The sequence below is a fragment of the Mycolicibacterium flavescens genome (assembly GCF_001722335.1).
GTDB lineage: Bacteria > Actinomycetota > Actinomycetes > Mycobacteriales > Mycobacteriaceae > Mycobacterium > Mycobacterium flavescens.
The window spans coordinates 55,255-111,610 of the sequence record NZ_MIHA01000018.1 but is presented as its reverse complement, the minus strand read 5'-3'; the positions used below and the strand labels follow the sequence as shown (position 1 = coordinate 111,610).

56 protein-coding genes (2 of these 56 running past the window's edge) are annotated in these 56,356 nt (G+C 68.0%); 15 read left to right on the top strand and 41 right to left on the bottom strand.

Annotation, left to right across the window (positions count from 1 at the left end):
* The 3 genes in view from BHQ18_RS21875 to BHQ18_RS21865 are tightly spaced (each overlapping or abutting the next) and all read left to right on the top strand, a layout consistent with a single transcriptional unit that may run on beyond the window.
* Positions 1-466, top strand: partial view of a CaiB/BaiF CoA transferase family protein gene (locus BHQ18_RS21875; protein WP_069415737.1) — the 3' portion only. It extends 767 nt beyond the left edge of the window; 466 of the gene's 1,233 nt are visible here — the last part of the coding sequence; the start codon falls outside the window, past its left edge; the stop codon is at positions 464-466.
* Positions 463-1,200, top strand: a complete 738-nt coding sequence (locus BHQ18_RS21870; protein ID WP_109789372.1) for a TetR/AcrR family transcriptional regulator — start codon at positions 463-465, stop codon at positions 1,198-1,200. Before BHQ18_RS21875 ends, BHQ18_RS21870 begins: the two co-directional genes overlap by 4 nt.
* Complete coding sequence (locus BHQ18_RS21865) at positions 1,197-2,399, top strand: cytochrome P450 (RefSeq protein ID WP_109789371.1); 1,203 nt, start codon at positions 1,197-1,199, stop codon at positions 2,397-2,399. The genes BHQ18_RS21870 and BHQ18_RS21865 overlap by 4 nt, the downstream gene beginning before the upstream one ends.
* A gap of 8 nt (positions 2,400-2,407) precedes the next feature.
* On the opposite strand, the gene BHQ18_RS21860 is transcribed toward BHQ18_RS21865, so the two are convergent.
* From BHQ18_RS21860 to BHQ18_RS21810, 11 genes are all read right to left on the bottom strand, one after another.
* The gene (locus tag BHQ18_RS21860; RefSeq protein WP_069415736.1) at positions 2,408-3,556 is read right to left on the bottom strand and encodes a phosphotransferase family protein; all 1,149 of its coding nucleotides are present in this window, start codon (positions 3,554-3,556) and stop codon (positions 2,408-2,410) included.
* Entirely contained in the window at positions 3,553-5,031 is a 1,479-nt protein-coding gene (locus BHQ18_RS21855) for a class I adenylate-forming enzyme family protein (protein ID WP_069415735.1), read from the bottom strand. The genes BHQ18_RS21860 and BHQ18_RS21855 overlap by 4 nt, the downstream gene beginning before the upstream one ends.
* Positions 5,032-5,049: 18 nt before the next feature.
* Positions 5,050-6,648 carry a class I adenylate-forming enzyme family protein gene (locus tag BHQ18_RS21850; RefSeq protein ID WP_069415734.1) on the bottom strand — a complete coding sequence of 533 codons (1,599 nt, stop codon included), beginning with the start codon at positions 6,646-6,648 and terminating at the stop codon, positions 5,050-5,052.
* The gene (locus BHQ18_RS21845) at positions 6,645-7,817 is read right to left on the bottom strand and encodes a thiolase C-terminal domain-containing protein (RefSeq protein WP_069415733.1); all 1,173 of its coding nucleotides are present in this window, start codon (positions 7,815-7,817) and stop codon (positions 6,645-6,647) included. The genes BHQ18_RS21850 and BHQ18_RS21845 overlap by 4 nt, the downstream gene beginning before the upstream one ends.
* Positions 7,814-8,263 carry a Zn-ribbon domain-containing OB-fold protein gene (locus BHQ18_RS21840; RefSeq protein WP_069415732.1) on the bottom strand — a complete coding sequence of 150 codons (450 nt, stop codon included), beginning with the start codon at positions 8,261-8,263 and terminating at the stop codon, positions 7,814-7,816. Before BHQ18_RS21840 ends, BHQ18_RS21845 begins: the two co-directional genes overlap by 4 nt.
* Positions 8,250-9,458, bottom strand: a complete 1,209-nt coding sequence (locus tag BHQ18_RS21835; protein WP_069415731.1) for an amidohydrolase family protein — start codon at positions 9,456-9,458, stop codon at positions 8,250-8,252. Before BHQ18_RS21835 ends, BHQ18_RS21840 begins: the two co-directional genes overlap by 14 nt.
* 65 nt (positions 9,459-9,523) lie before the next feature.
* The gene (locus tag BHQ18_RS21830; protein WP_069415730.1) at positions 9,524-10,327 is read right to left on the bottom strand and encodes an enoyl-CoA hydratase/isomerase family protein; all 804 of its coding nucleotides are present in this window, start codon (positions 10,325-10,327) and stop codon (positions 9,524-9,526) included.
* Positions 10,324-11,220 (bottom strand): acyl-CoA dehydrogenase family protein, encoded by an 897-nt coding sequence (locus BHQ18_RS21825; RefSeq protein ID WP_069415729.1) that lies wholly within the window; start codon positions 11,218-11,220, stop codon positions 10,324-10,326. The genes BHQ18_RS21830 and BHQ18_RS21825 overlap by 4 nt, the downstream gene beginning before the upstream one ends.
* Positions 11,210-12,367: an acyl-CoA dehydrogenase family protein gene (locus BHQ18_RS21820; RefSeq protein ID WP_069415728.1), complete on the bottom strand. Its 1,158-nt coding sequence runs from the start codon at positions 12,365-12,367 to the stop codon at positions 11,210-11,212. Before BHQ18_RS21820 ends, BHQ18_RS21825 begins: the two co-directional genes overlap by 11 nt.
* A complete protein-coding gene (locus tag BHQ18_RS21815; RefSeq protein ID WP_069415727.1) occupies positions 12,364-13,464 on the bottom strand; it encodes a serine hydrolase domain-containing protein in 1,101 nt (366 codons plus the stop codon). The genes BHQ18_RS21820 and BHQ18_RS21815 overlap by 4 nt, the downstream gene beginning before the upstream one ends.
* 10 nt (positions 13,465-13,474) lie before the next feature.
* On the bottom strand, positions 13,475-15,052 hold the full coding sequence (locus BHQ18_RS21810) for an AMP-binding protein (protein WP_069415726.1): 1,578 nt from the start codon (positions 15,050-15,052) through the stop codon (positions 13,475-13,477).
* Positions 15,053-15,109: 57 nt separating this feature from the next.
* Here BHQ18_RS21810 and BHQ18_RS21805 point away from each other — a divergent pair, with 57 nt between their 5' ends.
* Complete coding sequence (locus BHQ18_RS21805) at positions 15,110-15,892, top strand: enoyl-CoA hydratase/isomerase family protein (protein WP_069415762.1); 783 nt, start codon at positions 15,110-15,112, stop codon at positions 15,890-15,892.
* Positions 15,893-15,926: 34 nt separating this feature from the next.
* Here the strand turns inward: BHQ18_RS21805 and BHQ18_RS21800 are convergent, their stop codons facing one another.
* The 8 genes from BHQ18_RS21800 to BHQ18_RS21765 all read right to left on the bottom strand — a co-directional run bounded on the left by BHQ18_RS21800 (position 15,927) and on the right by BHQ18_RS21765 (position 23,416).
* Complete coding sequence (locus tag BHQ18_RS21800) at positions 15,927-16,805, bottom strand: hypothetical protein (RefSeq protein ID WP_069415725.1); 879 nt, start codon at positions 16,803-16,805, stop codon at positions 15,927-15,929.
* Positions 16,806-16,914: 109 nt separating this feature from the next.
* Complete coding sequence (locus tag BHQ18_RS21795; protein ID WP_069415724.1) at positions 16,915-18,036, bottom strand: acyl-CoA dehydrogenase family protein; 1,122 nt, start codon at positions 18,034-18,036, stop codon at positions 16,915-16,917.
* A gap of 8 nt (positions 18,037-18,044) precedes the next feature.
* The gene (locus tag BHQ18_RS21790) at positions 18,045-19,220 is read right to left on the bottom strand and encodes an acyl-CoA dehydrogenase family protein (RefSeq protein ID WP_109789370.1); all 1,176 of its coding nucleotides are present in this window, start codon (positions 19,218-19,220) and stop codon (positions 18,045-18,047) included.
* On the bottom strand, positions 19,217-20,002 hold the full coding sequence (locus tag BHQ18_RS21785; RefSeq protein ID WP_069415723.1) for an enoyl-CoA hydratase-related protein: 786 nt from the start codon (positions 20,000-20,002) through the stop codon (positions 19,217-19,219). Before BHQ18_RS21785 ends, BHQ18_RS21790 begins: the two co-directional genes overlap by 4 nt.
* Positions 19,995-20,831 (bottom strand): enoyl-CoA hydratase-related protein, encoded by an 837-nt coding sequence (locus BHQ18_RS21780; protein ID WP_069415722.1) that lies wholly within the window; start codon positions 20,829-20,831, stop codon positions 19,995-19,997. Before BHQ18_RS21780 ends, BHQ18_RS21785 begins: the two co-directional genes overlap by 8 nt.
* Positions 20,824-21,717, bottom strand: coding sequence for an SDR family oxidoreductase (locus tag BHQ18_RS21775; RefSeq protein WP_069415721.1), 894 nt, complete (start codon positions 21,715-21,717; stop codon positions 20,824-20,826). The genes BHQ18_RS21780 and BHQ18_RS21775 overlap by 8 nt, the downstream gene beginning before the upstream one ends.
* A gap of 18 nt (positions 21,718-21,735) precedes the next feature.
* Complete coding sequence (locus tag BHQ18_RS21770; protein WP_069415720.1) at positions 21,736-22,614, bottom strand: amidohydrolase family protein; 879 nt, start codon at positions 22,612-22,614, stop codon at positions 21,736-21,738.
* Positions 22,615-22,624: 10 nt separating this feature from the next.
* Complete coding sequence (locus BHQ18_RS21765; RefSeq protein ID WP_069415719.1) at positions 22,625-23,416, bottom strand: enoyl-CoA hydratase/isomerase family protein; 792 nt, start codon at positions 23,414-23,416, stop codon at positions 22,625-22,627.
* 60 nt (positions 23,417-23,476) lie between these two features.
* Between BHQ18_RS21765 and BHQ18_RS21760 the strand changes: the two genes are divergently transcribed.
* The 3 genes from BHQ18_RS21760 (at position 23,477) to BHQ18_RS21750 (ending at position 26,969) form a co-directional block, all read left to right on the top strand.
* On the top strand, positions 23,477-24,700 hold the full coding sequence (locus BHQ18_RS21760) for an acyl-CoA dehydrogenase family protein (RefSeq protein WP_069415718.1): 1,224 nt from the start codon (positions 23,477-23,479) through the stop codon (positions 24,698-24,700).
* Entirely contained in the window at positions 24,697-25,896 is a 1,200-nt protein-coding gene (locus BHQ18_RS21755) for a CaiB/BaiF CoA transferase family protein (RefSeq protein WP_069415717.1), read from the top strand. Before BHQ18_RS21760 ends, BHQ18_RS21755 begins: the two co-directional genes overlap by 4 nt.
* An 89-nt stretch (positions 25,897-25,985) precedes the next feature.
* A complete protein-coding gene (locus BHQ18_RS21750) occupies positions 25,986-26,969 on the top strand; it encodes a hypothetical protein (protein ID WP_234794264.1) in 984 nt (327 codons plus the stop codon).
* 178 nt (positions 26,970-27,147) lie between these two features.
* On the opposite strand, the gene BHQ18_RS21745 is transcribed toward BHQ18_RS21750, so the two are convergent.
* Complete coding sequence (locus BHQ18_RS21745) at positions 27,148-28,320, bottom strand: thiolase family protein (RefSeq protein ID WP_069415715.1); 1,173 nt, start codon at positions 28,318-28,320, stop codon at positions 27,148-27,150.
* A gap of 122 nt (positions 28,321-28,442) precedes the next feature.
* Between BHQ18_RS21745 and BHQ18_RS21740 the strand changes: the two genes are divergently transcribed.
* On the top strand, positions 28,443-29,591 hold the full coding sequence (locus tag BHQ18_RS21740) for an acyl-CoA dehydrogenase family protein (protein ID WP_069415714.1): 1,149 nt from the start codon (positions 28,443-28,445) through the stop codon (positions 29,589-29,591).
* Positions 29,592-29,608: 17 nt separating this feature from the next.
* Here the strand turns inward: BHQ18_RS21740 and BHQ18_RS21735 are convergent, their stop codons facing one another.
* From BHQ18_RS21735 to BHQ18_RS21720, 4 genes are read right to left on the bottom strand one after another with little or no spacing between them, the layout of a single operon-like run.
* Entirely contained in the window at positions 29,609-30,358 is a 750-nt protein-coding gene (locus BHQ18_RS21735) for a FadR/GntR family transcriptional regulator (protein ID WP_205866165.1), read from the bottom strand.
* 38 nt (positions 30,359-30,396) lie between these two features.
* Positions 30,397-31,116 (bottom strand): FadR/GntR family transcriptional regulator, encoded by a 720-nt coding sequence (locus tag BHQ18_RS21730; protein WP_069415713.1) that lies wholly within the window; start codon positions 31,114-31,116, stop codon positions 30,397-30,399.
* A 23-nt stretch (positions 31,117-31,139) separates the two neighbouring features.
* Entirely contained in the window at positions 31,140-31,958 is an 819-nt protein-coding gene (locus tag BHQ18_RS21725) for a mycofactocin-coupled SDR family oxidoreductase (RefSeq protein WP_069415712.1), read from the bottom strand.
* Positions 31,955-32,494, bottom strand: a complete 540-nt coding sequence (locus tag BHQ18_RS21720; protein ID WP_084294235.1) for a PaaI family thioesterase — start codon at positions 32,492-32,494, stop codon at positions 31,955-31,957. Before BHQ18_RS21720 ends, BHQ18_RS21725 begins: the two co-directional genes overlap by 4 nt.
* Positions 32,495-32,587: 93 nt before the next feature.
* Between BHQ18_RS21720 and BHQ18_RS21715 the strand changes: the two genes are divergently transcribed.
* From BHQ18_RS21715 to BHQ18_RS21705, 3 genes are read left to right on the top strand one after another with little or no spacing between them, the layout of a single operon-like run.
* Positions 32,588-34,054: an aldehyde dehydrogenase family protein gene (locus BHQ18_RS21715; protein WP_069415711.1), complete on the top strand. Its 1,467-nt coding sequence runs from the start codon at positions 32,588-32,590 to the stop codon at positions 34,052-34,054.
* Between the two features lie 2 nt (positions 34,055-34,056).
* Complete coding sequence (locus BHQ18_RS21710; protein ID WP_205866164.1) at positions 34,057-34,479, top strand: acyl-CoA thioesterase; 423 nt, start codon at positions 34,057-34,059, stop codon at positions 34,477-34,479.
* Between the two features lies 1 nt (position 34,480).
* Entirely contained in the window at positions 34,481-36,079 is a 1,599-nt protein-coding gene (locus BHQ18_RS21705) for a GMC family oxidoreductase (protein ID WP_069415709.1), read from the top strand.
* A 63-nt stretch (positions 36,080-36,142) separates the two neighbouring features.
* Here the strand turns inward: BHQ18_RS21705 and BHQ18_RS21700 are convergent, their stop codons facing one another.
* Positions 36,143-36,727: a TetR/AcrR family transcriptional regulator gene (locus BHQ18_RS21700; protein ID WP_069415708.1), complete on the bottom strand. Its 585-nt coding sequence runs from the start codon at positions 36,725-36,727 to the stop codon at positions 36,143-36,145.
* An 86-nt stretch (positions 36,728-36,813) separates the two neighbouring features.
* Between BHQ18_RS21700 and BHQ18_RS29265 the strand changes: the two genes are divergently transcribed.
* Complete coding sequence (locus tag BHQ18_RS29265; protein ID WP_084294233.1) at positions 36,814-38,019, top strand: cytochrome P450; 1,206 nt, start codon at positions 36,814-36,816, stop codon at positions 38,017-38,019.
* 67 nt (positions 38,020-38,086) lie between these two features.
* Here the strand turns inward: BHQ18_RS29265 and BHQ18_RS21690 are convergent, their stop codons facing one another.
* From BHQ18_RS21690 to BHQ18_RS21675, 4 genes are all read right to left on the bottom strand, one after another.
* Positions 38,087-38,566 (bottom strand): nuclear transport factor 2 family protein, encoded by a 480-nt coding sequence (locus tag BHQ18_RS21690; RefSeq protein ID WP_069415707.1) that lies wholly within the window; start codon positions 38,564-38,566, stop codon positions 38,087-38,089.
* Entirely contained in the window at positions 38,566-40,971 is a 2,406-nt protein-coding gene (locus BHQ18_RS21685) for a CaiB/BaiF CoA transferase family protein (RefSeq protein ID WP_069415706.1), read from the bottom strand. Before BHQ18_RS21685 ends, BHQ18_RS21690 begins: the two co-directional genes overlap by 1 nt.
* 70 nt (positions 40,972-41,041) lie before the next feature.
* Positions 41,042-41,881: a hypothetical protein gene (locus BHQ18_RS21680; protein ID WP_069415705.1), complete on the bottom strand. Its 840-nt coding sequence runs from the start codon at positions 41,879-41,881 to the stop codon at positions 41,042-41,044.
* The gene (locus BHQ18_RS21675; RefSeq protein ID WP_069415704.1) at positions 41,878-42,996 is read right to left on the bottom strand and encodes an amidohydrolase family protein; all 1,119 of its coding nucleotides are present in this window, start codon (positions 42,994-42,996) and stop codon (positions 41,878-41,880) included. Before BHQ18_RS21675 ends, BHQ18_RS21680 begins: the two co-directional genes overlap by 4 nt.
* A gap of 109 nt (positions 42,997-43,105) precedes the next feature.
* On the opposite strand from BHQ18_RS21675, the gene BHQ18_RS21670 reads away from it, so the two are divergent.
* Both BHQ18_RS21670 and BHQ18_RS21665 read left to right on the top strand, forming a co-directional pair.
* A complete protein-coding gene (locus BHQ18_RS21670) occupies positions 43,106-44,374 on the top strand; it encodes an acyl-CoA dehydrogenase family protein (protein WP_069415703.1) in 1,269 nt (422 codons plus the stop codon).
* 44 nt (positions 44,375-44,418) lie between these two features.
* Positions 44,419-45,117, top strand: a complete 699-nt coding sequence (locus BHQ18_RS21665) for a TetR/AcrR family transcriptional regulator C-terminal domain-containing protein (protein ID WP_084294231.1) — start codon at positions 44,419-44,421, stop codon at positions 45,115-45,117.
* Here the strand turns inward: BHQ18_RS21665 and BHQ18_RS21660 are convergent.
* From BHQ18_RS21660 to BHQ18_RS21630, 7 genes are all read right to left on the bottom strand, one after another.
* The gene (locus BHQ18_RS21660) at positions 45,059-46,090 is read right to left on the bottom strand and encodes an alpha/beta fold hydrolase (RefSeq protein ID WP_069415702.1); all 1,032 of its coding nucleotides are present in this window, start codon (positions 46,088-46,090) and stop codon (positions 45,059-45,061) included. The two genes, BHQ18_RS21665 and BHQ18_RS21660, sit on opposite strands and share 59 nt — an antisense overlap.
* Before the next feature lies 1 nt (position 46,091).
* On the bottom strand, positions 46,092-47,288 hold the full coding sequence (locus BHQ18_RS21655) for a cytochrome P450 (RefSeq protein ID WP_069415701.1): 1,197 nt from the start codon (positions 47,286-47,288) through the stop codon (positions 46,092-46,094).
* An 85-nt stretch (positions 47,289-47,373) separates the two neighbouring features.
* Positions 47,374-48,264, bottom strand: coding sequence for an SDR family NAD(P)-dependent oxidoreductase (locus BHQ18_RS21650; protein ID WP_069415700.1), 891 nt, complete (start codon positions 48,262-48,264; stop codon positions 47,374-47,376).
* Between the two features lie 11 nt (positions 48,265-48,275).
* On the bottom strand, positions 48,276-49,094 hold the full coding sequence (locus BHQ18_RS21645) for an SDR family oxidoreductase (RefSeq protein WP_234794263.1): 819 nt from the start codon (positions 49,092-49,094) through the stop codon (positions 48,276-48,278).
* A complete protein-coding gene (locus tag BHQ18_RS21640; RefSeq protein ID WP_069415699.1) occupies positions 49,091-49,840 on the bottom strand; it encodes an SDR family NAD(P)-dependent oxidoreductase in 750 nt (249 codons plus the stop codon). Before BHQ18_RS21640 ends, BHQ18_RS21645 begins: the two co-directional genes overlap by 4 nt.
* Complete coding sequence (locus BHQ18_RS21635; protein ID WP_069415698.1) at positions 49,837-50,445, bottom strand: TetR family transcriptional regulator; 609 nt, start codon at positions 50,443-50,445, stop codon at positions 49,837-49,839. The genes BHQ18_RS21640 and BHQ18_RS21635 overlap by 4 nt, the downstream gene beginning before the upstream one ends.
* Complete coding sequence (locus BHQ18_RS21630; protein WP_069415697.1) at positions 50,442-51,473, bottom strand: phosphotransferase family protein; 1,032 nt, start codon at positions 51,471-51,473, stop codon at positions 50,442-50,444. Before BHQ18_RS21630 ends, BHQ18_RS21635 begins: the two co-directional genes overlap by 4 nt.
* Before the next feature lie 56 nt (positions 51,474-51,529).
* Here BHQ18_RS21630 and BHQ18_RS21625 point away from each other — a divergent pair, with 56 nt between their 5' ends.
* Positions 51,530-52,768: an acyl-CoA dehydrogenase family protein gene (locus tag BHQ18_RS21625; protein ID WP_069415696.1), complete on the top strand. Its 1,239-nt coding sequence runs from the start codon at positions 51,530-51,532 to the stop codon at positions 52,766-52,768.
* 62 nt (positions 52,769-52,830) lie between these two features.
* Here the strand turns inward: BHQ18_RS21625 and BHQ18_RS21620 are convergent, their stop codons facing one another.
* The 5 genes from BHQ18_RS21620 to BHQ18_RS21600 form a co-directional block, all read right to left on the bottom strand.
* A complete protein-coding gene (locus tag BHQ18_RS21620; RefSeq protein ID WP_069415695.1) occupies positions 52,831-53,382 on the bottom strand; it encodes a nuclear transport factor 2 family protein in 552 nt (183 codons plus the stop codon).
* Complete coding sequence (locus BHQ18_RS21615) at positions 53,382-54,131, bottom strand: SDR family NAD(P)-dependent oxidoreductase (protein WP_069415694.1); 750 nt, start codon at positions 54,129-54,131, stop codon at positions 53,382-53,384. Before BHQ18_RS21615 ends, BHQ18_RS21620 begins: the two co-directional genes overlap by 1 nt.
* Positions 54,132-54,192: 61 nt before the next feature.
* Positions 54,193-55,401: an amidohydrolase family protein gene (locus tag BHQ18_RS21610; RefSeq protein ID WP_069415693.1), complete on the bottom strand. Its 1,209-nt coding sequence runs from the start codon at positions 55,399-55,401 to the stop codon at positions 54,193-54,195.
* 13 nt (positions 55,402-55,414) lie between these two features.
* A complete protein-coding gene (locus BHQ18_RS21605; protein ID WP_069415692.1) occupies positions 55,415-56,254 on the bottom strand; it encodes a hypothetical protein in 840 nt (279 codons plus the stop codon).
* On the bottom strand, positions 56,251-56,356 hold the end of the coding sequence (locus BHQ18_RS21600) for an LLM class flavin-dependent oxidoreductase (protein ID WP_069415691.1). Its footprint extends 866 nt past the window's final position; only the last 106 of its 972 coding nucleotides appear in the window; its start codon lies beyond the right edge, outside the window — the gene reads right to left on this strand; it ends in the stop codon at positions 56,251-56,253. The genes BHQ18_RS21605 and BHQ18_RS21600 overlap by 4 nt, the downstream gene beginning before the upstream one ends.

The following is a 56,356-nucleotide window of genomic DNA, read 5'->3' as shown; positions in this document are numbered from 1 at the left end:
CCGCCACGTCCAGCTGTCGATGCTGCAACCCACCCGGTACTGGTCTGAGTTCTGTCAGCTGATGGACCTCGACCAGTACGCCGAGGACCCCCGGTTCTCGACGTTCGAGGCGATGCTGGAAAACGCCGACGCCGCATACGAACTCGTCCGGGATGCGATCGCCGCACTGAGCTTCGACGAGTGCAAGGAGCGGCTCGGCCGCGGCACCGGCCAGTGGGCTCCGGTCCAGGACGCCTGGGAGGTCGCCAACGACGAGTCGCTGATCGCGAACGGTCGGATAGCCGAGGTGGTCGACGCCGAGGGGACCCCGCGCAAACTGATCGCCAACCCGGTCAGGTTCGACGGGCGCGACGAGACGCTGACCCGCGCACCGCAGTTCGCCGAACACACCGACGAGGTGATCCGCGAACTCGGTGTCGACGACGAGCGGCTGATCGAGCTGAAGATCGCCGGCGCCATCACATGACGGCCGCGAAGATCACGGCGTCCGATGACGGTACGGTGCGCGACCGGTTGATCCGGGCCGCCGACGAGGAGATCACTGAACGCGGTATCGAGCACATCCAGATGGAGGTCGTCGCCGCCAGGGCCGGGGTGTCCCGCGCGACCGCGTTCCGTCAACTCGGCACCGTTTCCGAGATGCTCGTCCAGGTGGCGCTGCTGCGTTCGCGCCGGTACGTGGCCGCGGTGCAGACGTCGATGGCCGCCAAGCGCGGGGTGTTCGCGAAGTTGGAGGCCGCGCTGCTCTATACGACGCGCGAACTGCCGAACGACCCGTCGGTGTCGGCGTTGATGTCGCAACGGTCCACCTCGGTGCACCATCCGATGGTCCACCAGATGGCCCTGCACGCGATGGGTCCGGTGCTGCGCGAGGGGCAGCGCAACGGAGAAATACGCACCGACCTGGACCTCGGCGAGATCATCACGTTTCTGATCGAGCAGACCTATCTGTCGGCCGAGGAGATCGACCGCTCGGACGCCGCGGTGCGACGGCGGCTGCGGCACTTCATCATGCCGGCCCTGGCCGCCACCGAAGGCGCTGCCGGAGAACGGTTGTCGCTGACGCGGGAAGCCGAGGACGCGGTCGCCACGGCGATCGACGCGCTGACCAATCTCGCCGGCCACCTGAACAGGGGCACGGCCGACCACGAACCACAGCCCGACGACAACCCCCATGTACAGGAGGATGGAAAGCAATGACCGACAACAAGGCCGTCTCCGGATGCCCGGTCACGAACATCGAGTTGATGGCGGGCAATTCGGCGCCCGCCCTGTCCAACTTCGCGCTGCTCGACTCGCTGCAGGACGAGGCCAGGCCCACGGTGCGCAGCACCGAGGCCGACGGGTACTGGATGTTCACCGACTACGCCACCATCCTCGAAGGTCTGCAGCATCCCGAGCTGTGGTCGAGCAGCGTCATCGTGCCCACCGAACCCGATCCGCCGTACAAGTGGATCCCGATCATGATCGACCCGCCGGACCACGCGAAGTGGCGCAAGGTGCTGGCCGACTACTTCTCCCCCGGCCGAGTCAAGGGGATGGCCGACGAACAGCGTGAACTCGTCGGTGATCTGGTCGACAAGCTCAAACCGCAAGGGGGTTGCGAGTTCATCACCCAGATGGCGCGGGTGTTCCCGTCGATCGTGTTCCTCAACATCATGGGGATGCCGGTCGATCACCTCGACGACTTCCTGGCGTGGGAGGACATGATCCTGCACACCGAGGGCACGGGTGAAGAGGCCAACGCCAAACGCCTCGAAGGCATGACGCACGTGATGGGTTTCTTCCAGGGGCTCATCGAACAGCGACGCGCCGAACGCGATCCGAACGCCCAGGACATCGTCAGCACCGCGATCGACTGGACCATCGACGGTCAGCCGATCAACGACCTCGAGTTGCTGAACTGCATGCTGCTGCTGTTCATGGCCGGTCTCGACACCGTCGCCAGCCAGTCCTCGTACACCATGCTGCATCTGGCCACCCACCCGCAGGACCGCGCGCGCATCGTCGAAGAACCCGACATCATCCCGCGGGCGGTCGAGGAACTGGTGCGGGCGTATCCGATCGTGCAGACCGCGCGAAAGGCCACCCAGGACATCGAATTCGGCGGCTGCCCGATCAAGGCCGGCGACATGGCCGCGTTCCCGCTGGCGATGGCCAACCGCGACGACCAGATGTTCCCGGACGGCAGGCGGGTGGATCTCGACCGCGGCATCACCCGGCACATCGCGTTCGGGGCCGGGCCGCACCGCTGCCTCGGCTCGCACCTCGCGCGCCAGGAAATGGCGATCCTGATCGAGGAGTGGCACCGCCGCATCCCCGACTACGAGCTCGCGGCCGACCCGGTCGAGCACGGCGGCCAGGTGTTCGGGCTGAACTCGCTCCAGTTGCGCTGGTAGACAGTCACTCAGAGGCTGGCGACGGCCGCGGCGGTGTCGAGATCCTCGACCGCCTGGCAGGCCCGTCGCCAGCCCGCCTGCGCGTTCTCGGGCGCCTGCAGTCCGGGCCAGGCCATCGTCATCGCCGACGCGTCCCAGGCTTCCGCGGCGAACAGCCGGTACCGGTTGAACGCGGTGTCGTAGTCGGGGACGTCCCGAACCCCGTTGTGGCGCAGGGCTTCGAGATAGCGTTCGATCAGTTCGCGCTCGTACGAGCGGCGGGCCTCGGGTTCGAGCCCGCCGACCATGAAGTACGTGATCTCCCGCAGCCCAGGACCGCACCAGATCACCTGCCAGTCCAGTAACCCGGAGCGGCCGTCGGGCAGCGCATAGGTGTTGCCCAGGTGCGAGTCGCCGTGCAGCAGGGTCAGCGGCCCGGCCTCGAACTCCCGGTAGTACGCGTCGATGTTGGCGTCCAGGGCTGCCGACACCGCTCGCACCGCCGGCGTCGTCTCCGGCAGCCCCAGTTCGAGCGCTCCCCGTCTGCCCTTGGCGTAGAACCGCTTCAGAATCAGGCTGCCGGGTCGGGCGCTCCACGTCTTCGCCCACGCGAGATCCCCGCGCAGCCGAGGGCTGTCCCAGAACTGCGCGTGCAGCCGGGCGAACGCGTCGATCAGTCCGCGGGCATGCTCGATCGGGCAGTCGTCGGCCAGCGCGAACGGCCGGGCACCGTCGTGCACGATGTCGTCGAGCACGATCAGGAAGCGCGCGCCCCACCCGGCGTACGCGTACCAGGACCGTGGGCAGACCTCGGCGACGTCGCGCGCCAACTCGTTGTAGAAGCGCACCTCGTTGACCGACATGTCCAGGGCGGCCACCATTCCGCGGTTCTTCGCCGACAGCGGACTGCTCTTGATGAAGATGTTGGCCGGCAGGCCCGCGGCTTTCCCGGCGTCATTCCACTCGACGGTCATCCGCCTGCGGTCGGTGGTGCCGGTGGTGCCGTCGAGCGCGGCCACCGAAAGCGCTCGAGCCCCGAACGTGCGGCCACCCACGTGGGTGGTCAGCCACTGCGCGGTGATGTCGTCGGACCGTGACGGGCCACGAACCGGCACCCAGGGCGAGGTCGCGGCGGCGAGTTGGCCGACCGCGCGCAGGTTGGTGACCAGCACGCTCATCCGAAGTGCTCCTTGCGTAGGTCTGCTTTGCGGACTTTGCCCAGCGCAGTCCTGGGCAGGGCGTCGACCACGACCAGCCGCTCCGGGGTTTTCTGCTTCGCCAGCCCGGCGGCCGCGAAGTGCGTTCGCAGGTCCTCGATTTCGAGTGTCGTGCCGGGATTGAGGACCACGATCGCGGCTACGACATCGCCGTAGCGGGGGTCGGGTGCCGCCACGACCGCACCCTCGGCCACCGCGGGATGCGTGTTGAGCACGTCTTCGACCTGACCGGACGAGATCGTTTCGCCGCCGCGGATGATCACGTCCTTGATCCGGTCGGTGATCGTCAATCGCCCGTCTCTGTCGAGATGCCCGAGATCACCGGTGCGGAACCAACCGTCGGCGGTGAACGCGTCGGCGTCGAGCGCGGGGTCGCGGTAGCCGATGAACTGGTCCGGGCCCTGTACGACGACCTCCCCGTCGACGCCGACCGGCTGCTCGTCCCCGCTCGGAGCCAGGATGCGAACCGCGCTGCCCGGCAACGGCGCTCCGTCGGTGCCGAACCGGGCGGCTTCGGGTTCGTCGGCGCGGCCGGAGGTCACCGTCGGGTGTTCCGTGCAGCCGTAGCAGCGGAAGGATTCGATGCCCGCTTCGCGGGCCCGTTGGCCGAGTTCCTCGCTGACCGCCGCGGCGCCGGTGAGGTATTCGCGCAGCGTGGCCAGTTTGCGGTCGGCGCCGGGTAATGCCAGCAGCCCTTCGAGGTGAAACGGTGTGCCCGCGGTGGAGGTGATGCGGTGGCGCTGGATCAGTTCCGCGGCCGTCGCCGGGTCCCACCGCTCGAGGAACACGCTGCGTCGGCCGGAGGTCATGGGCCGCAACATCGCGTTGACCCCGGCGATGTGGCCGGGCGGGAAGGTGGCCAGCTGTACCGACGCGTCGTCACCCGCGATCACGGCGGACAGGGTCACCAGCTCGGCGAGCATCGAATTATGGCTGTGCTGCACGCCTTTGGGCGCCGATGTGGTCCCCGAGGTGTAGATCAGCACCGCGACGTCGTCGGCAGACGGCTCCGGTCTGCGGTATGCGGCCTCCGACGGTGCGGGCACCGTGTCGAGCGTGATCATCAGCTTGGCCGCGGACTGGGCCAGGATGAAGTCCACCTCGGCCCGGCCGTAGATGTGCACGATCGGCACCAGCACCGCACCGCACAGCAGCACCGCCTGGTAGACGACCGCGCATTCGATGCGGTTGGTCATCTGCACCGCGACGGTGTCGCCGGGCCCGATTCCGCGGGCCTGCAGCGCGGCGGCCACCGCGGTGGCGCGCCGGTGCAGGTCGGCCAGGGACACGACGGTCTCGGTGCCGTCCGCGGCGAAGACCAGTTCGGCAGCGCCGTGCTCGTCGGCGCCGTGTTCGATGGCGTCGATCAAAGTTCGCCCGGAGTACCAGCCCCCGCGGTACCAGCGCTCACGGAGACGCTCATAGCCCGGGTGCATAGGTAACTAGGTTAGCTTTCAGCCGGGCGGCTGGCCAGGGACCCCTTCCCGCAGCTGACGACGCAGGATCTTTCCGGTCGCGGTCTTGGGGATCGCGTCGACGATCTCGATCAGTCGGGGGTATTTGTAGGCGGCCAACCGCGTGCGGCAGTAGTCGACGAGTTCCTCCGCGGTGGCGGTGTGCCCGCTGCGCAGGGAGACGAACGCTTTGACCGTCTCGCCGCGGTAGGGATCGGGTACGCCGACCACGCCCGCTTCCAGGACGGCGTCGTGGGTGTAGAGCACGTCCTCCACCTCGCGTGGCCACACCTTGTAGCCGGACGCGACGATCATGTCCTTCTTGCGGTCGACGAGGTAGTACCAGCCGTCGCCGTCGGCGTATCCGACGTCGCCGGTGAGCAGCCGACCGTCGCGGATCGCGGCGCGGGTCGCGTCGTCGTTACGCCAGTACCCCGGCACGATCTGCGGACCCGCGACCGCGAGCTCACCGATCTGGCCCGGCGGTAGCGGGTTTCCGTCATCATCGAGCACGGTGACGCGGGTATCGCCCATCGGCTTTCCCACCGACAGCGCCTGAGTCTCGGCTTCCACGGGTGCATGGTGGCCGAGCGGTACGCCCAGCACCGGTCCGGTGGTCTCGGTCATTCCGTAGACGTTGTGGATGTAGGTGCCGAACCGCTGCTTGAACCGGTCGGCGGTGGCCGCCGCGATCGGCGCTCCGCCGGACGCGATCTTGGTCAGCGACGCCAGATCCTCCGGGTGGATGGCCGCCGATTCACCGAGCGCGATGAACACCGTGATCGCGCCCACGGTGAAGCTCGCCCGGTGCCTCCGGATCGCGTCGACCAGGACCTCGGTGTGGACGCGGTAGGTCAGCACCAGCGATGCCTGCGCGGCGATGGTGCACGCGATGTGTCCGGTAAGGCCGGTGACGTGGAACAGCGGCGCGACGCCGAGCACGACGTCGTCGCCGTCGAGATCGAACCAGTCGCGGTAACTCGATCCGCCCATCACCACGTTGCCGTGGGTGTTGGTCGCGCCCTTGGGTTTTCCGGTGGTCCCGGAGGTGTAGGTGATGACCGCGATGTCGTCGTTGCCGGGGCTGACATCAGCGGGTGACCGGCCGTCGTAGGCTTCGGTGAGCGCGCACAGGTCCTCGGCGCCGTCCGGGACCGCGAGCCGGTCGCCGGGCAGCACCCGGGTGTCGTTGTCGGTCTGCCAGTCCAGCGGGCTGGTGGTGATGATCCGGGTGACACTCGAGGACGCCAGCGCGTCGGCCACCTGCGGCGTGTAGAGCTCGTCGAGTGCGATCAGCACCGACGGGGTGGAATCGGCCACCAGCTTGGCGACCTCGCCCGCGGTCAGCATCGGGTTGATCGCGACCGCGATACCACCGGCCTTCCACGTCGCCAGCAGCGCGATCACGTACTGCGGGACGTTCTGCAGATAGAACGCCGCACGGTCTCCTTGTTGAAAACCTCTGTCCTGCAGCGCTACAGCCAGCGCGTCGGAAAGCTGGTCGACGTCGGCGTAGGTGAGCACGCGGTCGAAGTAGCGCAGCAGCGGGCGGTCACCGGAGGAGACCGCCGCAGCGCGGAACGCCTCGAGCATGGTCACGGGCGGTGCAGCAGCAGACCCTGGGCGTTGAAGAAGAACCCGCCCGCGGTGATCAGCGCGCGACGCGCGTCGGGCACCTGCCGCTCACCTGCCGCGCCCTGCAGTTGGTGGACCGCCTCGCGGATGTGACCGGAGCCCTGGGTGGCGCCCTCGCCCAGCGATCCGCCGTGCGGGTTTACCGGTATCCGGCCGTCGATCAGCACGCGCTGGGCGTCCTCGTCCCAATGCTCACGCAGGAACGCGCCGGCCTCCCCCGGTTTGCACCAGCCCGCGTTGTCGATCCAGTTCAGGGTGATCGGGGTGAACCCGTCGTACGGGAAGTAGACGTCGATGTCGTCGATCCAGAAGTCGCCCTTGGCTTTCAGCGTGTCGATGACGACGTGCTGACCGTGGTGATGCAGGCCTTCGGTCTGGTCCTCCTGGTTCTGGCGCACCGCGCCGAGCACCGCGGCGTTGATCAGCACCGGCGGCAGCGCCAGGTCGCGGGCGCGTTCGGCGGTGGTGACGATGAACGCGTCGGCCCCGTCGACGGCCGGGTCCATGTCGTAGAGGCACAACGGTTCACGGATCATCGGCGCGCTGAGGTAGTCATCCATTGTCAGCGGATCACGCATCGCCGCGGCGGGGTTGCGCTGTGCATTGGATCGCGCGTTGACCGCCACCCGGCCGAAATCCTCGCGGCCGACGCCATGTTCGTGGATGTAGCGCGACGCCCAGCCGGTGTAGCCGACGGCGGCGGCCATCGTCTCCGGTCCCGGCTGCGGGTCGGTCAGTCCCGGTGTCGCGATCCGGCGGAACGGATCCTTGAGCGCCCCACCGCTGTTCCACGCCGCGCGGTAGGCGGCGTGGTAGACGAGGACCACCTCACACAGGCCCGCGTGCACGGCGGCGGCGGCCGTGGCGATGTGGTCGACCAGCGGGATGACCGGGTTGCCGAACCAGGTGACCTGGGGGATGCCGAGGGTGGACTGCAGCACTGCCGCCGACGGCCAACTGCCGCAGAGCCCGTCGATGTCATCGCGTGTCAGACCGCACTTGTCGATCACCGCAATCGCGGCCTCGGCGGCCAGCGACGTCTGACTGCGACCGGAGTTCTTCGCGACGAAACCCGTTGTGGCGGCACCGGCGATCGCGACCTGATCCTTGAGTGGGTGGCGTGTGCTGCTCATCGCGGGTCCCTCAGCTCGAAGACCGGCAGCGGGACACCCGCCCGGTCGATCCACGTCAACGACACCGGTGCGCCGATCCGGATGGCGTCGTTGCCGGCGCCGACCACCGTCGAGGTGAACCGCAGCCCCTCCTGTTCGGCGAGTTCGACGGTCACCACCGGATACGGCGTCGAGTAGTCGACACCGGGTGCGTCGGGCCCGCGGTGCAGGAAGATGGCCAGGTAGATCTCACCGTCGCCGCTGACCGGTTCGGCCGACACCCGCCAGGACCAGCAGTCGGGGCAGACCGGTTTGGCGGGGGCGTGCCAGCGGCCGCAGTCCTCGCAGCGGTTCATCAGCAGTTCGCGGCGCAGTCGGCCCCGGTACTGCGCGGCGTTGTCGTGGGTGATCGGTTCGCCGGGGAACCGCGCCACCAGATCCTCGTCGGAGACCTCAGGAGACGCCACTGGAGAGCTTCATTCCGTTCTCGCGCAGGAAGTCCCGACGGGTCTTCTCGTCGAGTCCTTCGACCTTGTTGTAGAAGTCGGCCGGTTCGCGCAGCCCTTCGGCGTGCGGCCAGTCCGATCCCATCAGCAGCGTCTCCGACGTCTCGAGCCGGTCGATCAGCGCGACCGTGTCGTCCTCCGGATACGGCACCACCCGCACATGGCGCTTGAAGATCGCGCTCGGGCGTTCGGTCAGCTGCCCGCCCAGCCACGGTCCGAGCCGGCCCATACCGCGGCTCTTGTCCATGTGCCGGATGAAGTGCGGTACCCATTCGGCGCCGAACTCGCTGACCAGGACCTTGATGTTCGGGTACCGACCGAAGACGTTGTCGAAGATCAGCGCCGACAGCGTGTCGGTGATCGGGCGCTCGCCGTAGGTGTTCTGCCACTGCCACGCCGAGAACTGGAACGGCGGGCGCAGTCCCCAACCCCATTGCGAGGCAACGTTGCTCTGGTAGTGGAACTCGGCGATGTGGTAGCACACCACGGCGCGGGCCTCGTTGATCCGCGACCAGAACGGGTCGAAGTACGGGTCGCCCGGTGAGCGGCCGTAGGCGGGTCCGGCGGGCAGCGTGATGAACCGCGCACCCGCATTGAGCACGCGGTCGAGTTCCTCGCAGGCGCGGTCGAGGTCGCGCATCGACAGCATGGCCGGCGCGTAGATCCGGTCCTGGTAGTTGAAGCCCCAGTCCTCGTTGATCCACTTGTTGAACGATTCGAGGTTGTCATAGAGCGGGTCGATGCCGTCGAGGTACTCCTCGGCCATCAGCGCCCAGCCGCCCGGGTACATGATCGAGCGCTCGATCTGCTGCTCGGTGAGTTGTTTGAGCCGTGCGTCGCGGTCGAGGTACTCGCGCTGAAGGGGCTCGTAGAACCGCTCGGCGTCCGACGCGTCACCCGAGGAGCGCTGCTTGAGCATCTCGACCAGGGAACCGGGCACGTACGCCTGGTCGAGGTCGTTCTCCAGCGCGGTCACGATGCGGTCGTTGGCCAGCAGCACCTTACGGCCCGACGGCGCCACGATCGGCCGCACCGCGGTGTCCAGTTTGGACTTCGGCATGAACCGCGTGAAGCAGTCCTCACTCTCATAGGAGTGCTGGTCGAAGTCGGTCAGCTTGTACGGGAGTTCACCGACGGTGTTCTCGATGAGTGCCACGGGCGCGCTCCTTCCTCGGTCGCTTGAGCTCGACTATACAGTGTCAAGTTATTCGGACAACACCCCTAGGAGCCAGAAAATCTGGGCGGGCGTTTCTCCAGGAACGCGGCCTTGCCCTCCTGTGCGTCCGCGCTGGGACCCACCCACAGCACGGCCTGCTGCGCGTCGCCGAGCGACGCGTCCAGCGTCGACTCCATGGCCCGGCGCATCATGGACTTCACCGCGCGCAGCGCCAGCGGCGGTCCGGCCGCGAGGCTGCGCGCGAGTTCGAGCGTGCGGCGCTCGAGTTCGTCGTCGTCGACCACCTCGGTGGCCAGCCCCAGTTCGCGGGCGGTCTGGGCGTCGTAGAGCTCCGACAGCGCCACCATCCGATAGGCCTTGTCGTAGCCCATGATCCGCGGGAAGAGCCAGGCGCCGCCCTCGTCGGGCAGCAGACCGGTCCTGGTGCTGGTGCTGCCGAGGCGGGCGCTCGCGGCCACGATGCGGATGTCGCAGCACAGTGCGAACGCCAACCCGCCGTTGACCGCGATGCCGTTGACCGCGCAGAGCACCGGTTTGTCGAGCTTGCACAGGGCGGCCACCACCGCGTGCGAGTCCTCCCGCAGTTCGCGGGCGCGGCCGATCTGGTGTCGGGTGTGTTCGTCGAAACCGGCGTCGGGGGACACGTCGCCGCCGGTGCAGAAGCCGCGGCCGGTGCCGGTGAGGATGAGCACTCGGATCGCGTCGTCGAGGCGCACGGTGCGGACCGCGTCGAGAATCTCCGCGCACATCTGCGGCGTGTAGGCGCCCAACCGGTCGGGCCGGTCGATCGTCAGCCGCGCGATGCCGGCCTCGGGGATGTCGAACCGCGCGTGCGCTGCTTTGGTCATCGCGCGGCTCCGTCGAGGAGTCGCTCCCCGATGTCGTGGATCGCGTCCTGCCAGCCGCCGTAGAGCGCGTCGAGCACCCGTGAGCGGGCCACGTACCCGCCGAGGGCGTGTTCGGAGCTCAGCCCGATCGCGCCACACACCTGCATGCACGCGGCCGCGGTGGTTTCGGCCGCCCACCCCGCGTACGCCTTGGCGACGTCCGCGTCCCACGCCGATCGGCTGCGCCACGCGAGTCCGAGCAGTTCGCGGGCGGCCTCCACCTGGGCGTAGGCGTCGGCGAGCCGGTGCCGCGGGGTCTGGTAGGTGCCGATGGGGCGCCCGAACTGGACGCGGTCGGTGACGTGCCCGACGGCCAGGTCGAGCATCGCACCTGCGTTGCCGATCAGCTCTGCGCTCAGTGCACGGCGGGCCGCGGCGATGGCGGCCGGCACATCGATGTCGCGTGCCTGCAGGTCGTCGAGGGGAAGGCTCAGGCGCACCCGGTGCAGCCTCGAGCGCGGCGCGAAACCCGCGACCGGTTCTGCCGACCAGTTCTCGACGACGAAAGCTCTTTCGCCGCTTGCCAACACGACGGCCGGCCGGTCCGGCGGGGTGTGCAGGACCACCCCGTCGACGTCGAGTCGGCCCGCGTCGACGGTGCTGCGTGCCTGCGCGAGCGGGTGCACGACGACGGATGTGTCGGGGCCCGATCCGAGCATGACCTCGTCGAGTGCGGCCGAGGCTGCGCCGGCCCTGCCCTGTTCGGTGAACAGCAGATCCACCGCGGCCGCTTCGTCATCGGAAACGACTTCTGCCCAACCCATCTCGGCGAGTTCGGCGAGCAGGTCGGTGGTGTCGTCGGCAAACATCGCGCGCAGCGAACCGCGCAGCAGGTCGCGGGTGTCAGCGTCCATGGGAGCCCTCCCTGGGCAGGTTCAGGATACGGTCGGCGATGATGCTGTGCTGGATCTCGCGGGCCCCGCCGTAGATCGATGCGGCCCGCGAGTACCACCATTCCTCCCGCCACCGGGCGTCGGCGTCGCCGATCAGGAATTCGGTGGGCCGCAGCCGCGCCGCGGCGTCGTACACCTCCTGTTCGGCCGCCGACAGCAGCAGCTTGTCGACGCTGGTCTGAGCGCCGACGACCTCCCCGGCGGCCAGTGCCCGCAAAGTCGACGACGTCCTGGCCCGCAGTGCGGCCAGGCGCAGGTATGCCCGGCCGATCACGGCTTCGCCGCCGGTGGGCACGCCGGCGCGCACCTCGTCGATCAGGTCCTCCAACCGCGCGGTCGCCGCCGCCATCCGCATCCAGGCGTAGGTGCCGCGTTCGTACTGCAGCAGGTCCATCGCGACCGCCCAGCCGCTGCCCACCTCGCCGATCGCCCGGTCCGCGCCGACGACGACATCGGAGAAGAACTCCTCGGCGAGTTCCTCCTTGCCACTGGCCAATTCGATCGGACGGCGCTCGACGCCCGGCGCGTCGAGGTCGATCAGCAGCATCGTCAGGCCGCGGTGACGTTCCTCGAGCGTGCCGGTGCGGGCCAGCATCACCATGCGGTCGGCCCGGGCGCCGTACGACGTCCACGTCTTCTGCCCGTTGAGCACGAACGCGCCGTCGTCGCGGCGCCGCGCCCTGGTGCGCAGCGCGGCCAGGTCGCTGCCCGCCTCGGGCTCCGAGAAGCCCTGACACCACAATTCGTCACCGCGCAGCGCGGCCGGTAGCAGTTCGGCGGCCAGCGCGGGCGCGTGGTTGACGACGGCCGGGCCGACCACCTCGAGAACATAGAGGTGGTTCGGGATCTCGTAGCCGCGCAGAGCGAGCCGCTCGAGGATCAGGCAGCGCAGCGACGACGGTCCGCCGACCCCGCCGACGGCTTCGGGCCAGCCGATGCGGATCCAGTCCCCGTCGTAGAGCCAGCGCATCAGCTCGGTGGAGCGGGCGATCTGGGCGACGAGATCGCCGTCGGTGTCACGGAGGTGAGCCAGGTCGGTTTCGGCGTCGGTCAGCGCCGCGTCGAAGTCCGATACCAGCTTGGTGGCGTCGCCGATGTCGATCGTCATGCGCGGAACACATCCGCGGCGAGGTTGCCGATGTTGATGATCCGGTTCAGGCCGGCCCGCGACTGTTCGTAGCCGGTGCTCGGATAGCCGTTGGTCAGGAACGCGAACGACAGCCCGGTGTCCGGGTCGGCGAACCCGATCTGGCACGCCGCACCGCCGTGCCCGAAGGTGCGCGGACTCGTTGCGGTGGGCAGGAATCCGCGTGAGATCCCGTCATCGCCGACGATCATGATGAACAGGCCGATATTGCCCGGCACGCTGGGTGTGCCGCCGCGTTCACCGGTCACCGGCAGCGTCACCCGGATCCGGGTGGCGTCCTCGACCACCTCGCGGTGCCACAGGTCCGATGTCAGCAGCGCCTGGTACCACCCCGCGAGGTCGCTGGCGGTCGACACCATCGAGTGGCTGGGTTCACCGGCGGCCAGGATCTCCGGCTTCCCGAGATACCAGGGCCCCCAGGCGTAGACGTCGTCGTCGCCGCCGTCGTCGGTGCGCACGAACTTCGCCACGTCGTGCTGACGGTCCACCGGCGGGCCGATCTCGATGGAGTTCAGTCCGAGCGGTCCGGTCAGCGTCTGCGTGAGGTACTCGCCGATCGGTGCGCCGGTCAGACGTTCGGTCAGTTCGGCGATGATCCAGGCCGCCGACGTCAGGTGGAACTGCAGTTCGGTGCCGGGCTCGTAGGTCAGCCGCCACTTGGCGAAGGCCTTGAGCCGTTCCTCGCGTTCCAGCATGTCGGGATATTTCAGCGGTGCCAGCGGGAAGCCCCCGACGTGGGTGACGACCTGTTCGACGGTGACGGATTCCTTGCCGTTGGTGCCGAATTCGGGGATGTAGGACGCCACGGTGCGGGAGATGTCGAGCAGACCGTCGGAGATCAGCTTCCACAGCACACCTGCGACGACGCTGCGCCCGGTGGACTGCAGCACGTAGCGGGTGGACGGAGTCGCGTCGCCGATGGTCTCGTTGACGTACTCCTGGCCGTCGACGTGCAGCGAGAACTGCGCCGAGGGCAGCACGCCGTCCTCCACCTCGAGCCGGCACCGGTCGATCAGCAGGTCGAGTCGCCGCTGGTCGGGTTTGACACCGTTGGTCACTGTTGCTCTCCTAGCATTCGGCGGCCGCCCACGCGGCACGCAGTTCGGTCTTGCGGACTTTGCCCGCCGGGGTTCTGGGGAAGTCGTCGGTCTGGCTGCGAATCTCCTCGGGCCATTTGTATTTCGCGAGCCCGACGGCACTGAGGTGGTGGCCGACCTGCTCGACTGTCGGCACCTCGCGCCCCGGCGCGGGACGGATGTACGCACACGCCCGCTCCCCGGTCCGGGGGTCGGGTACCGCGATGACCGCGACGTCGGCCACGTCGGGCATCGAGGTCATGGCCGCCTCCACCTCGGCGGGGCTGATGTTCATCCCGGCGCGGATCACGATGTCCTTCTTGCGGTCGACGACGGTCAGGTACCCGTCGTCGTCGAGTCTGCCGATGTCGCCGGTGCGGTACCAGCCGTCGACGAACGCGTCGTCGTTGAGCGTGGGATCGGTGTAGCCGCAGAACAAATCGGGCCCTCGGCTGAGAATCTCACCGTCGTCGCCGATCCTGACCTCGACGCCGGCACACAGGCGGCCGTCGGTGTGTGCCCGCTTGTCGGCGGGGTCGTCACGTGAGCCCAGCGCGATGCTCGGCTGCTCGGTGCAGCCGTATCCGCGCATCGCGGTCACGCCGACGGCGTCCGCGCGCCGGATGAGTTCGGCGGGCACGGCAGCGCCACCGAGCGAACTCATCTCGATGAGCTGGTGGTGGCGCGGCGTGCAGTCGGGGTGGTCGAGCAGCGAGGTGAGGAACAGCGGCGCCCCGGTACCGGCCGAAAGTCCTTGTGCGGTCATCAGATCGAGCACCTCGGTGGCGTCCCAGTAGTCGAGCAGGTGGATCTGCTGGCCGAGCAGCGGGGGCACCAGCACCGACACCAGCATCCCGGTGACGTGCGCGATCGGCGACGTGCTGGCCAGCGGGCGGGTGCGCGCAGCCATCATCGGCGCCATGTGCATGCGGGTTTCGGTGCACAGCGCGCGGTGGGTCTGCAGAACGCCCTTCGGTGCACCGGTGGTACCCGACGTCCAGCCGATGACCGCGACCTGCGCGGGGTCGACGGCCGCGGGTTCGGTCAGCAGGCCGTCCAGTTCGTCGAAGCCCAGCGTGGTGGCGGGGCGAGGCGCGTCACCGACCGCCACGACGAGTTCGAGCCGCGGCAGCGTGTCGAAGTCGAACGGCCGGTCGCGGTGGTTGGCGACGATCAGGGCCCTGGCTCGCGATTCCCGCAGCGAGTGGGCGAGGTCGCGCGATCCGGCGGTGTGGCCGATCGGGACCAGCGTCGTGCCGAGCAGCGCCAGCCCGTAGAAGACGGCCGCGGCCTCGGCGCTGTTGGGCAGGCTGAATGCGACCGGGTCACCGGGTCGGATTCCGCGCGCGGCCAGACCGCCGGCTACGCGGCGCGCGAGTGCGGTGACGTCGGCGACCGTGCCGTCGAAGGGGCGGGTGCGCGAGTGCACGCGAAACGTCCGGGTCGCCGACGCGATGAGCGCGTCGGCGAGCAGGGTCGGCAGGGTGGTGCCGTCCCACCAGCCGCGGGCGCGGTAGCACTCGCGGAGGTCGGCGGCCGGCTCGACGGTGGGCCAGGCTGTCATGTCCATCTCGTGTACACCGTAAAGTAATTACCACCACTTGGTCACGGGATGGAAGAAGGCGGCATGGAAGAAGTCGAAACGCTGTACGGGTTTGACCGCGAGGTGGTGGTGACCGCCGACGGGCCGGTGCGGGTGGTGACGCTGAATCGCCCCGACGACCTCAACGGCGCCAACCGGCCGATGCATCAGGCCATGGCGCGGGTGTGGGAGCACCTCGGCGCCGATCCCGATGCCCGCGCGGTCGTCGTCACCGGCAGCGGCAAGGCATTCAGCGCGGGCGGCGACTTCGGCTACATGCAGGAGAACATCGACGACGAGGCGATGCGCGCCGAGACCATCGACGAGGGCCGCTCCATCATCCGCGGCATGGTCAACTGCCCGCTGCCGGTGATCGCGGCGGTCAACGGTCCGGCGGTCGGGTTGGGCTGCAGCATCGCACTGCTGTGCGACCTGGTGCTGATGGCCGACGGCAGTTTCCTGGCCGACCCGCATCTGCGGATGGGCCTGGTACCCGGTGACGGCGGCATGGTGTGGCCCGCGCTGATCGGGCTGTCGCGGGCCAAGGAGTACCTGTTCCTGGGCTCGCGGATCCCCGCGGAGAAGGCCGTCGAGTTCGGGTTGGCCAGCCGGGTGGTCGACGGTGATCAGCTGATGGCCGAGGCGATGGCCCTGGCGCACCGCCTGTCGACGGTGCCGCCGGCCGCGCTGCAGCGGACCAAGACCGCGCTCAACGAGTACCTGCGCCCGCAGCTGGCGGGAGCGTTCGAGTCGGCGCTGACCGGTGAGCTGGACAGCATGGGCTCGGTCGAGCACCGCGAGGCAGTGGCCAAGGCGCGCGCCAAGTAGGCCCCGTTTGCGCCGAACGTGAAGCTGTTGCGAGTTATCGCCCGTATTTTCGCCGTGGTTTCACAGTCGGCGGCTCTTGCCCGCGACGCTGCCAGGCCTTGGCCATCCGGTGCAGAATGACGGCCTCGGTGTCGAGGCTCGACACCCGGACGTCGATCCAGCCGAGGTCGGTCGCCTCGTCGTGCCGTCGCAGATCGGTGTTGAAATGTCGTGGCGTGCGGTGGTGGCTGCCTTCGTAATCGGCGGCGATCTTCAGCTCCTCCCAGCCCATGTCGGCGACGGCGACGAGCACACCGAACTCGTTGAAGATCGGGATCTGCGTGGTCGGCGGTGGGTATCCGGCGCGAATCAGCAGCAGACGCAGCCGTGTCTCGCGCGGTGATTCCGCTCCACCGTCGACCAGGGCCAGGACGTCACGTGCTGTGCGGATACCCCGACGCCCGGGATAGCGCTGTGCCAGCAGTTCGACATCGGCGGGTTTGAGTTCGGTCGCGTTTGCAAGCGCGTCGATCGCCTCGATCGCCGGGTCCATCGGGTAGCCGCACGCCAGATCCAGGGCGGTGCGTGCCGGCGTGGTGACGACAATCCCGCCGACAGTGCGGATCTCGTCGTCGGCGAGGTCATAGGACCATGTCCGGATCCCCCGCGGCGGGTGACGGTTGTCGTGAATGAGTTCGGCGGGCTTACTTGCGTCCACGTACTCGGCGCCGTGTAGCGCTGCCGCCGACTGTCCGGCGACCACCCCTTGCCGGCGGGTCCACAGCCAGGCGGCTTCGGCCCGGGTTACCGCCGTGATTTCCATGCCCTTCGGCAGGTACACGTTCGGATACACCGCTGCGAACCGGCTCCGCAGCTCGTACGGCGACAGCCGACCCGCCGCGGTGGCCTCGCTGCCCAGGAACGGTACGTCCATCGCCCGAGTGTGCCGACGGGCACCGACAACCCGCGACTGTGAAGCTGTTGCGAAAAATCGGCCGGATTTTCGCAACAGCTTCACACTCGGCGCGCGGGAAGCTTTCGCGCTAGGCCGGAGTCAACCCGATCAGCCCGGCGATACGGTCGCGGTGCTCGGCGGGCCAGCCGAACAGCGCCTCCGCGCTCTTGGCGCGCTTGAAGTACAGGTGGGCCGGGTGTTCCCAGGTGAACCCGATCCCGCCGTGCATCTGAATGCATTCGGCGGCAACGTGATAGAACGCCTGCGAGCAGTACACCTTGGCGATCGAGGCTGCCACGGACGCGTCGTCGGCGCCGGACGCGACGGCCGCGCTGGCGTAGGCCGCCGCCGACCGCGCCGACTCCACCTCGACCAGCAGATCCGCGCAGCGGTGCTTGATCGCCTGGAACGATCCGATCGGCCGGCCGAACTGGTGCCGCACGTTGAGGTACTCGACGGTCATGTCGAGCGCGGCCTGGGCGGCGCCGACCTGCTCGCACGCCAGCGCCGTCAACGCCTGGTCGTATACCCGCGCCACGACGTCCCAGCCCGCGCCGTCCTCGCCGAGCAGCGTCGCCGGTGTGCCGTCGAAGCCGACCGCGGCGAAGCGACGGGTGCGGTCCATCGACTCCAGCGGCGTGACCGCCAGGCCCGGCGCGCCGGCCTCCACCGCGAACAGCGACACCCCCGCAGCCGTGCGCGCCGCGACCAGCAGGACGCCGGCCTGTGCACCGTCGAGCACATACGGCTTGGACCCGGTCAGCCGCCAGGCCCCGCCATCCTGGTCGGCCGACGTCGCGATGTCGGATGGGTCCCAGTGCAGCGCCTTCTCCGCGACCGCGACCGTCGCGATCAACTCACCCCCGGCGATCCGGCCGAGGTACTCGTGCGCGACGGGCGTGTCGACCGCCAGCAGCGCGGTGGTCGCCAGCACCGCGGTCGACAGCAGCGGCGCGGGGAACAGCGTGCGGCCGGCCTCCTCCATCACGATCGCCAGTTCGGCGAAACCGTAACCGCCGCCGCCGATCTCCTCGGGGATGGTCAGGCTCTGCACACCGATCTGTTCGGCGGCGGTGCGCCACGCGTCCGGGTCGTATCCGGCGTCGGTGTCCATCACCGTCCGCACGGTCGCTTCGGTCGAGTACTTCTGCAGGAAGCCGCGCATCACGTCGCGCAGCGCCTCCTGCTCGTCGGTGGTGATCAACGACATGATCGCTCCTAGCGGGGTAGGCCGAGTACACGCTCGGCGATGATGTTGCGCTGGATCTCGGATGTACCGCCGTAGATGGTCTCGGCGCGGCTGAGCAGAAAGAGCTTGCGCGCCGACTCCCCGTCGTCCCCGAAAACCGCTTCCGCGCCCTCGATCTCGACAGCCAGCTCGCCGAGCCGTTGATGGTGGGTGGAGGCGAACAACTTGCTGGCGGTCGCCGCCGCGGTGGTCGCCGACCCGGAAGTGCGCGGATCGAGCATGTCGCTGACGACCCGCAGGTTCGTCGAGCGCATGATGTGCACCCCGATCAGAGCGTCCACCAGCCGCTGCCGCAGCCGGCGGTCGTCGAGGGCGCCGGTGCGACGGGCCTTTTCGACCAGTTCGCCGACCTCGCGTTCGACGCTGAGCTGCATCGGCATCAGCGCGCTGCCCCGTTCGCGGCTCAACGTGGACATCACCACGGGCCAACCGTTTCCGACGCCGCCGACCACCATGTCCTCGGTGGTCCTTGCGTCGTTGAAGAAGCACTCGCTGAACTCCTCGGAGCCGGCGATGTTCGCGATCGGCCGGATCTCCACCCCGGGCTGGTCGACCGGCACCAGCAGCAGCGTCAACCCGCGGTGGCGCAGCGAGACGTCAGGGTCGGTGCGGCACAGCACGTACAGCCAGTCGGCGCGGTCACCGAAGGTGGTCCACACCTTCTGGCCCTCGATGTGCCACTCGCCGCCGTCGAGTGCCGCCTTGGTGCGCACCGCGGCCAGGTCCGAGCCGGCACCGGGTTCGGAGAAACCCTGTCCCCACATCTCCTCGACCGCGAGGATCTTCGGCAGGAAGCGGGCCTTCTGCTCGTCGGAGCCGTGCGCCAGCAGCGTCGGCCCGAGTAGCTCCAGGGCCTGGGTGTTGACCCGCGCCGGCGCGGCGGCGCGGGCGTACTCGTATTCGAAGATGATCTCCTCGGCGAGCCCGACACCTCTGCCGCCGTATTCTGTCGGCCAGGTCAGGCCGAGCCAACGACCGTCGGAAAGCTCCTTCTCCCAGGCGATCCGGACATCCCAGGCGGTGTCGTCGGTGGGGCTGCCCACTCCGCGGTGCGCGGCGAACTCGCCGACCAGGTGTTCGGCCAGCCAGGTCTGCACCTCGTCGCGGAAGTCGTCGTACTGCCCGCCGGCGATCAACTCGATCACAGGTTCAATCCCGGGTACGGCGGGAACGCCGGTGGGCGTTTCTCGGTCAGGCTCGCGGTGCCCTCGGCGAAGTCCGGTTGCTCCTTGGCGATCTTGAGCAGGTACTGGGCGCGTATCCGCGCGGCCTCCAGCGTCGACTCGCTGTCGCGCCACACCTGCGACTTGATCATCGCCATCGCGACCGGAGACACGTTGGCCGCCAGCCCGCGCGCGAACGCCAACGCGTCGTCGAGCACCTCACCCGGCTCCGAAAGATGCTGAACCACACCGAGTTGCACGGCCTCCTCGGCGAGGAACACGCGCCCGCTGGCCAACAGTTCGAACGCGTGCGCCGGCCCGCACAGCCGGGTGAGCGTCCACGCGGTCGCGTCCTCGGCGGGCAGTCCGCGTTTGGCGAACGCGGTGGAGAACTTCGCGCCGCGCACGGCGAAGCGATAGTCGAACATCAGCGCCTGCGCCAACCCGATACCGGCGCAGGCTCCGTTGATCGCGCCGACGACGGGTTTGGGGATGGTGCTCGCGTAGGTCTGCGGGCGCCGGTTGCTGGTGTAGGCGGCGCCGGTGGTCAGCCCGGCGAGCACCTGGGGGTCCAGACCCGGCACGAACGAGTTCCCGGCACCGGTGACGACGACGACGCGCGCGTCGGGGTCGGCGGCGGCGCGGTCCAGGCTGTCGTAGAACTCCGCTTCCATCTGCGCGGTCCACATGTTGCGCCGTTCGGGCCGGCTCAACGTCAGCAGCGCGACCCCCTGTCCGTCGGTCTCGTAGACCACCTCACTCATCAGGACTCCAGCCACGGTCGGGTTGCGGTAGTGAAACATGCTTGGGCAGCGTGAAATTCGGGGCGCGGCGGTCGAGGAATGACGCCACCCCCTCGGTCGCGTCGCTCTGGCGTCCGAACCAGCGGAACGCCTCCCACTCGCGGTAGAACGCGGCCTCGCGGTCGGTCTCGCCGAGCAGCTCGTAGGCGAACTGTTTGGTGACGCCGACCGCCGCCGCCGACGTGTTGGCCGCGATCTCGTCGGCGATCTGCAGGGCACGCGGCAGCACGTCGTCGCCGGGCAGCGCCTCGATCGCCAGCCCGTACTCGGCCGCGTCGGCGCCGCTGAACAGCCGCCCGGTCAGCATCAGGTCCATCGCCCGGCCGAACCCGACGAGCCGAGGCAGCAGCCACAGCGAGTTCTGTTCGGGGATCAACCCGCGCCGGGTGAACACGAACCCGTACTTGGCCGACTCGTTGACGATGCGGATGTCCCACTGCAGCGGGAAGGTCAGCCCGATCCCGACTGCCGAGCCGTTCAGTGCGCCGATGACCGGGGTGCGCAGCCGCCACGGCCGCGGCCGGGCGGCGAGTTCGGCGCGGGACCGGCGGTGCTGTTCGTCGTCGAACGCGAAGTTCGACCCGCCGGGTTCCATGTCCGCGCCGGTGGAGAAGTGTCTGCCGCGCCCGGTGACGACGATCGCGCGCACCGCCTCGTCGGCGTCGAGTCGTTCGAGTTGCCGGTGCAGTTCGATCTGCATGGCGGTGATGAACGCGTTGCCGCGGTCGGGCCGGTCCAGCCAGACCAGCGCGGTGGCGCCGTTCTGTTCGACGGTGATTCCGTCAGCCACGGGGTTTCCCGGCTCCGTCGGAGTTGGGCCGCGCCTTGGCCACGAGTTCGGGGATGACCGAGCCGAGTTCCTCGGGGTCCCAACGAGCTTCCTTCTCCACGCCGGGCCCGGCGACCCAGGTCTCGGCGACCGAGATGGCCCCGCCCTTGACGTTGAAGACCCGGCCGGTGATGTCGGCGGCTTCGGCCGAGGCCAGCCAGACGACCAGCGGCGCGATGTTGGCGGGCGACCCGGCGTCGAAGCCGGTGCGTTCCTTGATCTCCTGCATCCGCGCGACGTAGGTCTCCAGCCCCTGGGTCATCTGGGTCAGAGCGCTGGGCGCGATCGCGTTCACGGTGATGCCCATGCGGGCGAGTTCGTCGGCCAGGATGACGGTGAACGACGCGATCGCCGCCTTGGCCGCACCGTAATTCGACTGTCCGACGTTGCCGTACAGACCCGACGGCGACGACGTGTTGATCACCCGGGGGTGCGAGACCGCCTCGCCGGCCTTGTGCCGCTCGCGCCAGTAGGCGACGGCGTGTTTGGTCGGCGCGAACGTGCCGCGCAGATGCACCCGGATCACCGCGTCCCACATGTCGATGTCCATGTTGACGAACATCTTGTCGCGCAGTATTCCGGCGTTGTTGACCAGCACGTGGAGTTCACCGAAGGTGTCGAGCGCGGTGGCGATCAGCCGGCCCGCGCCGTCCCAGTCGGAGATGTCGTCGTTGTTGGCGACCGCCTCGCCGCCGTCGGCGACGATCTCGTCGACGACGTCCTGTGCGGGGCCGACGTCGTTGACGACGACGCGGGCACCTTGGCGTGCGAACTCGAGCGCGTGCTCGCGGCCGATCCCTCCGGCGGCACCGGTGACTATCGCGACGCGACCGTCATGCAGACCCATGTGGTGAATTCCCTTCTGTCAGTTGGGGCGGCCGAAGACCGCGAGTGCGTTGGCGCCGAGGTAGCCGGTCCGGCTGTCGCCGGTCAGCGGCAGCGCCGAGCCTTCGGTCAGCGTGCGGTCCAGCGGCAGGATCGGGTAGTCCGAGGCCCACATCAGCTTGCGGGGGTTGCGCCGCTCGGCGAACCGCAGAACGTCGTCGGGTACGTACTTCGGCGCCCAACCCGCCGTCATCGCGTAGACATTCGGATGTTTGATCAGCATCGCGATGGTCTCGGAGATCCACGGGTCACCGAGGTGGCTCATCACGATCTTCAGTTCGGGGAAGGCCAGCGCCACCTCGTCGACGAGGATGGTGCGCTGCAGTTTCGCCGGTTTCATCGGCCCGGGCACGCCGACGTTGATGGACACCACCGCGCCCTCGTCGCAGGCCGCGGTGTAGAGCGGATAGGCGAGCTTGTCGTCGATCGCGATGCCGGTGAACATCGGGATGATGCGGATGCACTTGGCGCCGTACTCACGCACCGCGATCCGGACGTGTTTGGCGGCCTCGTAACCCAGTCGCGGGTCGATACCGACCGAGGTGACGAATCGGCCGGGATACTCGCGCTGGAAGCCGGCCAGCCGTTCGCAGGTCTCCCGCAGCACGGCCTCGCCGGTCTTGGTGCCGTGCACGAACGGCGGGGTGATGTCGCGCGGCGCCTTGGACAGCACCCCGCCGGCGATCCCGAGCCGGTCCATCTCGGCGACGACGTCGGCCATCGTCTCGCCGCCCTCGTAGGCGCTGTTGCCGCGCTTGAAGCGGGCCACCACCGACGGGTCGGGCGTCACCTCACCCGGCAGGTACGGCAGGTTCAGCCACGCATCAAAGACTTCCGGCTCACGCTCTGGCTCGCTCAACGTCGTTCCCCTAACGCCCGCGGTACTGCGGGGTTCGCTTGTCCTTCATCGCGTTCAGCGCCTCGGCGGCATCCTCGGTCGCCGCCACCACCGCGAAGTGCGACGAGATGAGGTCCAGCGCGGTGCGCAGGTCGGTGTTGGCCGACTGGTAGGTGGCCCGCTTGATCATGCGGACGGTCACCGGCGGGTGGTCGGCGATCGCGCGCGCCAGCCGTTCGGTTTCGGCCGCGAGGCTCTCCGGCGGGGCGATGCGGTTGACCAGGCCGATGCGCAGCGCCTCCTCGGCGTCGAGGAAGTCACCGGTCAGCAGCAGTTCCAGCGCCTTGGCCGTGCCGACGATCCTCGGCAGGTAGTAGGCCCCGCCGTCGCCAGGTGTCAGGCCGACCTTGACGTAGCCCTCGGAGACCCGCGCCGAGGTCGACATCACCCGCATGTCGCACATCAGCGCCATGTCCAGGCCTGCCCCGACCGCGACACCGTTGATCGAGGCGATCACCGGCTTGTCGAGGTCCTCCAGCGCGAGCGCGACGCGGTGGATCTCGTCGTGCAGTTGCGACTTGCGCTGCAGCGGCGTCAGGTCGGGGTTGGCGTTCGAAATCTCCGACAGATCGACACCGGAGCAGAACGCCTTGTCCCCCGCCCCCGTCAGCACGATCACCCGAACGTCGTCGTCGGCGCGAGCGTCGCGCAGCAGCCGTTCCCATTCGCGAATCATCGCCATGGTGAACGCGTTTCGACTGTCTGGCCGGTTGAGGGTGATGGTGCCGATGCCGTCGCGCACCGACCACAGCAGATCGTCCACTCACACTCCTCGCCGTCGGAACCGCTAGTTTATATCGTTAACTGATTGTACGATACAGGCGTGGCTCAACTCGACGGCATCTCGGACATCCCGCTGTCCGCCGCCGACACCGAATTCCGCGACGAGGTGCGGACGTGGCTGGCGGAACACCTGGTGGGCGAATTCGTCGGTCAGGCCCATCGGGGCGGACCCGATGACGACGACAACTGGGAACTGCGCCGGGCATGGGAGGCCGAACTCGCTTCCGGCGGCTGGCTCGGAATGAGCTGGCCGCGCGAATACGGCGGCCGATCGGCCACCCTCACCCAGGAGATCGTGTTCGCGATGGAGTACGCGCGCGCGGGCGCACCGCCGCGGGCGGCCTTCCACGGCGAGACACTGATGGCACCCGCGCTGCTCGCTCACGGCACCCCCGAGCAGAAGGACCGCCTGCTACCGCCGATGGCCCGCGCGGAAGTGGTGTGGTGTCAGGGCTATTCGGAGCCGGGCGCGGGATCGGACCTGGCCGACGTGGCCTGCCGAGCACGCCGCGACGGTGACGAGTACGTGGTGTCCGGTGAGAAGATCTGGACGACGTTCGCCCACCACGCCGACTGGATCTTCGCGATCGTGCGCACCGAACCCGGATCGGTCCGCCACGCCGGGTTGTCCTACCTGCTGGTACCGCTCGACCAGCCGGGGGTGGAGGTGCGCCCGATCCGCACCATGCTCGGCGACAGCGGGTTCAACAGCGTCTACTTCGACGACGCCAGGACCTCGGCGGACAACCTGATCGGCGCCGAGGGTGCGGGCTGGTCGGCGGCGATGACCACGCTCGGACACGAGCGGGCCACCTCGGTGCTGAACTACCAGTTCTCGTTCGTGCGGGAGATGAACCAGCTGCGCGACCTCGCCGAGCGTCGCGGCGCGCTCGACGACGACCTCCTGCGCGACCGGCTCGTCGACTCCTACATCGGCCTGCAGATCATGGGTCACAACAACATGCGTTCGCTGTCCCGCGCGCTGGTCGACGGCGAGTTCGGGCCGGAGGCGTCGATCGGCAAGTACTACTGGTCGCGGTGGCACAAGGATTTCACCGAACTCGCGATGGACATCCTCGGCCAGGACGCGCTGTTGGGCACCGCCTGGTCAGACGGCCCCGACGACGACTCGGCCGGGATGCGGCGGGCGTTCGTCCGCGCCCGGGCCGAGACGATCTACGCCGGCACCAGCGAGATCCAGAAGAACATCATCGCCGAACGCGTGCTGGGCCTGCCGCGCGAGCCGAAACCGGCGGGCGCATGAACCGTCCGCTGGCGGGTGTGCGAGTTCTGGACCTGAGCCGAATTCTCGCCGCGCCGTTCGCGACCCAACTGCTCGGCGATATGGGCGCCGACGTCATCAAGGTCGAGCGCCCGGGCGTCGGCGACGATGCCCGACAGTACGGTCCCCCCTTTCTCGACGGCGGCACCGAGTCCGGTTTCTATCTGAGCGCCAACCGCAACAAGCGCTCGATCACGATCGACCACTCGAAGCCGCAGGGCGCCGAGCTCATCCGCGAACTGGCCACCCACTCCGACGTACTGGTGGAGAACTTCCGCCGTGGAGTCCTCGACAAATACGGGCTGGGCCACGCGGCGCTCGAGTCGGTCAACCCCCGGCTGGTGTACTGCTCGGTGACCGGGTTCGGCCAGGACGGCCCCTACGCCGACCGCGCCGGATACGACGGGGTGTTCCAGGCGATGAGCGGGATGATGAGTGTCTCCGGTGTTCCCGACGGCGAACCGGGTGCGGGACCGATGAAGGTCGGCGTCTCGATGGTCGACATCCTGGCCGGGCTGTACGCCTCCTCGGCGATCCTCGCCGCGCTGCGCGAGCGCGACATGAGCACCGGCCGGGGTCAGTTCATCGACCTCGCGCTGCTCGACTGCGGGGTCGCGGCGCTGTCGCACTACGCCCAGAACTTCCTGATCTCGGGGGTGCCCGCACCGCGGCGTGGCAACGGCGGCTTCGGCGGCATCCCGTCGCAGGCCTTCCGCTGCGCCGATGCCGACATCTTCGTCGTCGCGAGCACACCCGGGCAGTGGACGGGCCTGGCAACCGCGTTGGGCCGCCCCGAACTCGCCGACGATCCGCGCTTCGCGACGGTGTCGGCCCGGATCGCCAACCGAGATCTGGTGCTGTCGACGCTGGATGCGATCTTCGCGCAGCGCACCGCGGCGGAGTGGATCGCGGCGCTCGAGGATGCCGACGTGCCGGTCAGCCCGGTCAACTCGATGGACGCGGTGTTCGACAACCCGCAGATCCGGCATCGGGGCATGCGGGTGCCCGTCGAGCATCCGGACGCCGGCACGATCGACCTGATCGCCAACCCGATCCAGCGCAGCACCGAGATCAGCCCACCTCCGCGGCTGGGCGAGCACACCGACGAGATCCTGACCACTCTGCTCGGCAAGACACCCGATGAGGTGGTGTCGCTTCGCGAATGCGGCGCCATCTGACCACCACGAATAGGAGAACGATGACGACAACATCTGCGGGACCGGTCTTTTCGAACGCCGCCGGGCTATCGCCCACCGGAAGTTTCAACTTGGCCGCGTTGGCCTCCGGCCGCCGGTTCGACGCCGCCGAACTGCTCTCCGACGAGCCTGTGCTGGGCCTGCAGCGCGAGGCCGGCTACATCTGGGGCACGCTGCGCGACGAGGACGGTGAGCTGTACTCGGTGATGCGTCGCATCGCCCCGCCGGTGGCGTTGCAGGGCACCGGGGCGTTGTCGCTGCCGCCGAAGTTGATCATCGTCGGCACCGGCACGCCCGAGGGGCAGCTGCAGCTTCGGCGCGAACCGAAGGGTGCGGTCCTGAGTACTGATATCGTGCGTAAACCGCTGGGCGACAGCGGCGTACGGTACGAGTCAGCCGACGGCGCCGACGGCAGACACATGCGCCTGGACATGTCCGACCCGGACTTCTCCTACGTCGAGGAAGACGTGATCGAGATGGAAGGCCGCATGGTGGTGCCGCCGCTGCAGTGGTATCTGCCGGGGCCGGAGTCGTCGCTGCTGTACATCAGCCACACCTGGCAGGTCGACGGCATGCTGTTCGGCAAGCCGGCCCGCGGGTTCCTGTTCTGGGAGGAGGCCTGGATGCCGCCGGGCGGCCAGCTCTATGTCCACAAGGACCCGCTACACGACGCCGAATACCTGACCTGGTACTCCTGGGCGAACCTGTACGGCGACGGCGAATGCGAGGTCGGCCATTTCCTGTTCGGGCAGCGCGACTTCCACGTGGCGGTCACCGCCAAGAGCAACGGCGAGGTGACCTCGGCCCGCACCATGGACATCGAGATCACCCGCGCCGAGGACAACTACTGGCACGACGGCATCAGGTACACGATCGACGGTGTCGAATGGGTCTGCGAGCCGGATCCGCAGGGCCGGATGCAGGGTCTGGGCAAGATGCCCAACCCGCAGCAGGAGGGTTACATGCACCGGGTCGACGACACCCGCATCCCCACCCTGCACATGGCGTGGGGTGAGACGGTGCCGGCCAACGGCGACCGCAGACGGCCGCAGTAACGGGTCGAGTGATGCGCGGCACGCGACAGTCGCTGCCGCGCATCACCAGCCGGTCTGGTGATGCCGACTGCGGACGTCCAGCAACCTCCTGCCGCCAGCAACCCAGCCGTCTGCGCAATGCATGATTGCCCAGGGTGACATGTCCGATCGGAACACGCACTCCGGTCTGCGCGAGTCGTCAGTCGATCAGTTCGTAGATCGTCGCGTTGGCGGTGCCGCCGCCCTCACACATGGTCTGCAGTCCGAACCGGCTGCCTGTGCGGCGCAGGTGGTGGATCAGAGTCGTGGCGAGCCGGGCACCCGAGCAACCCAGCGGGTGGCCCAGCGCGATCGCCCCGCCGAGCGGGTTGAGCTTTTCGCGGGACACACCGGTCGCGGCTTGCCACGCCAGCGGAACCGACGCGAACGCCTCGTTGACCTCGAAGAAGCTGATGTCGTCGATGGACAGCCCGGAACGCTTGAGCGCCAACTCCGTGGCCGGGATCGGACCGGTGAGCATCTTCACCGGGTCGTCACCGGCGCAGACCGCGGTGTGCACCCGGGCGATCGGCGTCATCCCCAGCTCCGCCGCCCGCTGCGAGGTGGTGATCAGCACCGCCGCGGCACCGTCCGAGATCTGAGATGCGTTGCCGGCGGTGATCTTTCCGTTCTCGACGAAGGGCGCCTTGAGGGTGGCCAGCTTCTCTACCGTCGAGCCGCGCCGGACACCTTCGTCCGCGCTGACCTGGCCGGCCGCGGTGGTGACGGCCATCGTCTCGTCGGCGAACAGGCCGTCGTCCTGCGCCTTGGCGGCGTACTCGTGCGACTCGACGGAGTACTCGTCGAGTTGGCCGCGCGACAGCCCGTACTGTTCGGCGATGAGCTCGGCGCCCGCGCCCTGGTTGAACCGGCCGTTGAAGCCTGGCGCGGTCAGCGCCGACGCGTACCGGTCGACGGCGGGTCCACCCATCTCGCCGGTGCCCGGCACCGACGCCGCGCCCATCGGCACGCCCGACATCATCTCGACACCGCCGGCGACCACGACATCGGCCTGCCCGGAGATGACTGCGGCCGCTGCGGTCGAGATCGCCTGCTGCGACGAGCCGCACTGCCGGTCGACGGTGAAGCCGGGCACCGATTCCGGCCAGCCGGCCGCGAGCACGGCCATCCGGCCGATATTGCCGGACTGCTGACCGATGCTGATGACGTTGCCCCAGTGCACGTCATCGACCAGGGCGGGTTCGACCCCTGCGCGCTTGACCAACTCGTTGAGCACCAACGCCGACAATTCGACCGCGTGCACGTCGGCCAGTCCGCCGTTGCGCTTGCCGATCGGCGTCCTCACCGCAGCGGCGATGACTGCATCTCTCATCTGGCTTCTTCCCTCCGCAGCACACAGCTTGAAATAATCCGTTAAATCTATAACCTTATTGGAGCATACGGTAGGTCGATTCCTGCCCCGATACCGTCCCCTCACTCATCTGGAGAACCACAATGCGTCGTGACATCTTCGAGCCCGAACACGACGAGTTCCGAGCGACCGCACGGTCTTTCTTCGAAACGTCGTGTGTGCCTCACACCGAGGAGTGGGAGCAGCGAGGCTACACCGACCGCGAACCCTGGCTGGAAGCCGGCAAGCTCGGCCTGCTCGGCTGGGAGGTGCCAGAGGAGTACGGCGGCATGGGTATCAAGGACTTCCGCTACAACGCCATCGTCAACGAGGAATTCTGGCTCACCGGCAGTGTCGGGCTGGGATTGGGTGTGCAGAACGACATCCTGGCCGGTTACTTCACCGAGTTGACCACCGACGAGCAGAAGAAGCGCTGGCTGCCCGGCTACGTATCCGGCGAGCTGATCACGGCTATCGCCATGTCCGAGCCCGGCGCGGGCTCGGACCTGGCAAATCTCAAGACCTCGGCGCGACGCGACGGCGGCGACTACATCATCAACGGCGCCAAGACGTTCATCTCCAACGGCATCCTGGCCGACCTCGTCGTCGTCGCGTGCCGCACCGACCCCGACGCCGACAAGCCGCACAAGGGCCTGAGCCTGATCGTCGTCGAATCGGGCACCCCTGGTTTCACCCGGGGGCGCAAACTGGACAAGATCGGTCAGCGGTCCGCCGACACGGCCGAACTCAACTTCGAGAACGTGCGGGTGCCTGCCGAGAACCTGATCGGCGAGGAGAACCGCGGCTTCTACTACCTGATGCGCAACCTGCCCGCCGAGCGGCTCGGCATCGCAATCCACGCCGCCGCGTCCGCCCGTAGGGCACTGGAGCTCACGACGCAGTATGCCCACGACCGCAAGGCTTTCGGTCAGCCCATCGGCACCTTCCAGGTGAACCGCCACGCGATCGCGCAGATGCAGACCGAGCTGGACATCATGCAGACCTACGTCGACAAGTGCATCATCGCGGTCAACAGCGGCGAGTTGACCGCCGACGAGGCGGCCGGCGCCAAGTGGTGGTCGACCGAGGCCCAGTGGCGGATCGTCGACAGGTGCCTGCAGCTGCACGGCGGCTACGGCTACATCAACGAGTACGAGATCGCGCGGATCTGGCGTGACGCCCGGGTGCAACGCATCTACGGGGGCACCAACGAGATCATGCTCGACATCGTCGGTAAGGGAATGGGCTTTTAGCCGTTCCCCCGAGGCGGTCAGCTCAGCACTTCGACGAGCGCGGTGTCGGACTGGCCGACCATGAATTCCTGTACGGCTTCGAGGTGGCGGCGCCAATGCCGTTGCGCGGCAGCGCCGTCACGGTCCAGCAGCAGTTTGGCCAGCTTGCGGTAGGCGGCTTGCGCCTTCTCATTCGCCACACGTTCGAACCCCGGCGGATGCGCCGCGATGAACTGGGCGTTATGGGTGTCGAGGATGTCGAACAGCATGCGACCGAGCACCGCGAGCGTCGTGCAGCCCGCGTTCTCCACCACCCCGATGTGGAAGCGCAGGCTGTAGGCGGCGAACGCCGCCTCGTCGTCGATGAGCCCGTCGCCCTCGCCGGCCAACAGCTCGAGCGCACGCACCGGGCCCTTTGCGCGGGCGGCGGCGAGCATGCCGACCGCCGACACCTCCAGTTCGGTGCGCGCGCGGTAGACGTCGCTCAGCGGCGTGCCCTGGTACTGCAGCAGGGTGCCGGTGTAGCGCGCGGCCGTCGAACCGTCGGGTTCGAGCACCCGGGCCCCGCCGCGCGGGCCCCGCACGACGGTCAGAATCGACTCCCCCTCGAGAATTCGGAACGCCTCCCGCAGAGTCGGGCGGGATACCCCGAACTCCGCCATCAGCGCGGTCTCGCTGGGCAATTGCTCGCCGGGCGCCAGTTCACCGGTCACGACGCGCCGGCGCAGATCGGCGGCGATCAGCGCGCTCGCCTTCGGGACGGTCACCGCCGTCGTGCGTCGCACCATATCGATAGATGATATAACGCAAAGCGCGTTTTAGCTGCTCAGCCGCCGATCCGCGCGGCGGTCTCGCGGATGTGTTTCCGCCACAGCGCCTCGGCGGCCTCGGCGTCCCCGCGCTCGATCAGATCGACGACCTTGCGATGGGTGCGCGAACCCGCCACGAACGCCGGGCCGTGCACAGCGGGTCTGGTCGCGCTCAGGTACCGGCTCGTCGCCGTGTCGATGAGCGTGCGGATCATCTCGCACAGCACCCGCAACGTCGCGTTGCCCGCGCATTCGACGATCAGGCGGTGGAAGTCGTTCTCAAGGCTCAGCAGCCGCTGCGGATCGTCGAGCGCCTCGGATTCCTCGGCCACTGCTGCCCGCAGCCGACGCACCTGTTCGGCCGACCGCGACCGCGCGAGCATCGCCACGCACGGCCCCTCCAGCGCGGCTGCGGCCTCGAACAGATCTGCGGTGTCGGCGCCCCGGTATTCGAGGACGGTCGCGGCATAACCCGCGGCGGTCTCGACCGTCGGCACGCTGACATGGATCCCGCCGCGGGGCCCGCGCCGCACCGTCACCAATGACTCGGACTCCAGAATTCGAATCGCCTGCCGCAGCGTGGGTTTCGAAACTCGCAGAGCGGCCAGCAGGTCAGCTTCGGACGGGAGGGACTCGCCCTCGCGCAGCTCCCCCAGAATGATCTGGCGGCGCAGGCTCGCCGCGGCGACCTCAGCCGCCTTGCGGGCCGGGTTCTGGTCGCGCACCGGTGCCGTCATCGCTCAACGATAACGGTGGGTGATCAGACCTTGGTGGCACCCATGTCCAGCGTCAATTGTGTCCCGGTGACCGCCCGCGACAGGTCGGAGGCCAGGTACACCACCGCGTCGGAGATGTCGCCGGGTTCGGCCAACGGGACCGCCGGCAGAACGCTGCCGAACGACATCACATAGGACGGGTGTTCGGTGAGCATGGTGGCCGTCGTCGGGTCTTCGGCCATCGGCGTCGCAACGCCCCAGGGGTGGATCGAATTCACCCGGATCCCATACTCCCCGAGTTCGATAGCCGCACTCTTGGTCAGGCCCACCACGCCGTGTTTGGCGGCGCTGTAGTGCGCCTGCCCGGGCAGCGACTTGATCCCCGCCACCGAGCTCACGGTGATGATCGAACCGCCGTTGCCAGCCTTGATCATCTGCGGGACAGCGGCTTTCATCGTTCGCCAGACGCCGTTGAGGTTGACGTCGACCAGCGTGAGCCACTGCTCGTCGGGCATCTCCCAGAACCGGCCCCAGTTGCAGATCCCGGCATTGGCGACCACGACATCGAGCCGGTCACCGAACTCGGGCACGGCCTCGGCGAGCACGCCGGCGAGCGCGTCGGGATCGCGGACGTCGGCGATGCGCGCGATGATCGACCCGCCTTCGGCTTCGACCAGCCGCACGGTTTCCGCCAAATCGTCGGCGGTGGCCGGCGGATAGGTGTTCGCCTCCGCGGCCGGGCCCGCGATGTCGATCGCGATGATCGAGGCCCCCTCGCGCGCCAGCCGCACGGCGTGACTGCGCCCCTGACCGCGGGCGGCGCCGGTGACGAACGCGACCCGGCCATCCAGCAACGCGCTCATCGGGCGGCCTTCGCGTCGAGTTCGGACAACCATTTCTCGTGCCGCTCGAAGTGGTCGGGCGGTCGGCGGACCATGATCGCCTCGGCTTCGGCGAGCACCGCCTCGCTGCCGGCGAGCACGAGTTCGGCGCTGACGAACACCCGTCGCCCCTCGCGTCCGGTGACCCGGGCCCGGCCGATGATCGGCCGCTCGATGGGCACCGGCTTGACGAATTTGACCTGCAGCGTGCCGGTGACCGCGAACTCCTGGCGCAGCAGCAGCGCGTGCCCGACCATCTCGTCGAGAATGCCCGCAGTCCAACCGCCGTGGGCGACGCTGATGCCGCCCTCCTGGTCACGCGGACACGTGATCTCACTGACCACGACCCCGTCGTCACCGAGGGTTTCGCGGTGCAGTCCGAGCCGACAGCGCGACAACTTCTGGCAGGAACCACAGAGCACCACACCGGTCGGCGAGAGCACCGCACGCAGGGCGGGGTCGGGGTTGTCGGGGTGAACCGTCCCGAGAGTTTCTGCCGCCCGGATTTCGTTGCCCATGCTCACTCCCAAGTGTTACGGTGCCAGGGATCACATTACAGCGTAAGGTTGCCCGGGTCGTTTCCGGGCGAAACCGGACGGAGAGGCGGAGCAATGACCGAACATGAGGGCCGGCTGTTCATCGACGGCGAGTTCCGGGAAGCGAAGTCCGGTCGCCGGTACGACGTGTTCAACCCCGCCGACGAGTCGGTGGTGGCCACCGCCGCCGACGCCGGCGTGGAAGACGTCGCCGACGCGATCGCCGCCGCACGCCGGACCGCAGACGAGACCGATTGGGGCACCAGCCGCGAATTCCGCCGGCGCTGCCTTGAGCAGTTGCAGGACGGCCTGCGCAAAGAAATCGAAGACGTCCGCGCGCTGGTAACCGCCGAGGCCGGGGTCTGCACGTCGGTCATCAACAGCCACGTCGACGTCATGGTCGACGGGATGGACTTCTTCAACGACCTGATCACCTCGTTCCAGTGGGAAGAGGATCTGCCTCCCTACGAGATGCTCGGATTCACCAGCAACCGCCGGATCCGCTACGAGCCCTACGGCGTGGTCGGGGCGATCACCCCGTGGAACGCACCGTTCATGACCGCGATCTGGAAGGTCCACCACGCCCTGGCGACCGGCAACACCGTCGTGCTCAAGAGCGCACCGGACACCCCGCTGACCGCCGCCCGGTTGGCGCAGATCGCCGCGAACCACACTGACATCCCCGCCGGCGTGATCAACACGATCAGCTCCGAGGACAAGGCGATCGCAGGTGATGCGATGACCGCCGACCCGCGCATCGACCTGTACCACTTCACCGGCTCGCCCGGGGTCGGTCAGCGCATCGCCGAGCGCGCCGCCAACGGGATCCGGCACGTCGTGCTGGAGTTGGGCGGCAAGTCCGCCAACGTCCTGCTGCCTGACGCCGACCTCGACATGGCACCGGGCATCGGGGTGGCGATGTGCATGTCGAGCAGTGGGCAGGGTTGCGCGCTGGCGACCCGGATGGTGGTGCATGCCGACATCTATGACGAGGTGCTGCAGCGGCTCGAGATGATCGTCGGCAACCTTCCGTGGGGCGATCCCACCGATCCGGGCAACCTGGTCGGCCCGATCATCCGCCAGGAGCAGCTCGAGCGGGTCGAAGGTCTGGTCGACCGTGCCCGCGACGCCGGCGCGCGGGTGCTGTGCGGTGGTAAGCGCGGTGACCGGGGCAAGGGATTCTGGTACGAGCCGACGGTCGTCGCCGATGTCGACGAAAACGCCGAGATCGCGCAGTACGAGGTATTCGGTCCGGTGCTCACCGTGGTCAAGTACGACGGCGACGACGACGAAGCGGTGCGCGTGGCCAACAACTCCCGCTACGGCCTGTCGGCGTACGTGCAGTCCCGCGACGAGGAGCGCGCCTGGCGGGTCGCGCACAAGTTGCGGGCGGGCACGGTGAACATCAACAACTCGTTCTACCTGTCCCCCGACGCGCCGTTCAGCGGGTGGGGCATCAGCGGCGACGGTGTCGAGCACGGTGTCGCGGGATTCCGCGAATACCTGCGGACCAAGTCGATCGCCAGCCCGGCCAAGGTTTGAGGTTGAGCGAAACCAACGGCGGCGACCCCGCGCCCGGCGCGGTACTGCGGATCGAACCGCGCTGGACGGACCTGGATCCGCTGGGCCACGTCACCAACAGCACGTTTCTGGTGTACGCCGAGGAAGCGCGCGCCCGGTATCTGCGCGCGCTGCTACCGGATGCGTGGCGGTCGATCGTCGTTGTGCACAACGCGGTTGATTACCACGCACCGGTGTTCGAGACTGACGTCGTCGAGGTGGCGTCGTCGCTCGAGCGCGTCGGCACCTCGTCGCTGACCACGATCAACGAGATGAGCACCGCCCGTGGCCGCTGCGCGACCGTGCGCACCGTCCAGGTTGTGCTGACCGGGGACAGTTCGAGTTCGCGTCCGTGGACCGAGTCCGAACTCGCCGCGCTGAACCACACTGTCGCGAAGGGAGCTTGATATGTCCGACTTCGATTACATCATCGTCGGGGCGGGATCCTCGGGTTGTGTTCTGGCCAACCGGCTCTCGGCGGATCCGCGGATTTCGGTCCTGCTCATCGAGTCCGGCGGCAAGGACCGCAGCCCGTTGATACGGATCCCCAAGGGGTTCGGCAAGATCCTCGGCGACGACAAGCTCACCTGGCACTTCCCGGTGCGGCCGATCGGCCCGTCGAACAACGTCGAGGAGTGGGTCCGCGGCCGGACCCTCGGCGGCTCCAGCGCGGTCAACGGCATGGTGTACAACCGCGGCAGTCGCGCCGATTACGACGCGATGGAGTCACTCGGGAACCCCGGTTGGGGCTGGGACACCATCCTGCCGATCTTCCGCAAGATCGAGAACCATTCACTGGGTGCGGATGCGACGCGCGGCGCCGGCGGGCCGCTCGACGTATCCGTCGGTCCGCTGGTCGAAGTGAGTCGCGAGTTCGTCGACGCGGCCCGCGGCCTGGGTTGGGCGGTGACCGACGACCTCAATGCCACCGACGACCAGCGCATCGGCCCGGCGGTGCGCACCATCAAGAACGGCCGTCGGGTCAGCGCCGCGCACGCGTTCCTGCGGCCCGTGCAGAACCGCCCGAACCTGACCATCGCGGTCAACACCACCGTCGAGCGGATCGTGTTCGAGGGCGACAAGGCCGTGGGCGTGCAGGCCAGGACCGGCAAAGGTCGCGCCACGTACACCGCGCGTCGCGAGACCATCCTCTCGTTGGGCAGCATCGCGACGCCGAAACTGTTGCAGCTCTCCGGAATCGGAGATGGCAGCGAGCTGCGCAGGCTCGGCATCGAGGTCCGGGTGGACAGCCCGAACGTCGGCAGACGCATGCGTGAACACCGCTGCGTGTCACTGCAGTACCGACTCAACCGCAACGTCGGCTACAACAAGAAGCTCGCCACGGCCGCCCAGCAGGCACTGACCGGTATCCAGTACCTGGCCACCCGCAAGGGGCCGCTGGCCGGCGGCGCCTACGACGTCGTCGGGTTCTTCAAGACCTCACCTGAACTGGATCGCCCGGACGCGCAGTTGTTGATGGCGCCGTTCTCGGCCGCGCCGTTCGAGCCCGGCAAGGAACTCGGACTCGAACGCGAACCCGGCATGCAGGCGATCGGGTACGTGCTGCGCCCCGACAGCGAGGGTCATGTCACGATCACGTCGGCCGACCCCGATGCCCCGCTCGACATCGACCCGAATTTCCTCACCAGCGACCACGACCGCAGGGTCGTCTCGGCGCTGTTCCGGACGATGCGGCATCTGTTCGAGCAGTCGCCGATCGCCGACCTGATCGTGGCCGAGACCCGGCCCGGTTCCGCGGTGCAGTCAGAGCAGGAAATCGTCGACGCCGCACTGGATCACGGCTACTGCGGATACCACGCAGTCGGCACGTGCGCGATGGGGCCGTCCGACGACGACGTCGTGGACCCGTCGCTGCGGGTCCGCGGCGTGGACGGTCTGCGCGTGATGGACTGTTCGGTGATGCCGACGATGGTCTCGGGCAACCTCAATGGGCCCGCGATGGCGATGGCCTGGCACGCGGCGGACCTGATCCTGTCCGGCGCCTGAGCGCCGACTGTGAACTGGTTGCGAGATTTCGGCCGAAATTTCGCCACAGTTTCACGCTCGGGGTCAGGGGCGGCTCCAGCGCTTGACTTCGACGATCAGTTCGCGCAGATCCTGTTCCGACGGCGCAACGCGTCCGGGCAGCTGAAAGGTCTGCGCCAGCAGCGCTCCGACGAAACCGCGGACAAGCCAGGAGATGTCACCGTCGCGCACCTGTCCTGATGTCTGCGCGGACTTGAACGCCGCGACCAGCGCGCGCGACATCGGCAGCAGCACGTGTTGCTGCAGGGCCTCGTAGACCTCGGGATGCTGGGGCGCGTCGGCGGTGACCCGCAACTGCAGGTCCAGCGCTCCGGAAGCCAACCCGTCGATGAACTTTCGTCCCAGCTCGGTGAGGTCGCGTTCGAGATCACCGGTGGGTTCGAACTCCAACTCGTCGATCGCACCCATCGCGTCGTGCAGGAGCTCATCGGCGCCCGCCCATCGGGCGGTGACCGCCTTGCGGGTCACACCGGCCCGGCGCGCCACCTGCCGGATGCTGAAACCGTCGACGCCGGCGGCCGTGAGTTCGTCGCGGGCCGCGTCGAGAATGCGCCCGGTGAGCGCTTCGTCGCGCGGACGCCCTGGCCGCTTGGCGCTCTCACCGGTCACCGCCGAAGCATGGCATCTCTTGACTTCCGTGCCAACCGAACTCACACTTAGGGGACCATTGTGGACCCCTAATTGAGGAGCGTCGGATGACACCGGACTACAACCCGTTCAGCCGCGACGTCCTCGAAGACCCGTTCAGCGCCTACGCGCAGATGCGCGAGACCTGCCCGGTGCACAGGTTCGAGGGCCACGAGCCACCGTTCTACACGGCGTTCACCTACGAAGCCGTGGTGGAGATCGTGATGAACCGCGACGACTGGACGGCGCGCTACGGGATCTCCCCGCAGTTCCAGCGGGGCGTCGGATTCAACACCGACGGACCTGAACACCTCAAGTTCCGCCGCGCCGTGATGGCCGGCCTGACCCCGCGCAACATCGAGGCGCTGGTCCCCGAGATCACCGCTGAGGTCGACGAACTGGTCGACGGCATGCGCGCGCACGGTCCGGGCGACTTCCAGGATTTGTTCGCCGGCCCGCTGCCCATCGCGGTCTTCATCAAGCTGCTCGGCGTCAGCGGCGACCCGAAACGGTTCCAGGCGCTTGCCGATCCGCTGATGACCGAGGGGATGAACAGCACCGATATCAGCGGATTCCGCCGCATCGTCGCGGAACTCGACGACTACTGGGCCGAGCAGTTGGCGCCGCGCCGCGAAGCATTGGCCAAGGTCGACGAGCCGGGTCCGCAGCACCTCGGCACCGTGGTGCCCGACGACCTGATGTCGACGCTCCTGGTGTTCCGCACCGAGGACGGTCGCCCGCTGAACGACTTCGAGATCTCCAATTCGCTGATGAACCTGCTGCTGGCCGGGGCGGAGACGACAACGTCGCTACTGACCAACGTCGTGTGGCGGTTGCTGGAGGATCCGGGCCGCTGGGCCGAACTGGTTGCCGACCGCAGCCTCATCGACCGCGCGATCGAAGAGAGCCTGCGGTTCGACGCGCCGGTGCTCGGGATGTTCCGGACCAGCCTGCACGAGGTGGAGCTCGCCGGCGTGCCGATCCCCGCGAAGTCGAAGATCCACGCGAATTACGGTGCGGCGAACCGTGATCCAGCGGTGTTCGAATGTCCCGACGAGTTCCGTCTGGACCGGCCGCAGGAGCAATTGCGCAAGCACATCGCGTTCGGTCGCGGCGCGCACGTGTGCCCCGGCGCGCAGCTGTCGCGGCTGGAGGCGAACATCGCGCTGACCGCCCTGCTCGACGCGTTCCCCGGCCTGCGTCTCGAGAATTCCGGTACCCGCATCGACCCGTTCAACTTCTGGGGTCGCAAGACGCTGCCGGTGAGTTGGTGACGGCGCGCCGAATGTGAAGTGGTGGCGAGTTTTCGGCCGGAAACTCGCCACCGCTTCACGTTGGGCGTCAGGTCCAGACGGCAGGCGGGCTCAGCGGCAAGACCCGGCCCGCCAACCCCTCGGGTTTGCCGATCGTCTTCGGCAGCAGTGTCCGCCGCGCGAAGCGCCATCCGTCCGCGGTCCGCACGCATTCGTCGTCGTACACGCCGAGGAATTGGATCGGCCGGCTGTCGGACCGGCGGCGCGCCCACTCGGTGATCGGGAACCGCGCCCGTGCGGTGTCGCCGTCGACGGTGACCATCCCCTGGTGCACGGTCTGGAACACGAACTCCAGATCCGCGCAGGTCCGCTCGATGGTCTCGGTGACCGCTGCCCGACCTATTGCGGGTTCGGTTGTCGGCGAGTGCAGTTCGCCGTCCACAGCGTAGGTCTGGCAGGCTTCGGCGATCTCGCCGCGCGACACCGCCTCGGCGTACGCGACGGCGAGGTGGGTGATCGCGACGACGTCGCACGCTTCCTGCGCCGACCTCGGCTCCCGCGGCAGCATCAGCTTTGCGGAACGACGGCGTTGAGCTCCTCGAACTTGGCGATGTCGGCTTCGCTGTAGCCGAGCTCGGCAAGGATGGCCCGGTTGTGCTCGCCGCGCTGGCACGGCGGTGCGACGCGCCCCGGCGTCTCGGAGAACGTGACCGGCGGCGCGGCACGGACCATTTCACCGAATACCGGGTGGTCGAACGCCACGGTGAGCCCGGTTTCGCGCAGCACGGGGTCGAACACCGTGAAGATCGGCTGGCCCATGAGATTCGCCTCGACGCACCCGACACCCGCGGCCGTCAACTCCTTTTCCCATTCGCCGGCGGGGCGTTCGGCGAACTTCGCCGCGAGCAGCGTCTCCAGTTCGTCGTTGTTGGCCTTGCGCGCCTCCGCCGTTGCGAACCGCGCGTCGGTCTCCAGTTCCGGCAAGCCGAACGTCCGTACCAGGGTGGCGAACTCCGCGTCGGTCTTCACCGCCAGACACACCCAGCCCTCGGCGGCCTGATACACCCGGTCCAGCGCGCTGGTCCCGTAGTACTCGCTGTCGCACAGCGGGGTCGCCGGCTTGCCGTCGTATGTGCAGAAGTCGTCGGCGTACGCCCACGCGTTGCCGCCGATCATCGACGTTCGCATGAACTGCCCGGTGCCGGTGCGGCGCTGGTGGTAGATCCCCAGCGACAGAGCCGCGAGCACCGCGAGCGCGGCGTTGCTGTCGCCGTCGACCATCATGTTCAGTCGCGGAAGCACCACCGCCTGCAGCTCCATCACCGAGAAACCCTCGCTCTGCGCGGGATCCACCCAGTAGCCGACCTGCCTGCCGAAGCTGCCCGCAACAGTCTGCGCGGCCTGCGCGTAGAGGGCGCGTTTGGCGTACGGCCCATCGGTCCCGTAACCCGCGGCGTGCACATACAGCAGCCGGGGATTGAGCGCGGAGAGCTCCTCGTACCCCAGGCCCAGCCTCTCGGCCACGCCGGTGCGGAAGCTGTTGACGAACACGTCGGCCTTGGCGATGACCTGCTGCGCGATGGCCCGGCCCTCGGGCGTGCGCAGATTCAGCGACAGGCTCTCCTTCGCCGCGGTGGTCTTGTTGGTGGCCACCTCCGGACCGAACGAGTTGCGGTGCGGATCGCCGTTGCCGTCCTCGATCTTGATGACTCGCGCGCCCAGCGCGGCCAGCATCGCGGTGCCGTACGGCATCGCATAGAAGGACCCGAACTCGACGACCGTGACACCTTCGAACGGGTGCTTCGGGGCCGCACCGCCCCCGGTGGGAAACTCGTGGACGGCAAGCGGACCCGCGTTGTCACCGAGTGCGGGCGCCGAGCGTTGCGGACCGATCGGCGTCTTCTCGAAGTGGCCGACGGGACCGACCTGACGGATGGTGCCCAGTACAGGGTCCTCCACACTCACCACGTCACCGTTGTGCGCGATCTGCGGGTGCTTCATGCCCTCTTCGCTGGTGACCGCGACCTCGAACGCGACGTCGGGGCTGGCCTGCAGCAACGGCAGCCAGTGATCGAAATCCTTGGCGCGGAAGGCTTCCAGCAGGAGGTCTTCCCACTCCTGGGCGTCGTCGGCGTTGGCGAAGGTCGGCAGCCCCTTGAACTTCGGGTCGTCGAGGACGTGGGCGATTCCGGCCACCTCGCACAATGCGCGGCCCTGGTGCGGCAGCATCGTGGAGGTCTGGATGAATCGGCCGTCCCTGGTCACCAGCAGCACACCGAAGCGGCTGGCCGATGTCGCCGCGCGGGCGTCGCCGCTGGGCTTCTCACCGCGCTTGGCCATCACCTGCACGACGGTCGCCACAAAGTAGTCGATCGGGTCCAGGCCGGCGAACAGCGTCGAATCGAGGGCCTGTCCGCGCCCGGTGCTCTCACGGACGAGCAGCGCCCCGAGAATCCCGGCCGCCGATTGCATACCGGCGCCGAAACTCGCCCACGGGACCGGGAACATGATCGGCCCCTCGCGGTGCCCGAACGCTCCGCGCGCCCACAGCCCCGCCTTCGCCGCGATCAACGAGTCGTAGCCCTTCAACGCCGAATAGGGACCCGTTTTACCGAATCCCGTGATGCTGCAATGGATCAGCGCCGGATTGAGAGCGCGCAGATCGTCGGCTCCGATGCCCCACGCCGAGGTGGTACCCGGCGCGAACCCCTCGATGACGACATCGGCCTTGGCCGCCAGATCGCGGACCGTCTGCTGCCCCTCGGGGGTCCGCAGGTCGGCCACCAAGCTCTCCTTGCCGCGGTTCCAGACCAAGAATCCGCTCGGATTGTCGCTGCGCAGCCGATCGCCCTCGGGTGGCTCGATCTTCAGCACCCGGGCACCGGCGTCGGCAAGCACCACGCCGGCGATGGCGGCCGCGGCACTACCCGCACCGAGTTCGAGCACATTCAGTCCGCCGCAGATCGGCTCCATGCAGGCCTCCTCGCCATCCGTGATCGCCCGGCAATTTTACAGCATAAAGTTACGACGGTCACACCGACGGCTAATACTGGCGCATCCGTACCGACGTGGCCGCGATCAGCCGGTCACCGCGACCCGCGTCGCGCAATTCGACACGGCAGCCGACGGAGTCGCCCTCTATCGCGGAGTAGACCGGTGTTGCGATGAACGGGCCCACTCGTCCGGGCGCGACCACCGTCATCGCCAGGTGCTCCACCACGAGCTCGTCGCTGCCCAGCGCGGCGGCCGCACAGTCCAGTGCCACCGCCTCGGTGATGACCAGCATCGGTCCGTGATGCAGCCATTCGACTCCGACTTCGAGCGGCAGGCGCGGAATCTCCATCGAAGCCTCGCCCCGCCGCCGGCCCGAATAGGCGTGCCACAGAGGCGGTCTGCCGACCCAACTCACATCCGGCGGGCCGGGCTGCGGAAAGCAGAACCGGTGCGGTGAGTGGCCGAGCACCGACCAGTTCGCGGTGCCGAAGCCCAGGTGACGGGAGGGGTCGTCCGCGTCGAAGATCCGCGCCTCGGTGAACAGTTGCGAGCGCATCTCGGTGGTGACCCGGCCCGCGAGGTACGCGCGTCGCGTGTCGATCGCACAGTCGACGATGTCGAGGTCGACCTGCGTCACCGCGTGCACCCGCATCGACTCCACGTTGACAGTCGCCGCGTCGAGCATCGCGATGGCCAACGGCGCGGCAAGCACCGCGCCCACGGGTGTGCGCAGATCATCGCGCAGCACAAGCTCGTTGGCCGCCCGCGTCGAGTCCACGGCCTGGGGCCGCGAACCCAGGTAGGCGTAGCTCATCAGCACGCCGCGGGTGGGCGCCCAGTCGCTCTGCGGGTCCGGGCGGGACTGGTGCGTGGCGGGAGCGTCCGTCACGTCGCCGCGGGGGTGTCTTCCAGTTTCGGCACGTCGAACAGCTCCTCGAACGTTCCGCGCAGCACCCGGTTCTTGATCCGCGGATCGACCGAGTCGAACAGCCCGTGCAGCGTCTCCTGGGTGTGGCCGTAGGTGCCCTCCAGGTGCGGGTAGTCGTCACCCCACAGCACGTTGTTGTATCCGGTGTCCTCGATGATCTGCACGGCGCTGATGTCGTGCTGGAACGACGCGTAGACCTGCTGGCGCACGATTTCGCTCGGGAGCCGATTCAGCCTGGGCCGCACGAACATCCCGTGCTGCCGGTACGCCTCGTCCATCCGGTCACCGATGGCCGGTACCCAGCCGGCACCGCCCTCGGCGATCAGCACCTTCAGATCCGGGTGCCGGTCGAGCGCGCCGCTGGCGACGAGATGCGACACGACCCGCATGCCCGGGTACGTCGTCTCCATGTAGTTGACCACCGCACCGCCGGGACCCCGGTACACGACGGTGTCACCGCCGGTGCCGATGTGGTAGGCCAACACCATGTTCGCGGCGTCGGCCGCCGCCCACAGCGGCTCCCAGATGTCGAGCCCCCACTGCCGGTCGTCGGGCATCGTGCACGGCAGGAACACCGACTGAAAGCCTTGTTCGGCAGCCCATTCCACCTCGGCCGCGGCGTCGGTCGGTTCGACCAGCGGGACGATACAGGGGGTGAAAATCCGCTTCTGCCAGGACATCACCTCTTCCAGCGACCACTGGTTCCACGCGCGGGCAGCCGCGCGGGCGAGCTCGGCGTCGGTGATGTTGACGGTCCAGAAGCCGGTCGACGGGAAGGCCAGCTGGCACTGCACGCCCTCGCGGTCGAGGTCCTGCAACCGGATCGCGATGTCGGAGGCACCCGGCGGACGCATCGCGTCCATGAAGTCGTTGAGCTGGCGGCTCAGCTGCTTGCCGTCGACGTAGACGATCTCGTACTTCTCACCCCGCTCGGTGCGCGGTGCCCGGTCGGCCAGCCGCTTGGGCAGCCGCGAGGTCCACAGGTCCTCGGGCTCCATTGCGTGCGAGTCGCCGGAATGCGCCCAGATCTTCTCGCGTTCGGCGGTCTCGGGTGCGATCTCGGTTGCCTGCGTCATGCTCGAGGGCTCCTTCGGGTTCGACGTCACCTGCGAATCTGGTATTGACCTTACACTGTAACGTTGAAGTTGGAAACGGGATTGGCGAAGAACGAGGGAAGGTCGTCGAATGAGCACCGGAACTGCCGCAGAAACTGGGCTGACCACGCGTTTTGCCGAGGCGCTCACCGCGGACACGCTGTCGGCGCTGATGCGTTCGACCTGGACGTGGGACGATCGCGCACTACGGCGGGACCTGAGCGCGCTGCTGGTGAAGGCCGCCGCGAGCAATGCGGCCACCGCCGACGACGCGGTTCAGAAGGCGCTGCGGGCCGACGCGCTACAGGAGGGATCCCGGTTCGTGTCCGCCGTACTGGGTCCGCACCTGGTCGCCGATGGGGGCAGCCCTCTGCGAGCTCATTTCCTCGCTGCCGCAAGTGATCCGACACCGTTCGATCGGCTGGCCGACGAGGCGCGGGCCCAGATCCGCCCCCGCGTCACCGAGTACCTGCAGGCCTGCGCCACCGCCGACGACGCCGACGAGCCCTCGCCCACTGGCGGACCGAGCGACCTCGGCTCGGCGATGCGCGCCTTCGGGCGCTCCGACGGGGCGTCTGCGCTGCGCGGCAACATCGCACTGGCGCTGCAGACGCTGCGCACGATCCGCGGCGATGGCGCCGAGCTCGCCGCAAAGATCGAACGCGGTCAGCTGCGGGCCACGTTGGCCGCCGCCGAGAAGTCCGGGTCGTGGGATCCCGCTCTGGTCAAGACCCGGGCGGTACCCGAGACCGCGGGCTGGAAGCTGACCGGGGCCAAGCACTTCGTGCAGGACGCCGCCGACGCCGGCGTCCTGCTCGTCGTGGCGCGCTCGGTGGCCGGCCCGTCGCTGTTCGCCGTCGACGCCGACGCGTCGGGAGTCCAGGTCACCGCGGTGGAAACCATTGATCCCGGCCGGCCGCTGTTCACCGTCGAGCTCGACGACACCCCCGCCACGCTGCTGGGGCGAGAGGGCCAGGGCGGGCTGCTGATGCGGCGCTCGATCGACCTGGCCATGACCGCACTGGCCGGTGAGCAGCTCGGCATGCTCGAGCGGGCGATCGGCATCCTGGCGCATCACCAGCACGACTGGCCGGGTGACGAACTCGTCCAGACCGTCCTCGATCACGCAGCTGCCCTCGCACTGTGGACAGCCGCGCTCGCCCCGGACGCCGGCGAGGAAGTCGCGACCATGGCCCACATCGCGTGCTCGGACGCGTCCGTGCGGGCCGCCCGATTGGCCGCCGGACTCACCGGCGACGACGAAGCCAGGAGCCTGTGGCGGCGGGCCCTGTCGGCCAGCCTTCTGCTCGGTGGGCCCGCGGTCTACTACGAGCGGCTGCTCGATCGCCTGGGGATCTAAGACCGCCCGTCTTTCGTCGCCGTCCTCTAGCATGATCGAGTCATATGCCGAGAGGACGGAGTGGGCTGATCGCGCCGAAGCAGGCCGCCGCGGACTCGGCGTCGGGTACCGCCAAGCGGGGTAAGCCACCGACGCTTACCGAGGAGCAGATCGTCGACGCGGCGCTGAACATCATCCGCGCCGAAGGTCTCGACGCGCTGTCGATGCGCCGGCTGTCGCGCGAACTCGGCCGCTCGGCGATGGCCCCGTACTGGTATGTCAACGACAAGCGCGAACTGCTCGACCTCGTCACCCGCAAGCTCCTCTCGGAAGTCAAACTGCCCGAGCCGGATTCGGGTCCATGGGAGGACCGACTGCGCGAGGTGGTCACCGGGATCGACGCGCGACTGCACGATCACCCGGGCATCGCCGCGGTGATGCTCGAACGGATGCAGAACACCGACCGGCGGCTGATGAACGGGATCATGGAGATCCTGCTCGACGCGGGTTTCGAAGGGGCGGACGTGTTTCTGTCGTACGCGATGATCCACACCTACCTGTTCGGCCGCTACCAGGTGGTCGGAGTCGACACTCCAGACCCGGCCAAAGGTCTGCCGGGTGACCTGGAGGACACGTTGCAACGTCTGATCCCCCACCTGACCAAGCTGCGCGGACGCGACTTCTTCAACTACGGCGTCGACACGATCATCGCTGGACTGCAGGCCCAGCTTGCGGCGAAGAAGCGTCCACGCCGGCGTCGCTGACGGCCGCGAACCACGTAACAAGCCTGTCCCACAGCTTCTTTCGGGTCGAGGCGAAGTTGTGCATGTGCGCCATGCGTTCGCAGACGAACAGGGTGATGTCGGTCGAGGCGCGGTAGGCCGACGGTTCGCGGTGCGGTTCAGGTGCGGTGTCGCGCTCACCGAGACCGATGAACACCGGCACCGACAGCTCGGCGGCCTCGGCGCTGATGTAGCCCGGTGACAGCATCGCGACCACGCAGACCGGCACGCTCTTGCTGCCGAACGGCGGCGCCGTCTGGCGCAACGGGTAGCCGCCTGCGGTGTCGGCCTCGACGATGTCGGCAGGCACGTCCTCGTAGTGGAACGGGTAGAGGAATTCCGGGATCGCGGCCGCCGACGCAGACAGGGACAGCGAGTCGGGCCCGTCGTCGCGGGTGTAGTGGAAACTCTCCACGTACTGCGCATCCTCGGCGCTGCGCTGCGGCAACACGGTGTGAATTCCGCTGTAGCCGAGCACCGCGACGGCGTCGTACGTGCGGTGCCGTGCCGCCATGATGACGGTGACGCCGCCGCCCATCGACTGCCCCATCCCGATGCGGGCACCGACGTCGACAGCCGGATACCCCTCGACCAGCGTGCCGTCCCGTAGCCTTCGCGAGATCTCCTGCACGGCAGCGTCATCGGCCGCTGCGATGTCCTCGATGCGAACCGTGTCGGCGACCTCCGCAGTGCTGTCCCCCGCCCCGAGATGGTCGATGGCCACCATGATCAGCCCGCGCTCGACATGGTGGGCGGCCTGACTGTAGCCGTCGTGCCCGTCGAAGTGCATGTCGTAGTAGCCGCGGGAGTACCCGCCACCCGGTAGCGCGAACACCACCGGTTGTCGAGGGCGGAGACGTTCGGGGGCCGGCAGGTACGCCGTCGCCGCGATGGACAGCGGACAGTCGAGGGCACACGCCTCGGTGACGTCGACGGTGACGTCGGCGCGCCGCATGTCAGCTCGCCGTGAAGGTCACCGGGAGCTTGGTCACGGTGCGGACCGAGACATTGTCGTAGACAAGGTCTTCGGGCGCCGGCACCTGGTAGTCCGGAATCCGGTTGAGGATCTCCTCGAGCGCAACCCGCAGCTCCATCCGTGCCAGGTGCGAGCCCAGGCACCGGTGGGTACCGCTGGCGAACACCATGTTCGGCGCGCGACCGCGGTTGAAGTCGACCTCGAGGGGATTGTCGTAGTGGGTGGGGTCGACGTTGGCCGCGGCCCAGATCGCGTGGATCGCCTCACCGGCCTTGATCACCAGGCCGTCGCCGAGGTCGATGTCCGCGGTGGCGTGCCGCTGGCCTGCGGGCACCGGCGACTCGTACCGGAGGATCTCCTCGATGGCGGCCGGCAACAGCGAGCGATCGGCAATCAGGCGGTCCCGCGCCTCCGGGTTCTGCCCCAGCCACGCGAAGATGCACGACAGCGACGAGGTGATCGTGTCGAGGCCGGCGAACATCAGCAGGAACATGATGTTGAGCAGGTCGAGCTCCTCGATCGGCTTACCGTCGACCTCCGAGCGCAACAAAATACCGATGACGTCGTTCTTCTGTTCGGTGTCCTTGCGCCGTTCGGCGAGATAGTTCACGAAGTACTCGAGCAGTTTGCCGCCGGCCACCGCCATGTTGGCCTCGATCTCCTCGACCGTGTCACCCTCCGGGTGGATGACACCGTTCTTGAAATCGAGAAAGAAATCGAGGTCCTCGATCGGCGCGCCGACCAGCCGCAGGAACGTCAGCGACGGCAGCGGCTCACAGAACTCGTCGTGCAGTTCCGCGTGTCCGCGCGAGGCGAACTTGTCGATGAGTTCGCCTGCCAGCGTCCGGATCTGCTCCTCCAGCGGCGCCATCTGCTTGGGGCCGAAGAGCGGGTCGAGCAGTTTGCGCCACTTCTTGTGGTCCTCACCGTCGATCTCGAGCGGGATCAACGGGTTGTCATTACCGAAGCTACCGCCCTGGCCGCCATTGCCGAGGATCGCCGGGTGCCGATTGACCCTGATGATGTCGTCGAAGCGGTAAAGGGTCACCACTCCATTGACCCGCTCGGCGCGGACCTTGCCCGCCTTCTCGCTGTAGAACGCCTGCGGGCTCGCCATCGACTTGACGTACTGGGCGATGGGGGCGAGTCGCGGGTCGAACTTCGTTGCTTGCGTCATCAGTCCTCGTTCTCCGGGCCGTTGCTGGGGGCTGCTGGCCACCCGACCTTACACTGTAACGTGATGTGAGGCACAGGGGAACACCTCATCGGTTCAAGTCGGATCGAATCTCGTCGGGCAGGGCGCCGGAGGTGATGTCGTCGGACTGGCCCAGATCAGTCGGAAAGATGATCGAGGTGCGGGCAAACTGGCCGCCGTCGGCCGACGCGATGGTCTGGCCCGACATGTAAGCCGCCTCGTCCGACGCGAGGAACAACGCCAGGTAGGCGTTGTCCAGAAGCTGTGGCGGTCGGTCCAACCGCAACGGCATGGCTCGGTTGTCGGGGTCCCACGGCGACATCTCCTCGTACGACTTGCCGAGCACATCGGCCTCCGGTGAGAGCGCGAAGTTCACCGACATGCCGTGCGTGGGGCACAACGCGTTCGCCCGGATTCCGTACTTGCCCAATTCGAGGGCGGTCGCGCGCGTCAAGCCGTTGCCCGCGGCCTTGGACGCCGCGTACATCGGGAAACCGGGGTACGCCGCGAACGACGCCGCCGACGTGGTCGCCAGAAGCGTCCCGCCGACGTTGTTGGCGACCATCCACTTCGCCGCCGAGCGCCAGGCGAGATAGATTCCGGTCACGTTGACGGCGAAGATGTTGTTCCAGTCCTCGAGTTCGGAGTCGACGAACCCCTGCATGCCGAAACCCGGTTCCGGAATGCCGGCGTTGGCCCACATGACGTCGATCCGCCCGAACCGCTCAACGGTCCGGGCGACCAGATTCTGCATGTCCGCCTCGACGCGCACGTCCGCGTCAACGGCGATCGCTTCGCCGCCGGCGTCGTTGATCAGCTGAGCGGCGGCATCCGCGCGCCCGGGTACCACGTCGCTGACCACAAGTCTCGCGCCGTGTTCGGCGAACAGTTGGGCCGCCCGGCGGCCCAGGCCTGAGCCGGATCCGGTGATCGCAATGATCTTGTCGGCGAGGCGCATTGGCGCTCCTTTCACTCCCGCATGCGCTGGAGTCGTTGGTTGGTGCGGGCGAGCCAGGCGTCGTAGTCGGTGGCTTTGCGCAGGAACGAATCCCCCACCCGCGGATGCGGCAGCGCCAGAAAGCGGCCGGTTTGCGCCGCGTCGAGCGCCTGGCGTGCGCAGTCTTCGGGTTCGACGACCTCCCCCAGCGCGCTGAGGTCCGGTCGTCCGGCGGCGCCGTCGTGCTCGTCGTCCTCGTCGTCCTCGTTGCGCCCGAGCATGCCGGTGTTGACCGCGTTCGGGCACAGGCAGGTGACCTGGATACCGCGGTGCCCGTAGTTGAGCGCGACCCATTCGGCGAATCCGAGCGCACCGTGTTTGGTGAGCGTGTAGCCCATGAACGACGGTCCGGTGATCAGCGCGGCCGAGGAGATCGTCTGGATCAGCCAGCCTGCACCGCGGTCGAGCATTCCGGGCAGCACCGCCTGGGCCGCCCAGACGTGGCTGAGCAGGTTCACGTCGACGATGCGACGCAGGTCCTCCGCGGACACCTGGAGCCCGTCCCCGGTGTCGGAGAAGCCGGCGTTGGAGCAGAACACCGCCACCGGCCCGAAGGCGTCCTCGGCGCTGGCGACCAGGTCGTTGACCGCGTCCTGGGAACCGACGTCACAGGCCGCCGCGATCCCACCCACGCGCGCCGCGACCTTTTGCGCGCGTTCGACGTTGAGGTCAGCGACCACCACCCGCGCGCCGCGTGCGGTCAGTTCTTCGGCCAGGGCGCGGCCGATCCCGTGTCCCCCTCCCGTCACGACCGCGCACCGGCCGGCGAGTTCCATCCGCGCCGCGCTCATGACAGTCCACCGTCGACAGCGAAGACCTGTCCGGTGGTGAAGCTCGCCGCGTCGCTGGCCAGATACAGTGCGGCGCCGGCGATCTCGGTAGGCTCGCCGAGGCGGCCGAGCACAGCCTTCGATGCGGCGAGGTCGCGTTCATGCTGGGGCCAGGCCTTGACGACGTCGGTGTCGACCGCGCCCGGCATGATCGCGTTGACCCGCACCGAGGGTGCCAGCGCCTGGGCGAACGACTTGGTCAGGTTGTTCATGCCCGCCTTCGCGGCGGCGTAGACGATGGCGTGTGCGGCGCCGGTCTGCGCCGAGATGGTGCTGATGTTGACCACCGCGCCGCCGCCGCTGGCGGCCATCCGTGTCCCGACGAGCGCCGTGAGCCGGAACGGGCCCTTGAGGTTGAGCGCGACGGTCTTGTCGAACAGTTCCTCGGAGATGGCGTCCACGCTGTCATACCGCGGTGATGATCCGGCGTTGTTGACCAGGATGTCGATCCGGCCGGCTTCGGCGTACGCGCGCTGCACCAGCTCGTCGCACTCGGACCAGCGGTTGACGTTCGCGGCCAGGGGGATGGCACGTCCGCCGGTTTGTTCGAGTTCGGTGGCGGTCCGCTCGCACGCGTCCGCCTTGCGGCTGACGACGATCACCTCGGCGCCGGCGTTTGCGAGCGTGTCGGCAATCGACCGCCCGATGCCGCGGGTGGCGCCGGTGATCATTGCGACGCGTCCGGTGAGGTCGAAGGGATTACTCATGAGTTCGCATCCAGTTGACGAAGGCCGGTCTCGAGGAGGTGCAGTGCCTCACCGATCCGGACGGCGGGATCGCCGCGACCTCCCGCGGCCACCCACGCATTGAATTCTGTTGCCGCCACGGCACTCATCGCCGACACGATGACCCGCGCCAGGTCACGGCCCTTCGCCCGGCGGCCGGGCAGGCGCCCAGCGACCATCTCGACGATGACGTCGTCGTTGTTGAGGCGCCTGGCGTGGGTGCGGGCCTGTAGCTCGGGGGCCTGAGCGAGGATCCGGCCGAGTTGCAGCACGCGCTCGCGGACCTGTGGCTCGACGTGAGAGGTGGCGAGGAAGGCTTCGCGCAACGCCGTCACGGGTCCTTCGTCGTGTGGGCGCGCGGCCAACGCCTCCCCCAGCCGCTCCCACAGGTGGTGCTCGTATCCGAGCAGGAGTTCGTCCTTGGTGGCGAAGTACCGGAACAAGGTGCGCTCCGAGAGTCCGGCGGCTGCGGCGATTTCACCGACCGTGACGTTGTCGAAGCCCCTCTCGGCGAACATGTTCACTGCGATGCGGCTGATCTCGTCACGCAGCAGACGGCGCCGACGTTCGGCGAGCTGTTCGGTCACCGTCGCGCACCTCGGGCGAACGCGGCCGCGCCGTGGAGGAGGTTGATCACGTACAGCCCCATATCGGTATGTTCGGGATCGACGCCGGCGTGCACCTGGCGGGCGTGCGAGCCTTCCAAGATGATCGCGAGCTTGAACAGGGCCAGCGCCTGGTAATACGGCAGGGCCGAGAGGTCACGTCCCGTGCGCTCGGCATACCGCCGAGCCATGTCGGCCCGGGACGGATATCCGTCTACGCCCCCGGCCTGTTCGGTGATGAGGGGTTCTTCGCCGGGTTCGGTCCAGCGGGCCAGGAGGTGCCCGATGTCGAGGAGCGGATCACCGATGGTGCCGGTGTCCCAGTCGACGATGGCGGCCAGCCGCGCCGGTGGGTCATGGGCCACCATCACGTTGAACGGGCTGTAGTCGCCATGGATGAGCGCGGGTGCGCTCATCGTCGGAGTGTTCGAGGTCAGCCAGTTGCACACGAAGTCCAGTTCGGGCAGATCCCTTGTCCAATAGCGCTCCAACTGCGCGAGCCATCGCGGCACCTGGCGTTCGAGGAATCCCTCCGGCTTGCCGAGCCCGTCGAGGCCACGGGTCTGCCAGTCCACCGACGCAAGGTCGGCGATGCCGTCGACGTATGCCATGGCGAGCTGCCGGCGAAGATCGGCGCTGCTGACGAAGGGTTCCGGTAGCACGAAGCCAGGTGTGAACCCGTCCACCACGCTCATGAGCATGAACGGCGCACCGAGCACGATCGTGTCTTCGCACAGCAGCACCGGCGTCGGGTGCGGAACCGCGGTGCCTTCCAGAGCAGTCAGAATTCGCCACTCGCGCAGAATGTTCGAGGCGCTGGGATCGTTCTTCACCGCGGGCGGGCGACGCAGCACCCACGCGTTGTCGCCGCGGCTGACTTTGTACAGCGCATTGGCGATTCCGGTGGCCGCGCCGATCCGTTCGGCGACCAGTGGCGTGCCGGCACCGGGCAGGCGGTCACCGATCCAGGCGTCGAGCCGGTCGACATCGACGAGCTGCGCGGTGGTCATGTCAGGCAAACTAGCGGCTGTTGACAGTGACTGTCAATCATGACAGCGTCTGTCGAATGATCGACTTCGACTTGCCTGCCGACGTGCGTGACGTGCGTGCCCGCGTGGCTGCCTTCATCGACGACGTGATCCTGCCCGCCGAGAAGGAGATCGGGACACGGCCGTTCTTCGGCCTCGTCGCCGAACTTCAGAAGGTCGCGCGCGAACGAGGACTGTGGTGCCCGTTCGTGCCGGTCGAGTACGGCGGGATGGGCCTGGGTCACCTGGCCAACGCCGTGGTGCAGGTGGAGGTGGGCCGGTCGTTCAGCCACCTCGCGGCGTGGGCGATGAACTGCATGGGCCCGCAGGACGCCACGATGTTGACGCTCATCGAGCACGGCACCGAGGAGCAGAAGCAGCGCTACCTGATCCCCCTGGTCAACGGTGACATCCGGGTGTGCTTCGCGATGACCGAACGGGCGGCGGGCGCTGACGCGACCGGGATGCAGACCGCCGCCGTGCAGAAGGGATCGTCGTGGGTGCTCAACGGCGAGAAATGGTTCACCTCAGGGGCTTCCATCTCGCAGCTGGCGCTGGTGATGGCCAAGACGGATCCCGACGCGCCCCGCCACGAGCAGTACACGACGTTCCTGGTCGAACTGCCCGACCCCGGTTTCGAGATTCTGCGCAACATTCCGGTGATGGGTGAGCACGACGGGCCGTCGTACGGTGACGAGGTCACCATGGGGCATGCGGAGGTACGGATCAACGACCTCGTGGTGCCCGACGAGAACATCCTCGGCGGCCGCGGTCGGGGGTTCGCGATGGGTCAGCACCGGCTCGGCTACGGACGGTTGCGCCACGGGATGTGGAGCATCGCCAAGGCTCAGGCCGCGCTGGACATGGCGACCGCGCGGGCGTGCGAGCGCGTGACGTTCGGCCAGCGGGTCGCCGACCGCCAGGGAGTCCAGTGGATGCTGTCCGACTGCGCCGAAAAGCTGTACATGACACGGCTGATGGTGCTGCACCTGGCGTACAAGATGGAGAAGGGCCTCGATCTGCGGGTCGAGAACTCGATCGCCAAGACCTACATCGCCAACATGCTCATCGACGTCATCGACACGGCGATGCAGATTCACGGCTCACTGGGCTACACCCACGATCTGCCGCTGGCGGCCTGGCTTTCTGAGGCGCGGATGAACCGGATCGTCGACGGACCGGACGAGGTGCACCGGTGGACGGTCGGCCGCAGTGTGGTGCGGGCGTTCGAGAAGGCCGGCACCACAGCGTCGGCGGCCGGCGGGGACCTGTTCTGACCCGCAGCAAAGGCGAGCGATTCTGAAGGAATGGAAGATGTGGCCCTCCGTCACCCCACCTCCTATTCGCGGTCGACCGGAGAGGAGGTCACCGATGTGGCGTCACCAGAAGCCCAGAAGTCGTTCCACGCCTGCGACTTCGGTAAGTTAGGCCGCCCAGCGACCGCCCACCCCTCGAAGTCGACCGCCTGCGGACGCTGCGTCACATCCGCGGCATACCAGTGCCGCTCCTTGCGGCGGGTGAAGTACCACTGCCCGTCGACTTTGCGATACGTGTCGTCGTAGCGGATCGCCATGACGATCCACTCGTCTCCCACTTCGTGCTCGGTGCGGCAGTACACGCTGCCGGTGGCATTCTCGGCGTCGACGAGGTCGATTCGATGACCGACGATCTGGTGGATCGACCGGTAGAACTGCCGGGTCATCGACGCGATCGCCTCACGCAAGGCGGCTCGACCGGTGAGGCCCCGCCCGACCTGGACATCGGGGATGAACAGGTCTACCCATGCGTCGAGATCGCGTTCATCGACGGCCATCGCATAGCGGATCGGCAGTTGCTGGATCGCCAGGGTGTCCTCGATACGGCGGAGCCGGTCCTCGATGCTGCCGGGCATCAGGCGCCACCGGTCAGCATGATCGTCTGCCCCGTGATGTAGGAGCAGTCATCGGATACCAGCGAGGCCACCGCACGCCCGATGTCGTCGTGCGGATCGCCCATGCGCCGCAGTGGAATCGCGGCGACCTGCCGCGCGAACCTGTCGGGGTGCTGCTCGCGGAACTGTTCGGCACCAGGGGACATCGCGTTGGGCACGACGACGTTCACGCGGATGTTGTCCGCGCCCCATTCACGTGCGGCCACTCGGGATAGCCCCCGTATCGCCTCCTTCGCCATCGCATACGGGCCGAACATCCGGTTGCCGTCGATCGCGGTGCTCGAGCCGAGATTGACGATCGAACCGCCTGAGCGCGCAACGAGATGCGGATAGGCAGCCTGCATCCCGTACAGGGTCGCCATCGCTCCGCTTCGGAAGCACAAGTCGACATCGTCGTCAGTGGTGTCGACGATCGGCTTCTGCACCGCGCTCTGCGCGTTGTTCACCTGGATGTCCAGTCCGCCGTAGTTGTTGACCGCGTATTCGACCGCGCGGGTCACCTCGTCGCGGTTGGTGACGTCGCACTGCACCGCGGCCGCAGTCCCACCTTCGGCGACGATCTCAGCGGCTACGTCGTCGCATTTGGACTTGGTGCGTCCTGCCAGCACGACGCGGGCGCCGTTTCGCGCCAACGCGAGTGCGATCCCGCGGCCTACGCCCTGGCCCGCACCGGTTACGAGTGCGACTTTTCCTGCCAGCCTTGACTCCATTGGTGTCGGCTCCTCCATTCACATCACGACCGAATACTTCTGTATCGCCGACCCATGGCCATCAGGTCGCGAAGAGCGACATCCCGTTGTCCCGCAGGAAGTGCCGACGGGTTTCGTCGCCCAGGCTTTCGACCCGCTCGTAGAACTCGGCGGGCTCCCGAAGTCCCTCGGCGTGCGGCCAGTCGGACCCCATCACCAACGCCTCTGTCCCACCGAGCGCGTCGGCCAAGGCGACCGTGTCATCCTCGGGGTACGGGACCACCTTGACGTGGCGCTTGAAAATCGTGCTCGGTCGCTCGGTCAACGGACCGCCGAGCCACGGTCCTAGCCGTGCCATACCGCGGCTCTTGTCCATGTGCTTGATGAAATGCGGAATCCACGATGCCCCGAACTCGCTGACCACCACCCGGATGTCGGGGAAGCGACCGAAGAGGTTGTCGAAGATGAGCGCCGACAACGTATCGGTGATCGGCCGCTCACCGTACGAGTTCTGCCACTGCCAAGCCGAGAATTGGAACGGCGGTCCGATCTTCCAACCCCAGTGCGGCGCAACCTCTTGCTGGTAATGGAACTCGGAGATGTGAAAGCAGATGATCGCCTTGGCCTCGTTGACGCGCGCCCAGAACGGATCGAAATAGGGATCGCCCGGGCTGCGGCCGTACGCCGGCCCCGCGGCCAGGTAGATGAACTTCGCGCCCGCGGCCAGCACCCGGTCGAGTTCGGCGACCGCACGATCCAGGTCCCGCAACGACATCAGCGCCGGGGCGTAGATGGTGTCGCGATAATTGAAGCCCCAGTCCTCGTCGACCCACCGGTTGAAGGCGGTGAAGTTGTCGTACAGGGGATCGATACCGTCGAGGAACGGCTCGGCCAGCAGCGCCCAACCCCCCGGGTACATGATCGACTTCTCGATCTGCTGTTCACCGAGCTGGACAAGACGAGCCTCGCGGTCCAGGTACTCAGGCTGGAGCGGCTCGAAGAAGCGCTCGGCGTCGGCCGCGTCGCCCGATGCGCGTTTACGCAACATCTCCGCCAACGATCCTGGCACGTAGGCCTTTTCCAGATCGTGTTCCTTCTCGAAGGCCGTGATGATCCGCTCGTTCGCCAGCAGCGCCTTGTGGCCGCTGGGCATGTCGATGAGACGGATGGCGGTGTCGATCTTGGCTTTCGGCATGAAGCGCGTAAAGCAGTCGGTGGCCTCGTAGGAATGCTGGTCGAAGTCGACCATCTTGTAGGGAAGGGTGCCGACCGTGTTGGGGATGAGGGACATAGGTTCTGCTCCTTTAGTTCTTCGCTGACACAGGCTTGATACGTCGCATCCGCAGCACCGTGGTAGCAACGACTCGGTCGTCGCGACCGGCGTCGCGCAGTTCGACGCGGCAGGCCGCCACATCACCGCTCGACCCGACCGTCACCGGCACCGCGACGAACGGTCCGGTGCGGCCTGGCGCAACGATCGTCGTCGTCAACTGCTCCACCGACACCGTGTCGCTGCCCAACGCGCCGGCACCGGCCTCCAGCGCGGCCGCCTCGGTGATCACCAGCATCGGTCCGTGGTGAAGGCGCTCGGTGCCGATTTCCGGTCGCAAATCAGGGATCTCGAGAAGCCCGTCATCGCGCCGGCGGCCGGTGTAGGCCTGCCACAGTGGCGGGAGATCCCCGGTGTCGTCGACGCCCTTCCCCGGTTCGGGGTAGACGAAGCCGTCCGGTGTCGGGCAGATGACCGACCAGTTCGCCGAACCGAAGCCGATGGTGCGCTGCGCATCGTCGTGGAACACCGCATCGGTGAAGATCTGCGATCGGGCCTCGGTGGACACCCGACCCGCGACGTGAACGGCCGCCAGGTCGGTTCCCGGGTCGACGATCGTGATGTTGACCTGGGTCAGGGCGAGAATGTTGACCGGGTCGACGTTGACGCCGGCGGCGTCGAGCATCGCGATTGCCAACGGCGCCGCCAGCATTGAGCCGCCCGGCGTGCGCAGGTCGCGGCGCAGGCGTAGCTGATTCTCGGCGTGCGTGCGATCCAGCGGCCGGGGCGCCGATGCGAGGTAGCGGTAGCTGATCAGTGCGTCCTTGCTGGTGGCCCACTCACCGAACGGGTCGGCGGCCTCGCGTCGGGTCACGCGTCCGCCAACAGCGGCGCGAGCCGGGTGCAGATGGTTTCGATGTTGCGCATGGTGACGTCCTCGCTCATGCCTCCGATGGATGCCCACAAGAACACGGTG

Bases quoted from the DNA above. Each gene is read 5' to 3' on its own strand.
- BHQ18_RS21715 (WP_069415711.1), top strand. From the start codon at position 32,588: ATGACCGAACATGAGGGCCGGCTGTTCATCGACGGCGAGTTCCGGGAA.
- BHQ18_RS21860 (WP_069415736.1), bottom strand. From the start codon at position 3,556: ATGAGCGTGCTGGTCACCAACCTGCGCGCGGTCGGCCAACTCGCCGCC.
- BHQ18_RS21625 (WP_069415696.1), top strand. From the start codon at position 51,530: ATGATCGACTTCGACTTGCCTGCCGACGTGCGTGACGTGCGTGCCCGC.
- BHQ18_RS21660 (WP_069415702.1), bottom strand. From the start codon at position 46,090: ATGCGGCGCGCCGACGTCACCGTCGACGTCACCGAGGCGTGTGCCCTC.
- BHQ18_RS21705 (WP_069415709.1), top strand. From the start codon at position 34,481: ATGTCCGACTTCGATTACATCATCGTCGGGGCGGGATCCTCGGGTTGT.
- BHQ18_RS21675 (WP_069415704.1), bottom strand. From the start codon at position 42,996: ATGACGCAGGCAACCGAGATCGCACCCGAGACCGCCGAACGCGAGAAG.
- BHQ18_RS21665 (WP_084294231.1), top strand. From the start codon at position 44,419: ATGCCGAGAGGACGGAGTGGGCTGATCGCGCCGAAGCAGGCCGCCGCG.
- BHQ18_RS21620 (WP_069415695.1), bottom strand. From the start codon at position 53,382: ATGCCCGGCAGCATCGAGGACCGGCTCCGCCGTATCGAGGACACCCTG.
- BHQ18_RS21775 (WP_069415721.1), bottom strand. From the start codon at position 21,717: ATGGGTCTGCATGACGGTCGCGTCGCGATAGTCACCGGTGCCGCCGGA.
- BHQ18_RS21645 (WP_234794263.1), bottom strand. From the start codon at position 49,094: ATGAGCGCGGCGCGGATGGAACTCGCCGGCCGGTGCGCGGTCGTGACG.
- BHQ18_RS21855 (WP_069415735.1), bottom strand. From the start codon at position 5,031: ATGCACCCGGGCTATGAGCGTCTCCGTGAGCGCTGGTACCGCGGGGGC.
- BHQ18_RS21820 (WP_069415728.1), bottom strand. From the start codon at position 12,367: ATGACGATCGACATCGGCGACGCCACCAAGCTGGTATCGGACTTCGAC.
- BHQ18_RS21725 (WP_069415712.1), bottom strand. From the start codon at position 31,958: ATGAGCGCGTTGCTGGATGGCCGGGTCGCGTTCGTCACCGGCGCCGCC.
- BHQ18_RS21690 (WP_069415707.1), bottom strand. From the start codon at position 38,566: ATGCTGCCGCGGGAGCCGAGGTCGGCGCAGGAAGCGTGCGACGTCGTC.
- BHQ18_RS21755 (WP_069415717.1), top strand. From the start codon at position 24,697: ATGAACCGTCCGCTGGCGGGTGTGCGAGTTCTGGACCTGAGCCGAATT.
- BHQ18_RS21730 (WP_069415713.1), bottom strand. From the start codon at position 31,116: ATGACGGCACCGGTGCGCGACCAGAACCCGGCCCGCAAGGCGGCTGAG.
- BHQ18_RS21720 (WP_084294235.1), bottom strand. From the start codon at position 32,494: ATGGGCAACGAAATCCGGGCGGCAGAAACTCTCGGGACGGTTCACCCC.
- BHQ18_RS21785 (WP_069415723.1), bottom strand. From the start codon at position 20,002: ATGAGTGAGGTGGTCTACGAGACCGACGGACAGGGGGTCGCGCTGCTG.
- BHQ18_RS21810 (WP_069415726.1), bottom strand. From the start codon at position 15,052: ATGGACATGACAGCCTGGCCCACCGTCGAGCCGGCCGCCGACCTCCGC.
- BHQ18_RS21670 (WP_069415703.1), top strand. From the start codon at position 43,106: ATGAGCACCGGAACTGCCGCAGAAACTGGGCTGACCACGCGTTTTGCC.
- BHQ18_RS21845 (WP_069415733.1), bottom strand. From the start codon at position 7,817: ATGAGCAGCACACGCCACCCACTCAAGGATCAGGTCGCGATCGCCGGT.
- BHQ18_RS21795 (WP_069415724.1), bottom strand. From the start codon at position 18,036: ATGTCGTTGATCACCACCGACGAGCAGGAGGCGCTGCGCGACGTGATG.
- BHQ18_RS21685 (WP_069415706.1), bottom strand. From the start codon at position 40,971: ATGGAGCCGATCTGCGGCGGACTGAATGTGCTCGAACTCGGTGCGGGT.
- BHQ18_RS21630 (WP_069415697.1), bottom strand. From the start codon at position 51,473: ATGACCACCGCGCAGCTCGTCGATGTCGACCGGCTCGACGCCTGGATC.
- BHQ18_RS21610 (WP_069415693.1), bottom strand. From the start codon at position 55,401: ATGTCCCTCATCCCCAACACGGTCGGCACCCTTCCCTACAAGATGGTC.
- BHQ18_RS21735 (WP_205866165.1), bottom strand. From the start codon at position 30,358: ATGGTGCGACGCACGACGGCGGTGACCGTCCCGAAGGCGAGCGCGCTG.
- BHQ18_RS21650 (WP_069415700.1), bottom strand. From the start codon at position 48,264: ATGCGCCTCGCCGACAAGATCATTGCGATCACCGGATCCGGCTCAGGC.
- BHQ18_RS21740 (WP_069415714.1), top strand. From the start codon at position 28,443: ATGCGTCGTGACATCTTCGAGCCCGAACACGACGAGTTCCGAGCGACC.
- BHQ18_RS29265 (WP_084294233.1), top strand. From the start codon at position 36,814: ATGACACCGGACTACAACCCGTTCAGCCGCGACGTCCTCGAAGACCCG.
- BHQ18_RS21805 (WP_069415762.1), top strand. From the start codon at position 15,110: ATGGAAGAAGTCGAAACGCTGTACGGGTTTGACCGCGAGGTGGTGGTG.
- BHQ18_RS21655 (WP_069415701.1), bottom strand. From the start codon at position 47,288: ATGACGCAAGCAACGAAGTTCGACCCGCGACTCGCCCCCATCGCCCAG.
- BHQ18_RS21870 (WP_109789372.1), top strand. From the start codon at position 463: ATGACGGCCGCGAAGATCACGGCGTCCGATGACGGTACGGTGCGCGAC.
- BHQ18_RS21825 (WP_069415729.1), bottom strand. From the start codon at position 11,220: ATGGACGCTGACACCCGCGACCTGCTGCGCGGTTCGCTGCGCGCGATG.
- BHQ18_RS21830 (WP_069415730.1), bottom strand. From the start codon at position 10,327: ATGACCAAAGCAGCGCACGCGCGGTTCGACATCCCCGAGGCCGGCATC.
- BHQ18_RS21800 (WP_069415725.1), bottom strand. From the start codon at position 16,805: ATGGACGTACCGTTCCTGGGCAGCGAGGCCACCGCGGCGGGTCGGCTG.
- BHQ18_RS21865 (WP_109789371.1), top strand. From the start codon at position 1,197: ATGACCGACAACAAGGCCGTCTCCGGATGCCCGGTCACGAACATCGAG.
- BHQ18_RS21615 (WP_069415694.1), bottom strand. From the start codon at position 54,131: ATGGAGTCAAGGCTGGCAGGAAAAGTCGCACTCGTAACCGGTGCGGGC.
- BHQ18_RS21745 (WP_069415715.1), bottom strand. From the start codon at position 28,320: ATGAGAGATGCAGTCATCGCCGCTGCGGTGAGGACGCCGATCGGCAAG.
- BHQ18_RS21640 (WP_069415699.1), bottom strand. From the start codon at position 49,840: ATGAGTAATCCCTTCGACCTCACCGGACGCGTCGCAATGATCACCGGC.